Source organism: Thalassospira xiamenensis M-5 = DSM 17429 (assembly GCF_000300235.2).
GTDB lineage: Bacteria > Pseudomonadota > Alphaproteobacteria > Rhodospirillales > Thalassospiraceae > Thalassospira > Thalassospira xiamenensis.
On the sequence record NZ_CP004388.1, the window covers coordinates 683,913 to 741,583 of the forward strand.

Below are 57,671 nucleotides of genomic sequence, written 5' to 3' on the forward strand. Positions count from 1 at the left end.
AGACCAGCAACGCTGGGATACGGAGGATATGTTCTTTGGCGGTGTTCACGCCGCCAAGGTCAGTCACGGCGGGAAAAAATTCAATGCGGTGGGGGATGCCAGACGCAATGGCCACCAAGTGGTGATTGCTGATCTGTAATCTGGCTTGAACCACCTTAACGCGGAATTTCGTCCGCGGGGCGGACGTCAAGCAACGGAGCCGCATCTATATTTTCCGCATTCATCATGGTGGCAACCCGCTGCATGGATGACAAAAGCTGCGTCTTTTCCCAATCTGGCAGGGCATCGAACTGCGATATGAATTCTTCGTGCAGCATGGTGGGGGCTGCTTTTAATACGTTCTGACCTGCATCTGTCAGAACCGTATTGACCACACGCTTGTCCGTGGTGCTGCGTCGGCGTTCTGCCAGCCCGCGCTGTTCAAGGCGGTTCAGGATTGTGGTAACCGTTGCCTGGCTAAGTGACACATGATTGGAAATGCGGCGCACCGTAACGTTCTGCAATTCGTCAATCGCGCGCAGGACCATCACCTGCGGGATGGTCAGGCCACAGGCTTTCATCATCCTTTTGGAATGCAGATCGGTTGCGCGGATGATCTGGCGCAATGCGACCAGAATGTCCTGCCAGTAGGCCTGTGTCATTATGGTTTCCTCGGGCGATAGCTCTTACGCCACTCGGTAAAGGGGATTGATCGCATTATCAATGCAATTTGTCCTGCAACAAAGGATGCTGATCCTAATTTCCCCGAATGCGACGTGTGGCGAAAAAGATCATCGCGAAAATAGCGATCAGAACAAGCGTTACACCAGCGATCAACATGGCCTGATTGAGGCGCAGATCATATTCCTGTTTGCGTTCGACATAGGCGATAACCTGTCGGCGAAGCTGATCCATTTCCGGTGTGATATCGAAACTCGTTCGATACATCGTTGCCCCGGCACGTGATAGAAGATCGTTGGTTTTGTTCATGCGTTCGATGAACATCGCAAAGCGTTCTTCGGTCGCGGCGAGCTCGTCAAGCGGGCCGTCTTTCACGTCGCCATCTTTGGTGCGGGCGATTGAAAGTCTGGTTTGGGTCAGATCATCACCGTCTTCGGCGATGCAATCAGACAGCGGCTTTTTCTCGGCACTCTTGCCGCACTCGATCTGGCGATCCCCGAACTTTTCAACGGCTTCTCGCAGATGTGTCTGCAATTGCTGATCAAGTTCGGCAATCCGTATCCGCACATTCTTTGAACTGCTTTCTATCTTGCCAACATCACCTTCCAGCGCGAATGACGGCCAGACGGCAAACATTGAACCAACAAAAATCAGAAAAAGCGGGACGACGAAACGCAGCAAAAGGGAACTTCCCCCGGACAAGGTGGAGAGGTATCCACCAGTCTGCTGCAAGGGTGTTCCCATTCGGTTAATGCCGGGTGCGATTAACGATGATCAGTTCGGCCAGCGTTTGTGAAGCCACAACCATTGTGCGGGCCGTTCGCGGATCCAGCTTTCCATGATCGCGTTAACATCGGTCATGATGCGCAACGTATCTGCCTTTGGATCATCGGTTTTGCTGATCTGTATGTCCGGATAAAACGTCATCCGGAAATAGGCACCTTTAAGCCGTTCCACCCTGATCGGAATGACAGGGCATTCATAACGAAGTGCGAACTGTGCCAAGGCTGGTGCCGTCATTGCATCGCGGCCAAAGAAGGGTACGGCAATCCCGTTATTGAGCTTTTGATCAACCAGCATCGCCGCATGGCCACCCCGTTTCAGGAAGGATGCAAATTTTCGGGCACCCTTCGATCCCTTTGGCACCAGTTCACCGCGAAATCCCCTGCGGACACTTTTGAAAAGTTTGTCGACCCAAGGGTTATCCGGTGCGCGGTAAATGGTCATCATATCCATATCAAGCGCATCGCCGATTTTGGTCGAAACTTCCCAGTTTCCGATATGGCCGGTAAAGAACAGGCCCGGTTTGTTATCGGACTTGGTCACCAGACCGTTTTCAAGGCCCACAATTTCAAGGCGGGAGCTGCCGCAAACGAGATTTGGAAGATGGGGGATTTCCGCGACACTGCGACCGAGATTTTCCCACATATCGGTTATGATGGTTTCGATTTCTGCTGCCGATTTCTCCGGAAAGGCCTTAACCAGATTGTTTCGGGCTTTCTTGCTTTGACCAAGCTTCGGGCCAATCGTGCGTAAAAGGCTGCCACCGATCTTTGATGCAAGATCAATCGGCATGATCCGGAAAAAGCCAAACAGAAAATAGGCTCCCAATCCCTGCAACGGGTGGGAAATATATTTCTGTCGTGCTTGATAAAAGGCACTGCGTTCAGGCATCGGACAACACCGCCGTAATTATTTTCTCCAGCTGGTCCGGGGCTTCGAATTCCAGCCCAATATCAAGGGTGCTTATGCCGTTCCGCCGCCCGGCAGGCAAGCGCATCAAGTCTTTTTCTGTCGTGACCAAATCGGCATTCAACGCCTTGGCTTTTTGATGCAACTCCGCCAATTCGGACGCACGGAACGGATGATGATCCGCAAAGTCGACGGTCGCAACAATATCGGCACCGACTGCGCGCAGACTATCATGGAATTTGGCCGGGCGGGCAATCCCCGCAAAGGCGAGAACCCTGCGTCCGGCAAATTCGGCGCCATTGCAGGGAACAATGCGGGCGCGCAAAACCGGAACCGACGCGGGCAGGTTTTTCAGGAACGGCGGATTGCCATCGCCGATCAGAATGATCGCACGAACTTTGGCCAATCCCTGTTCAAGGGTTTCGCGCATCGGGCCTGCGGGAATGACGCGACCGTTTCCAATCCCGAAAACGCTGTCGACAACCGCAAAGCTGCAATCCTTGATTAACGATGGATTTTGCAGTCCGTCATCCAGAATGATGGCCTCTGCCCCGGCATTTCTGGCCGTTTCGGCGCCCATACCCCGGTCCCGCGAAATCCATGCCGGCGCCGTTCGCGCCAGAAGCAGCGGCTCGTCCCCGACATCGGCTGCGGTGTCCTTCATCGGATCAACACGGTGCGGGCCGGTTTCCCGGCCGCCATATCCACGGCTCAGGAAATGGGCCTGAATGCCCATTTTGTGCAACGTGTGATACAGCGCGATTGCGGTCGGTGTTTTACCCGCACCGCCGATGGTAAAGTTGCCAACGCAGAAAACCTTGCATCCCGGATGGCGCATGGTTGTTGTCATCGCCCGAATGCCTGCACCTGCGCGCCACAGCAGGGAAAAAGGCGACAGTGCCTTGGCCATGCAGCCGTCTGCCAGCCAGAAATCAGGCGCGCGCATTGGCAACCTCCCCGGTTAAAAGCGGGGTGATCGCATCAATGGTTCGTTCGAGAACCTCGGCCTTTGAATTGGCATATGCCAAGGCGGCATTTGCCAGTGCGCTCGCCTTTTCCGGTTGGGTCAGAAGAATATCAATCTGCCTTGTCAGGTCGTCACGATCAGCAACCGGTCGGCAGGCGTGTGCTGTAAGAAGTTCCTGACTGATCTCGCTAAAATTGCTCATATCGGGGCCATGCAGAATGGCGCATCCAAGCCGTGCCGGTTCAAGCGGGTTTTGCCCGCCGGACGCACAAAGGGATTTTCCGATCAGGCAAACCGGTGCAATCCGGTAATAAAGCCCCATTTCCCCCATCGTATCGCCAAGATAGATGTCGATATCTTCGGTGATTTTGTGCCCCAGGCTTCGGCGGGCAACGCGCAATCCCTGCGCAATCAGATCCGCCTCGATTTCATCAGCACGATCCGGATGGCGGGGAACAATAACTGTCAAAAGGCCTTCATGCTTTAGCGAAAGTGCTTGATGAACCTGTGCGCACGCCAGTTCCTCGCCCTCAAACGTACTTGCCGCAAGCCATACCGGGCGGGTGCCGATCTGCGATTGCAGTTCGGTTAGGGCGTCGGCTTCGACCGGCAGCGGGGGGGCTGCAAATTTCAGGTTCCCGACGGCGCGCACATCCTTCCCGCCAAGGGAAACGAACCGTTCGGTTTCCTTGCTTCCTTGCGTCAGGATCAGGTCAAATGCGGAAATGACCGGCGTGATAAAGGATGGAAATCGTGAATAGCTTTTAAAGCTTCTGGCCGAAATGCGGCCATTAAGCAGTGCCAGTCTGGTGCCTGCCTTCTTGGCCTTGGTCAGAATATTGGGCCAGAAATCACTTTCAAGCCAAAGAGCCGCATCCGGTTTCCAGTGATGCAGAAAACGCGCAACGCAAACCTGACGATCAATGGGGATGAACTGATGGATCACCCCTTCCGGAAGGCGCTGATACATCATTGCCGCCGACGTAACGGTGCCGGTGGTGACAAGGATCGAGGTTTCGGGAAAACGCGCACGAATGGCATCAATCACCGGCAGGGACGACAGGGATTCGCCAACACTGGCACCATGTATCCAGACGAGCTTCCCCTTCGGGCGCAATGCACTGGCATGACCGAACCGTTCACCGATCCGTCCTGCATCTTCCTTGCCGCGTTTTTTGCGCCGTTGCAGATAAATGCCAAGTACCGGACCCAAAAGCCGTGTCGCCACGCGATAGGCGTAAAACAGGCTCATTTGGCGCTTTCCTGCTCTGCCGCTGCCATGGCCGAACGCTTCTGTTTGGGAAGTTCATCCGGTCCGGCGGGCTCAATCACGTCAAGGCCAAGCTTGCGGTCGCTTTGCTGTGTCAGCCTGGTCAAGGCTGCTTCCAGCTCCAGCCGCTTTTCCTCCAGCCCGGCATCATCCAGATCCCGTCCGATATGGATCGGATCGCCCCAGCTAAAAACGCCTTTTGAAAACGGAAGCGGCAGCACGAACCGGTCCCAACTGCCAAAGACGCGCCGGTTTGATGCCGAATAGGTCAGCGGGAAAATCGGAACGCCTGCAAGCTTTGCCGCCTGCACAATGCCATCCGAAATCCGCATGCGCGGTCCACGCGGTCCATCCGGGGTCATGCCGACGACTTCACCGGATTTCAGCGCCTTCAGAATGCGCCGCAACGCTGCCGCACCGCCTTTGCCCTGCCCGGTTGACCCTGCAATCGTGGCAATCCCGAAATGACCAATGGTGCGGGAAATGATTTCACCATCGCGATGCGATGAAATCAGCATGTTAAACGGGCGGTCACCGGCAACCGAACGCCATGTATAGGGCATCATCAGCAAACGCTGATGCCAGAAAGCCACGATAAAGGGTTTGCCTTCCGTCAGGAAATGGGCAGGATGATCCCCGCCTTCCGTGTGCCAGCGACCGGTGAGCCGGACGAACCGGATATAGGCTGCCGCAAGCCAGCACAAAGTGCTACGCGCCTGATCGCTTTTTATGATCCGCTTATGCAACTGCACGCCAGTTTATCCCGAATGTTTTAGGCCTGATTTTCGGTTTCTTCCGAGAATTGCAGATTATAGAGATTGGCGTAAGCCCCTCCCAGTGCAAGCAATTCTTCATGACGTCCCTGTTCCGTGACGCGTCCGTTCTGAATAACGCAAATTTTGTCGGCATCAATAATTGTCGACAGGCGATGCGCAATAACAAGCGTTGTGCGCCCCTTCATCAACTCGGTCAGGGCACCCTGAATATGGCGTTCCGATTCCGTATCAAGGGCCGACGTCGCCTCGTCCAGAAGCAGGATCGGGGCATTTTTCAACATTGCCCGCGCAATCGCAATACGCTGGCGCTGCCCGCCCGAAAGCTTCACACCATGTTCTCCGACAATGGTGTCATAACCGTTTTCAAGCTGCAGGATGAAATCATGCGCTGCCGCGTGGCGGGCGGCTTCTTCGATTTCGGCGTCGGTCGCACCAAACCGGCCATAGGCGATGTTGGATCGGACCGTATCATCGAACAGCGTGATTTCCTGACTGACCAGTGCGGTTGCCGAACGCAGGCTTTCCAGTGTCACATCGCGAATATCTTGGCCGTCAATGGTGATCGCACCTGCATTGATGTCGTAAAACCGCGGGATCAGGTTCAGGATCGTCGATTTACCGGCACCCGAGGGCCCGACAAGTGCGATCGTCTGACCGGCTTCGATATCAAGGCTGATATCGTGTAATGCGGTCGTTTCATCATTATAGGAAAACGCGACATCCTTGAACTGGATGGCGCCGCCCTTGACCTCAAGCGTTTTGGCATCATCGGCATCGCGAATTTCCGGTTCGATATCAAGAACGGTAAACACGCGCTGGGATGCTGCAAGACCGGCCTGCAGGTTGATATTGATATTTGCAAGGCGCTTGACCGGTTCATATGCCAGCAGCAGGGCCGTAATGAACGAAAAGAAACTGCCCGGGTCGCTTGCCCCGTCAATGACGCGGCTGCCGCCATAGATGATGATCGTCGTGATTGCGGCCCCGCCGAGTGTTTCCATGATGGGGGACGAACGCGCGCTGACTTTCTGGGCCTTGAAGCTCAGATCGAAAACGGTTTCGACAAGCTTTTCCATTCGTGAACATTCATAGGGTTCCATGCCATAGGCTTTGACATGACGGACACCCTGAAAAGTCTGTTCCAGAAGGGTTGCGAATTCACCGATCTGCTGTTGCGTATTGGCTGAAACCTTGCGCATCCGCCGACCCAGCCGTGCAATCGGCAGGATGGCGGCGGGAAACACCGTGAACGCAATGATGGCAAGCTGCCAATCCTGATAGAACATGACGCCAATCAGAACGATGGCGGTCAAAAAGTCCTTGCCAAAACCGGTCAGCGATACGGAAACGGCCGCACGCATTGCGGTGATATCACTGGTAAAGCGCGTGATCAGTTTGCCGGTGTTGGTGCTGTGGAAAAATCCGATATCAAGCCGGATGACATGCTCGTAAAGCTTGTTCTGAATATCGGCAAGAATACGACCGCCGACATAGCTCATCAGAACCGATTGCCCATAATTGGCAAAGCCTTTCAGCGCGAAGGCTGCAAGGACGGCAACCCCGACAGGGACCAGCATCGCCGGGTTCTTTTTGACGAAGACCTCGTTAATCACCGGGTCCATCAGATAGGCATAGCCGCCGGTTGCCGCCGCCATAAGCGCCATGCAAACCAAAGCCAGAACAATCTTGCCGAAATAGGGGGCAACCGCATCCTTAACGATGCGTTTGATCATTGGCAATGTGTTCCAATGTTCTGTCGTGTGATCTAACGAATGCTTTGGCAATGAATTCTTCCCGGTCGTGCGACGCCATTTCCGATTGTGTCAGTCCGACACTATCTATATGGATGAGGCATCATGGATATCTTGATCTTTCCGGGCTGTTGCTAGCATGCCCGGGCAGGTGCGGCAAGCCGCAGCAACGTAACTTAACTGATACTGACAGGGCTTGCAGGAATGCAGGCCACGAAAAACGACATATAAGATAAAAAAATGACAGAGCAACTCCACGATATCGTGGAACAGACGATTGCCCAAGGTGTTGGCGCACGGGTTTTTCCATTGCGGTGGAAAGGACGGCGTATCTGGATCAAACAGGCTGTCCCACCAAAGGAAAAGGGCTGGCACCGCCTGCAGCGTTTTGTCGCAACCCTGACGCGGATACCGATGTTGCGCCCGACGGTGTCGCCAGGCGGCAAGGCCGGTCTGGCAAGCGAGGCTGAAATCCTTCATGCCCTGAACCGTGCAGATGTTCTGGTGCCTGATCTTCTCGAAGTCGCCGATAACTGGATCGCTATTGGCGATAACGGGGCGATCTTGCAAACCGTAATCAGCGATGCGGTCAAGGCTGGGGATGAAGACCGTGTTGCCGAACTGATTGCCAAGGCCGGGGCCGCCTTGGCCGATTTGCACATCAGCGGCTTTACCCATGGCGCACCCCTTCTGCGCAACATGACCATTCGTGATGATGGCAGGGTCGGCTTCATCGATTTCGAGGAAGACCCCAACAAACGCATGCCATTGCCCGATGCGCAGGCGCGCGACGTCCTTCTGTTTCTGTTTTCCATCCAGCGCGGCTTCAAACGTCGTCCTGATCTTTTGCGTGCCGGATGGCGGGCATATCTCGTGGTAACCGGCATGACCGCGCCGCAAATGAAACCGCTGTCTCATATTGTGCGGGTTATTCGACCGGTTTACATCGCACTGAAACCGTTCCGTCGCTGGCTCGGGACGGATGCGATCAATGCGATGCTGGCATATGGTGTTCTGCGTCGAAGCCTGCGTGGCAAGGACGCCACACAGGACGTTTCCTTGGTCGCCAGATAAAACACCGGCGCAGATTACTGCGCCGGTTGTTCCACGGGCATGGCGATTGCCGGTTCCACCGATGCTTTCACCTCGGTGATGTCTTCAACCGTCAGACGTTTTGCCGCAGCCCCGTCAAACCCGCCCGAAAACGGTGCCAGATTGTGCAGGAACTGACTGGCTGAATTGCGCCAGCTATATTGTTCCGCCAATGCACGGGCGTCTTTACCGTCAAGCTCAAGGGCTGCCATGGCGGCTTCGCGAAGGTCGGCGTCAATGGCGCCTGCTTTTGTTCCGCGCACGATATCGGCCGGTCCCTGAACCGGGAATACCGCAACCGGGGTTCCCGATGCCAGGGCCTCAAGAATAACAAGGCCGAAGGTATCGGTTTTGCTCGGGAAGACAAAAACATCGGCTGACGCAAAGGCAATTGCCAATTCCTCGCCGATTTTTTTGCCAAGGAACTGCGCATTCGGATATTTCGATTTCAGTTCCGTCAGTTGCGGCCCGTCACCGACAACAAACTTTGTCCCCGGCAGGTCAAGATCAAGGAAATGTCCGATATTCTTTTCAACCGCCACCCGGCCAACAAACAGCCAGTGCGGTTTGGGGAAATCCCCGAAACTTGCATCCGGTCGTGGTTTGAACAGGTTAAGGTCAACACCGCGTGACCAGATATTCAGCTTGTTAAAGCCGCGATCCGCCAGTTCTTCGCGAAGCGATTCCGTGGCCACCATGACCGATTGTGATTTGTTATGGAACCGCCGCATCCCGCGATAGGAAATCGAAAGCGGCAGGCGCGTCCGCGCATGCAGATATTCCGGGAACCGGGTGTGATAGGCCGATGAAAACGGCAGTTCGCGTTTCAGGCAATAAGCGCGTGCCGCCTGACCCAGCGGGCCTTCGGTTGCGATATGGATGGCAACCGGCTGCAGGGCATCAATCATCCGGGCAAGCTTGCGTTTGGCAAACAGAGCCAGTCTGATTTCCGGATAGGTAGGGCAGGGGATCGTCCGGAATTGATCGGGCGAGATGATATGGACATCGTGCCCCATCTCGCCCAGTTCGTTGCGCACGGTTTCAAGGGTGCGCACTACTCCATTTACCTGGGGGTACCAGGCATCGGATACGATCAATATTCTCATGCGGTCTTTCCAATCGGCGTGCCGCTGTTCTTTTTGGAACTGCGGGACGCGGTGCGGGTACTTTCCCCGGCAATCCGGAACAGCGACATCAGCTTGCCAAGTCCAAGGGACGGCGCACTGGCAGCATCGCGGCCGGGTTGGGAATGTGTCATCGCCATCTGGCGCATATCCGCCCAGTAAAGCAGTTCAAGTTTTCCGGTCTTGTCTTCGACAAGCGCGGTGCAGCTTTCGACCCAGTCGCCGTCATTGCAATACAGCACATCGCCAATCATCCGCTTTTCGGCGTGATGGATATGGCCGCAAACCACGCCATCCACCTTGCGTTTGGCGGCTTCGTGCGCGACGGCATTTTCGAAATTGCAGACGAACTGGACCGCGTTCTTGACCCGGTTTTTAAGATAGGCCGACAGCGACCAGTATCCGTAACCCAATCGGCGGCGAATGCCGTTGTAGTAACGGTTCAGGACAATCGCGAGGTTGTAGGCCGTATCCCCAAGATAGGCGAGCCACTTGGCATATTTGACGACACCATCAAACTCGTCGCCATGAATGATCAGAAGCTTTCTGCCATCCGCCGTCTCGTGAATGTCGTTCATCTTGACTTCGACATGCCCGAAGGTCATGTCGACAAACTCGCGGGCGAATTCATCATGGTTGCCGGGCACAAAGATGACCTTCGCACCATTTTTGGCCTTGTCCATGATTGTGGTGATCACGGCATGGTGGCTTTCGGGCCAGTACCAGCTTTTCTTAAGCCGCCAGCCGTCAATGATATCGCCAACCAGATAATAGGTATCTGCCGTTACTTCATTGAGGAAATCCAAAAGAAGATCTGCCTGACATCCACGTGTTCCGAGATGGACGTCTGAAATCCAGACCGTGCGGTAATGCGGTTGCAGCGTCATCGCTGTCATTGCCGCTCCTCCGTATCCTGCCAAAAGGATGGCTGGAATTCGACGGTTTTACATGCCGAATAGTGTCCCCAACCAGTAATGTTTTAAAACAAATCGCGCGAATATATAACCCGTTCATATAAATTTATCGGTTCTGTCAATATACTGTTACATGTTTCATTTTCTATAAAGAGAACGCGAAAGTAATGTTTCATTTTTATTACGGAAGTTTTTCGCAATGACCCATTCCGGGGTGACTGTTATCTTCAATCCGCGCGCTGGCGGGAATAAACAACGTTTCCTTTCAAGCATTTTGCAAAAAGCCGGTGTAAAGGTTGAATTGTTACAGACAACCCATCCCGGTCATGCCCGCGAACTGGCGCGCAAGGTGCGTGCCCATCAACGGCTGTTTGTTGCCGGTGGCGATGGATCACTGAACGAGGCCCTCAACGGCCTGCTTGATGCCCAGATCGAAGGCCACGAAGTCCCGCCGCTTGGCATCATTCCGCTGGGAACGGCCAATGTTCTGGCGGTCGAGGTCGGGCTTGAAATCCGCGCACAGGCGATTGCCGATTATATCAACAATCCGGCCCAGGTTTGGGTGCGGCCCGGTCTGGTCAATGGCCGGGCATTCTTTTTGATGGTCGGCATGGGGGCGGATGCCGATACGGTCGCAAATGTGTCGCTAAAACTTAAAAGACTGATCGGCAAGGGTGCCTATGTGATCGAAGGTTTGCGCAATATTATCTTTCCGCATCACCGCGATTTCGAAGTTAATATCGGGCGCGAACAATATCGCGTTGCCGGTGTGGTTGCGACCCATGCCAAACATTATGGCGGGGCGTTTGTTATTTCCCCCGATGCCAAACTGACCGATAACAGCCTTGATGTCGTGCTGATGCCCGGCAGCGGCTTTATGGCGCTGGCACGCTACGGGATTGCTTTGACCCTGAACCGTTTGCATGCGCAAACCGACGTGTCGGTCGTGCAGACCGAACGTCTGACCATCACCAGTCATTGCGGCCCCGCACCCTTGCAGATTGACGGCGAAAGTGCCGGTAAACTGCCGTGTGAAATCAGCCTGTCACCTTATCCGGTGCGGGTTATGGTGCCTCAAGCCTATGCCGACCAATGCAATGGCCGCCAAAATGAAAACAGGGATGCGCAAAACGCACCCCTGTTACAAATCACATCCAGATAAAAAGTCGGCTTATTGCCCGGCCAGCGTCATGCCATCAATCCGGATCGTCGGGGCATTCGTGCCGTATTTGAAGGTCAGGTCATTGGCCGGAACGGCCGTTTTGAACATGTCCTTCAGGTTTCCGGCAACCGTGATTTCGGAAACCGGATAGGCCAGCTCGCCATTCTCGATCCAGAAGCCCGATGCCCCGCGCGAATAATCGCCGGTCACGCCGTTGACACTGCTGCCGATCATTTCGGTGATATAAAGGCCCTGCTTGATATCCTTGATCATGTCGGCGGGCGAAATGGTGCCCGGTTCCATGTAAAGGTTGGTGGTGGATGGTCCCGGCAGGCTTCCGGCCCCGCGCGATGCGTTGCCGGTCGATTTCAGGCCAAGCTGGCGGGCGGACCGCAAATCCATGATCCAGGTTTTCAGAACGCCATTTTCAATCAGATGGCGTTTCTCGTTGGCGACGCCTTCGGCGTCAAACGGTTTGGACCGCAGGCCACGTTTGCGGTGCGGGTTATCAATAATGTTGATCCCCGGCGCAAAGATTTCCTTGCCCATGGCATCCAGAAGGAAGCTGGTGCCGCGCGCAATACCCGATCCGTTGATCGCACCGGCCAGATGGCCGACGAGGGATGCCGAAACACGCGGATCATAAATCACCGGCACCTGCGTGCTTTTCACCTTGCGCGGGTTCAACCGTTTCAGGGTCTTTTCCGCCGCCTTCAGGCCAATCTCGACCGGATCGCGCAGATCGGTCGAAAACACCGCACTGTCATAATCATAATCGCGTTCCATGCCGGTGCCGGTTCCGGCAAGGACCGATACGGAAATGTGGCTGCCGCTGCCGGCATAGGAATTGGCAAAGCCGTTGGTCGCGGCAAGCGTGATCTGGTGGGTGCCCCAACCGGCATCCGCGCCCTCGGAATTGGTGATACCTTCAACCGACCGTGCAGCCTCTTCACAGGTGGTCGCCCATGCCATCAGTTTTTCCTGGCTGACTTCGCCCGGCTCGCAAAGCTCAAGCGCCTCGACATCAAATGTTTCGGCCAGTTCGGAGGGATCGGCAATGCCACAGAACGGGTCTTCGGGGGCGTTTTTCGCCATGGCGACGGCGCGCTCGACCAGTTCGTTCAACGCGCTTTCGCTGGTATCCGATGACGACACAACCGCCTGCTGCTTGCCGATCAGAACACGCAGGCCAAGATCGGCCCCCTCGGATCGTTCAAGCTTTTCCATCTTGCCCAGTCGCTGCGATACCGAAAGTGACGTGCCTTCGACATAAACGGCATCCGCATCGTCGGCACCCGCCTTTTTTGCGCGCGCCAGCAGGTCGGTGATGCGATCGAGTGTCATATCGGTTTTGGGCATGGAAGCTCCCTTTGGTCGGAATGTGGTTTCCTATGGTTATAGGCAGGCTGATCGCTTTTCGCAAAGGGCAAGAAAAGGCAGTCGCCTGAAAGACCCAACCAGATACCGTCTGACGCACATTTGAATGAACCATTTGGCGAAAGCCGATCTTTGGTCATTTTTTCTTCGCAAGTTGCTATTATGGCCTGAAATCCGAACCGGGACGAACCGGAAACCTGCAAGAGAATGACGGGAAACACACGTGCGAAACCTGTTTGTGGCAACACTGCTTCTGGGCACTTCCCTGACGATATTGCAAGCTGATGCGCAAGAAGCCAAAACCGCGGCACCAAACGATACGGTGGCAGCACCAGTCACCGCCAATGATCTTTACCGCGAAATGCGCATTCAGGCCGGGCAATATGCCGCGCAAAACCGTCATCAGGTTCTGGTCGGGGATTTTACCTGTGACGATGTCAATGACCAGATCGTCGGCTGGGTGGATCGTGACAATCCGGAAGGACCGTTTTTCGATGTCCTGATGCTTACCAGGCACAATGGTCAATTGCATTCCGAATTCAAACAGATCCCGTTTGCGCAATCAGAACAATACGCCCTTTGCATCGACGATAAAACCGCCCCGCCGGTCATGAGCTGGCAGGTCAACGACCCTGAATATATCCGCGATGTGATCGGTGATGGCGACCTTTGCAATATCGCCGTGCGGGTCGATGATTTCATGTGCGACGCGCCGCAATTCTTCTGGTCGGAAAAGCCGGGCGAAAGCGGCGAACACTGGATGTTCTTCCGGAATTGAGGCAAGAGACTATGCGTGATATAATGCGCATATATGATGCAGATGAATTATGGGCGGAATTATGGGCGCTGTTACGAACAAACATACCCGCAAGGCAACCAATGTCAGTCTTGATTCCGAACTTCTGGAAACGGCAAAGCAGCTTGGAATCAATATTTCACGCAGTGCCGAGGCCGGACTGAGAGACGCCGTCTTAAAACGACAGGCCGAAATCTGGAAAAAGGAAAACAGTGCGGCGATACAGGCCAGCAATGACTATGTTGAAACGCACGGTATTCCACTGGCATCGCATCGAAAATTCTGATGGCACGTTATGATATCCATAAGCTTGCCAACGGATATGTTGTGGATGTGCAGGCCGATCTTCTTGCCGATATGAACACGCGTGTGGTTGTGCCGCTTCGTCCGCATTCGGAAATACCAAAACCAATTGGGCGTTTGAACCCGGTCATTATGATTGGCGACACCCGATGGGTTTTGCTTCCACAGTTCATTGCGACAGTAACGGTCGCCGAACTCGGAGAGGTGGTCGGTGAGTTTTCTGAAAAATTCGTCCTCACCGACGCACTGGACATGGTGTTTCAGGGAATTTAATCCCGCCAGATTTTCTTGCCCGATCCCGGCAATCCGTATCGATCCCATTTGGCATCAACCCGGTCGATAATCTCGTCTTCCATGAAAATCTTTTCGCCCCATTCCCGATGGGTTTCGGGGGGCAGCTTGTTGGTGGCGTCAAGGCCAAGCTTGCCGCCAAGGCCGCTTTCGGGCGATGCGAAATCAAGATAGTCGATCGGTGTTTCGGTCACGGTGGTGATGTCGCGCACCGGGTCCATGCGGGTCGAAATCGCCCACATCACGTCTTTCCAGTCGCGCACATCAATATCGTCATCCACCACAATGACGAATTTCGTATACATGAATTGCCGCAGGAACGACCACACCCCCATCATCACGCGCTTGGCATGCCCCGGATAGGCTTTTTTCATCGACACGACCGCGATGCGATACGAACAGCCTTCGGGCGGTAGCCAGAAATCAACGATTTCCGGGAATTGCTGCTGCAATAGCGGCACGAAAACATCGTTCAATGCTTCGCCAAGCACCGACGGCTCATCTGGCGGGCGACCGGTAAAGGTCGACAGATAGATCGGCTTTTTGCGCATGGTGATGGCGGTGATGTTAAAGACCGGGAATTCCTCGACCGAATTATAATAACCGGTATGGTCGCCATACGGCCCTTCGGGCGCGTATTCATCCAGCGACACATAACCTTCCAGAATGATCTCGGCGGTCGCCGGGACTTTCAGCGGAACGGTTTTGCACTCCACCAGCTCGACTTTCTCACCGCGCAGCAATCCGGCAAACTGATATTCCGAAAGCGTATCGGGAACCGGGGTCACGGCGGCAAGGATCGTACCCGGATCGGCACCCAGCACGATTGCGGCGGGCAACGGATCGCGCTTTTCCTTTTTCCAGCGCGCATGATGCTGCGCCCCGCCACGATGTTTCAGCCAGCGCATGATCGCCTTGTTCTTTCCCAGAACCTGCATGCGATAGATGCCAAGATTGAACACATCGCGCTTGTCGCCGCCTTTTTCATTGGCGGTGGGGCCCTGCGTCACCACCAGCGGCCACGTGATCAGCGGGGCCGGCTCCCCCGGCCAGCAGGACTGGATCGGCAGTTTCGAAAGGTCGATGTCATCGCCCTGAAGAACGATTTCCTGACAGGGGGCCTTGGAAACCGTTTTGGGCTTCATCGCCATCACGGTCTTGGCCAGCGGCAGCATTGAAAATGCTTCCCTGAGGCTTCCCGGTGGTTCGGGCTGTTTGAGAAACGCCAGCGTTTCACCGACTTCGCGCAATTCTTCGGGCTTGCGGTTCATGCCGGCCGCCACGCGGTCCACGGTGCCAAAAAGGTTCACAAGAACCGGGATGTCATATTTCTGGCCATCTTCGCCAATGACATTTTCAAACAGGACCGCCGGGCCACCTTCGGCCAGAAGGCGCGTCTGGATTTCCGTCATCTCAAGATAGGGCGAGACCGGTTCGCTCACCCGGACCAGACGGTCTGTCTTTTCAAGCGCGTCGATGAAATCGCGAAGGGATTGATAGGGCATGGGCACCACAATCTGTGAAGTCGGTCGGTCTGAGCTGGCAATAGCGGGGCCAGCGGCAAACCGGGCCAACAATAAATCTGATGTTTCACGAATTAATACGGTGCAGGCGCGATGTCCAGCATCCACTCCCTTATCGGGGGTGAAGAGAGCAGATGCCAGACAGGAAAATTACGACGAGCGATTGGTGTAATAGGCGACGTTTCCATCATTATCGATGGTTGCCAACTGGCCCGCCTTGGTCAGGACCGACATGCAATCGTCTTCTTCATCCCGTCCCCAAAGACACAGATATTGCCCCTGTTCGATGGTCCAGAGTTTTTCGCGCATGCCGCGATCACCATCCTCGTCAATCCAGGTGATCGATGCCTTGCCATTCTGGAAATAGGTGACATTCACATTGGTTTCCTTGCCCTCGTCACGATAGGAAAAGGTCTGATCATTGATCGTATTGACCAATGCGGTACCGGTTAACAGGCTGTATCCCGACGCAACAACCGTTGCACTGGCTTCTTCCATGTCGTCACTTTGAACATCAATATCCGGGGTCGCCGATGGTGTGCCGCAGGCAGACAGGGCCGCGGTGATCGAAATAACGCCAGCAAGACCGGCACGCTTGATATGTGTTATGTTCATTTTGTTTTCCTTTTGCTCTTTGTGCCCACCAAATCATTTGGGATATCTGCCGTCCAAAGCGGCGATCCGGCAGAGCGAACCGTCAGAATAAAAAGGAAAATTGTCGCCTTCTGGTCGTCCATGCGTCGACTGAATGGCAATATTGACCAAATTGGTGGTGTCGGTCGCAGACGGATTTGGTTATACAAGGGCAGGAAACCGGGTTGCGCAGCACCACCCTGCACGGCCTGTCGACATTCACCAAAGCATGAAGGACGCACAGATGGCCAAGTACTGGGTTATCGGGGGCACCTATCAGGATACCGGTTTTGACAAGCCGATCGGCGAAGAAACCAAAGTCGGTCCGTTTGGCAGCTTCGAAGACGCGGAAAAAGAATGGTCCAAAATGGCCTGGCAGTCGGTTGACGACGCCAATTCGCGTTACCGCATCGAACGCCTTGAAGAATACTGGGTTGTCGGTGGCGAATACGAAACCACCGATTTCGAAAAGCCGGTCGGCGGCGAAGAAGAACGCCACGGCCCGTTTGCGACCTTCAAGGATGCCGAAAAGGCATGGTCGAAACTGGCATGGCAGCACGTTGATAACTGCAATTGCCGTTATCGCGTCGTTGAAGGCTGAACCGGGCTTCGAACCGGAACCGATTGAGAAACAGAAAACGCGCGCAAGGATGTCTTGCGCGCGTTTTCATATTTGGTACTTCGTGCCTGACGAGGACGGGCTATTTATCGCGATCTGGCAAAAGCTGCCAGATACGGGTGAATTTGGTGTCGACATCCTCGACCGCGACATCGACTGGCACGTCATAGGTTTCAAGTTCGTCGATATTATGCGTCGGGGCATATGTCCGGCCCGGATCGGCAAGAATGACCCGGGTGCCAAGCCGTGCCTCGCCCATCAGCCATTGCAATACCGCATTGGCCATATCCTGCTGATAGCAGACATCACCGGCAAAAATCACATCCCAGCGACGGGTTGCCGATTGCGTGCCGACAAAGTTTTCGGTGGTTGTTTCAAACCTAACACCATTGCGTTCGGCGTTCAGGCGGGTTGCCGTAATCGCCACCGGATCAATGTCGTTTGCCAGAATGCTGTCCGCACCGGCCATGACACACGCAATCGCCTGCATGCCGCCGCCGCACGCAAAATCCAGAACCTTTTTGCCGCGCACCAATTCCGAATGATCAAGGATATATCGCGTAATCGCCTGTCCGCCCGGCCACGCAAACGCCCAATAGGGTGGCGGGATATCCAGCACGCCAAGGATATCCTCGGTCGCCTGCCAAAGTGGCGTGATATGGGTGGCCAGATACATTTCGATTTCGGGCGCTAATGGCACCCGTGCCGGTACGGTAAAGGTGTCGATCAGATCGGCAAACCGCGGATCGTCGACTTCGGGGACCAAGGCATCGGCGAAAACATTATCGGTCATGATCGGCCCATATCGGGGTGAAACGGATTGCCGGGGCTTACTTGCTTTGTGCCTCGGGCGCAAGCGAAGTCGCCTTCGGGTTTTCGTCAGGCTTCTGGCTGTTCTGGGCATTGCGGCCAAGATACAGCAAAATATCACGCGGCTTTGCCTTTGGCATATCGGGCCCCATATGAAGCTGCGCCCCGCGGACAAGGGCGATGACCGGTGGTTCGCATCCCTGAACGTCAATGAAATCGTCCCAGCCGAATTCGTCGGTCAGACGGGTTTGCCGGATTTCGGCACCATGCCGGAAATCCTCCCGGATGTCGTCGGTTGTCATCGGTTCGGAAAACAGGGGCAACCCGCCCAATGTCTGGCTATGGCGTTTCGGGTCTTCGGGCGATCCGTGCATGCCGGTCTGAAAAACGGCGCGGCGGCCAAATTCCGGCGCGAAATCAGTACAAACCAGCGTGTTATAGGCATCGTTGTCCGTGGTCGCGATCAGCGTGCCAAGCGATGAAGTATCAAGGTGATGTTCGAAAACTTCCGAAAGCACTTCCCCGTAATAGGTTGGCAATCCGGCCTCGCGCGCCAGACGCATGCTGTGCCAGCGGCTGTCGGCAACCACCACCGGAATATCAAGCTCGACCAGACGCTTGGCGAAATCAATCGTCCAGCGATGCGCACCGACAATCAGAACACCCGGCGGTCCTTTGACCGCCAGATCGAGCTGGCGCGCCATCGGTCGGATGGAAAAGCCGTGCAACACAACGGTCGAAAATACCATCGCAAAGGCCAGCGGGATCAAAAGTGCCCCGTCGGCATAACCAAGTTCGACAAGTTCGGTCCCGAACAGGCCGGAAACCGCGACCGCCACAATCCCGCGCGGCGCGATCCAGCCAACCAGAAACCGTTCTTTCCAGCTCACCCTTGAAAAGGCCAGCGACCCGATCACCGAAACCGGCCGCACGACAAACAGCATGGCCAGAACAAAAAGCCCATGCCCCCATGTCAGTTCGGCAATCATCGACCATTCAAGTGTCGCGGTCAGGATGATGAACACGCTGGAAACCAGAATAACCGTCAGGGTTTCCTTGAACCGGCGGATTTCATCAATCGCCAGCAAATGGGCATTGCCAATTGTCAGGCCCAGCACGGTTACGGCCAGCAAGCCGCTTTCTTCCTGAATTTCATTGGCCCCGGCAAAGCAGGTCAGAAGCACGCCAAGAACAAGCGGGGCTTTCAGGAATTCGGGGATCCAGCCACGTCTGAAAATCTGAACCGTCCCCAAACCAAACGCCAGCCCGATCAGAACGGCCAGAAGAATATTGATCGCCAGATGACCAACGGCCGCGCCAAAGCCGTTGCCATGCTGGCTTGCGGCAATGACTTCGTAGGCCAGCACCGCAAACAGGGCCCCGATAGGGTCATTCACGATGCCTTCCCATTTCAGAAGCGTCGCCGGGCGCTTGGACAATCGGGCATGACGCAACAGCGGTGCAATCACCGTCGGGCCGGTCACGATCATGATCCCGCCAAACAGGGCCGCCACCGGCCATGAAAGATCGGCCAGATAATGCGCCGCCCCCGCACCCAGAAGCCACGCCACAAGCGGGGCAATGGTGGTCAGGCGGATCACACCGCTGACACTGTGCGTCAGTTCCCGAAAATCAAGCGCAAGCCCGCCTTCAAACAGGATCACAGCAACGGCCACAGCCACAAGCGGTTGCAATAGGGGCCCAAAATCATTGACCGGGTCGATCAGATCGGTTCCCGGTCCCAGCAACAGCCCGACAATCGACAGCAACACAATCGCCGGAATACCGGCCCGCCATGCAAACCATTGCGCCCCGACACCCGCAAGGATCAATCCGGCAATCATCAGGGCAAGCGGTGCGATCATGGGCGGTCTTTCGATAATGGTGCAGATGAAGGATGGATCAGCCCGTATGCGGGCCTAAACTAAAGCCCGGTTCCCACCAGATTGGCAATGATGATGGCAGCCAGCACCATCAAACCGAAATCACGGTTTGATTTAAACCGTTTCAGGCAGTTCGCGGAATCATCAAGTTTGACCGTGGCAACCTGCCACGCCAGATGCAAACACGCCAGTGCCAGAAGCGGGAAGTAAATCCAGTGCAACCCGGCCAGCACACCCGAAACACCCAGCAAAAGGGTGGTTACGGTATAAAACCCCATCGCCCATCGCGGGGTTGCATCGCCAAGCCGAAGCGCCAGTGACTTTACCCCGATCTTGATATCGTCATCCTTGTCCTGATGGGCATAAATGGTGTCGTAACCAAGCGTCCAGAAGAAGCCTGCAACATACATCGCAACCGCCGCCGGTGCGACGGTGCCGGTGACAGCGGCCCAGCCGACAAGCGCCCCCCAGTTGAATGTCAGCCCCAAAACCGCCTGCGGCCAATAGGTAATGCGCTTCATGAACGGATAGGTAATGACAAGCGGCAGGGAACAGATACCGACAATGATCGCCTCGATCCGGAATTGCACCAGCACCGCAAGCCCGATCAGAAGCAAAAGACCCAGAAACGCGATTGCCTGCCATACCTTGACCTGGCCGCTGGGGATCGGGCGGGTTGCCGTGCGTTCGACCTTGCCGTCAAAATTGCGATCCGCCAGATCGTTGACCACGCAACCGGCCCCGCGCATGATCAATGCACCAATGGCAAAATAAACCATCATCAACAGGCTGGGCGCGCCGTCGCTTGCCATGGCGGTTGACCACCAGCAAGGCAAAAGCAGAAGCCATGTGCCAATCGGACGGTCAAGTCGTGCCAGCTTAAGATACGGCCGACTGGCCAACGGCGCGAACCGGTCGATCCAGCCATCAGACGGCATATCGTTCTTCGTGTTCTGTATCGGTTGGTTGACCTGTGACATAATTGGCCTATGTAACTCTTTAACAAACTGAACTTCGCCGCATAACCGGCCTGGGGACATATATGACAGATGACGCCACCCGCGCCCGGCAACGCCTTTTCGTTTCCGATCCTATCACGCCGGGATGCGAGATCGAACTCGCACCTGAACAGTCTCATTACCTTGAACATGTGATGCGCCTCAAGCCCGGAACGCCCATCAAGATATTTAATGGTCTTGATGGCGAATGGCTGGCGACCATCGACCACCTTCGCAAAAAGAAGGGCACGGTGACCGCCGAACGGCAATTGCGTGACCAGATTGTCGAACGCGGCCCGATCCTGGCTTTTGCCCCGATCAAAAAGCAGCGCCTTGATTTTCTGATCGAAAAGTCGGTCGAAATGGGGGTTGGCACCCTGCAACCGATTGTCACCGCACACGGCATTACCGACAAGGTTCGCCTTGATCGTTTGCAGGCCCAGGTGATCGAAGCCGCCGAACAATGCGAACGCCTCAGCGTGCCTGAAATTGTGCCGCCGGTAAAATTGCTTGATTGGCTCGCGGACTGGCCGGAAAACCGGCATTTATTGTTCTGTGACGAGACAGGATCAGGCTCACCAATTGGTGAAGTGTTAAGTCAGCTATTGGCAAAGGGCGCTAGCTCGGCTATCGACAACGACAATGTTGTTAACCATGCAATCGTGATTGGACCCGAAGGCGGCTTTAGCGCCGACGAAATTGAACGCATCCGCAAACAGCCTTTTGCAACGCCTGTAAGCCTTGGTCCGCGCATCTTGCGGGCCGAAACTGCGGCAATTGCTGCTTTGTCCGTGTTTCAGGATCGCATCGGCGACTGGTCGATACCTCCGGTCACGAGAGATTAGGGGAAGCCCTTATGACTGTCAGCGCCTCCACCGGCGACAGCCCGGTCATCGAAAGCCGTCGTCAGCTTGTCGAATGGTTCGAGTCCGGATGTACACCGAAAAAAGACTGGGCCATCGGCACAGAACACGAAAAATTCGCCTTTACCCGTAACGATCTTCGCCCGATCCCGTATGACGGCGAACGGGGGGTAAAGACCCTTCTGACACAGCTTGCCGAACGCTTTGATTGGGAACCGATCATTGAAAACGGCAATGTGATTGCGCTAACCAAGGATAACTGTTCCGTTTCGCTTGAACCGGGCGGGCAGATCGAATTATCCGGTGCGCCTCTTAAAAACATCCACCAGACATGTGGCGAAGTGCATCAGCATCTTCATGAAATCCGCGAAATCTGCGGTGATCTTGATATCGAAATGCTTGGTGTCGGCCATCAGCCGAAATGGGAACGCAAGGATATCCCGTGGATGCCCAAGGGCCGCTACGCGATCATGCGTGACTATATGCCCAAGGTTGGCAATCTTGGTCTGGACATGATGCTTCGCACCTCGACCATTCAGGTCAATCTGGATTTCGCCTCCGAAGCCGACATGATCAAGAAATTCAGAACGTCGCTGGCACTTCAGCCGGTTGCGACCGCGCTTTTTGCCGCATCCCCGTTCGTGGATGGCAAACCAAGTGGCTATCTGTCTTCACGATCCCATGTCTGGACCGATACCGACCCGGACCGTTGCGGCATGCTGCCCTTCGTGTTCGAAGACGGTTTTGGGTTCGAGCGTTATGTCGATTACATGCTCGATGTGCCGATGTATTTCGTTTATCGCGACGGTAAATACATCAATGCCGCAGGCAAATCGTTCCGTGATTTCATGGCCGGAAAGCTTGACGTTCTGCCGGGTGAACGCCCGACGATGAATGACTGGTCCGATCACATGACGACAGCCTTCCCCGAAGTGCGTCTCAAGAAATTCCTTGAAATGCGCGGTGCGGATGGTGGCCCGTGGAAACGCATCTGTGCGCTTCCGGCCCTGTGGGTTGGTCTGTTGTATGATGACGCGGCGCTGGATGCGGCATGGGATCTGGTCAAGGATCTCAGCCATGCCGAACGCGAAGCCCTTCGCGACGATGTGCCGCGTACCGCCCTTGCCACGAAGTTCAGGAACGGCACCGTTCAGGACCTTGCCAAGGATGTACTGGCTGTCTCCAGACAGGGGCTTAAGGCGCGCGGTCGCATGGATGCCTATGGCGACGATGAAAGCCACTTCCTCGACAGCCTCGAAGACGTTGCCGAAAGCGGCCGTACCCTGGCCGAGGAATTCCTCGATAAATATGAAACCGAATGGAACGGATCGGTCGATCCGCTGTTCAAGGAATATGCCTATTAGACATTGTGAAATGGCGGTGAATAATCACCGCCATTTTTCATTTTTCGTGAATAATGAAAGTTCTGCCGTGATGACGACCAAAGCCAACCCTTGCGAAACCATGTCCGATGTACGTGCGAATGTGGACCGGGTGGACAGGCTTCTGGTGGCGCTGATGGCGGAACGGCTGAACTATATCGAACAGGCCGCGCGGATCAAACCGACCCGGGATGCCGTGCGTGACGAAGACCGGATCGAGGACGTGATCACCAAGGTCCGTGCCCAGTGCCGCATTGATGGCTTTGACGAAGACATGGCCGAACGGATGTGGCGGGCGATGATGGAAGATTTCATCGCCCACGAATTCGTCAAATGGGATGATCTGCGCAAGTAACCGCTTGCCGGTTTCTTACTGTGCGGCAAGTTGATCCGCGCTGTTTGCAAACCAGTCCCGAACCGCGTTGATATCGCTTTCTTCCATGCCAAGGCCAAGCTTGGTCCGTCGCCAAAGAACATCCTCGGCGGACCGGGCCCACTCGTGCGTCATCAGGAAACGGAGTTCCGCCTCAAACAGGTTGGGCGCAACTTCCCGACCCAGATCACCAATTGCCTTGGCATCCGGTGCAATATCAAACAGGCGCGTGCCATAACAGCGCGCCCAGCGATGGGCGATCTGTTCGGGCAGCCAGTTCAACTTTGTTCTGACACCGGCCAAGAACCGGTCGAAATTGCCATCACTCATATCCCCGCCCGGCAGAACCGATGTCGCGGTCCAGTCCGATGCATCATTGCCCAGAACCGGGCAAAGCTTTTGCAGGGCATGTTCGGCCAACCGGCGATAGGTGGTGATCTTTCCGCCATAGATCGACAGGATGGCCGGTGCATCGCCGTCCCCGGTATCCAGATCAAACACGTAATCGCGCGTAACCGCCGATGCGTTGCTGTTCTTGTCGTCATAAAGCGGCCGCACACCGGCATAATCCCAAACGATATCGGCCCGCGTTAATGGCGTCGCCAGATAGCCATTGACCAGATCAAGCAGGTAATCGATTTCGTCATCATTGATCTTCACCTCGGCCGGATCGCCGTCATAGGGCACATCCGTCGTCCCGATCAGGGTGTAATCCTGCTGATAGGGGATGGCAAAGGCAATGCGGCCGTCCCCGTTCTGGAAGATATAGCAATGATCATGCGGGTGAATGCGCGGCACGACGAAATGGCTGCCCTTGACCAGCCGCAACCCTGCGGCCTTGTCGCCAAGCCCGGCACGGTCGACCATTTCGGTCACCCACGGGCCTGCGGCATTGACCACGGCCCGTGCGGAAACGCTGGTTTCCTTGCCGTCTTCGGCTTGCAGTGTCGCGGTCCAGCCATCCGTTACGCGCAGAAGAGCGGCACAGCGCGTCCGGGTTTTGATCACTGCCCCGCGGGCCTGCGCATCAAGGGCGTTTAAAACCACAAGCCGCGCATCATCAACCCAGCAATCGGAATAGGAAAAGCCGCTGGTGAACTGGTCCAGAAGCGGTTTGCCTTCGGCCGTGCCGTTCAAGGATAGCGCACGGGACCCCGGCAGGCGTTTGCGCTTTGCCAGATGGTCATAAAGAAACAACCCGGCCCGCAGCATCCATTTGGGCCGAAGCCCTTTATGGTGCGGCAGAACGAAGGTCAGCGGCCAGATGATATGCGGGGCGGCAGCCAGAAGAACCTCGCGTTCCTGCAAGGCTTCGCGCACCAGCCGGAATTCGTAATGTTCAAGATACCGCAAACCGCCATGGATCAGTTTGGTCGAGGATGAAGACGTGGCCGAGGCAAGGTCGCGCTGTTCGACCAGAAGGACGGACAGACCGCGACCGGCGGCATCACGGGTAATACCCGCACCATTGATGCCGCCGCCTACGACCAGAAGGTCGTAATGTTCAGACACGTCAGATCACCTTTTTGCGCAGCCAGGCCGCCAAGGCCTCGCCCACGATCACAAGACCGATGATCGCCAGAAGAATGGTGGCAACCGTCTGCCAGGCAAAGGTGTCAATTGCGCCTTGCAGGACGATACCGATCCCGCCAGCCCCGACCAGACCCAGAACCGTACTTTCGCGCAGATTGATGTCCCAACGCAGGATCGACACCGCAAAGAAAGTCGGCATGACCTGTGGCACAACCCCGTAAATCAGGATTTTGAACCGCGATGCACCAACGGACTCAAGCGCCTCGATCGGGGCCCGGTCGATTTCCTCGATCGCCTCGCCCAGCAATTTGCCGATAAAGCCGATCGAACGGAAAATAATCGCCAGAATACCGGCCATCACGCCGGGGCCGAAAATCGCCACAAACAGCAGCGCCCAGATGATGGTATTCACCGACCGCGATGACACCAGAATGAACCGGCCAATCCAAAGCGTCAGCTTGTTCGGTGTGGTGTTCTGGGCCGCGATCAGGGCAATCGGCAATGAAAGGAATACCGCAAAAAACGTTGCAATCGTCGCAATATTGACGGTTTCAAGCAACGTGATGGCGATCATTTCCCAATCATTAAGCGACGGCGGATACATGCGCGAAAAAAGATCGCCCATCTGTTGCGGGGCATCCCAAAGCCACGGCCAGATGATGTTGATCGTCGAAAGCGACCAGACCGTTGCCAGCACGACACCGCCATACATGGCAAAGCGCAGCCAGCGTTGTTTGGGGGTATAGCGTGACCATTCGCGTTCGGCGATGGCGTCCGGTCCGGTGTTTTTTGTTGTCGTTACCATATGTTCCTCCGGATCCGGCCGCTTATGGCTTCGCTGATCAGGATGACGCCGATAATGCAAAGCGTGATCGCAAGCGCGAAGTCATAGTCATAGCGCCGAAACGCATTCATCAGGGTCGATCCGATCCCGCCCGCACCCACAATGCCGACCACGGCGGATGCACGCAGGTTACTGTCAAGCTGATAGATCGAAAGACCGATCTGGCGGGGCATGATTTGCGGGATCACGGCGTAAAGCATGGTGATGAATGTCCCGCCCCCGGCCGCCCGGATGGCTTCGACCTGGCCCCAGTCGATTTCCTCGATCCGTTCGGCCAGCATTTTGGCAACGAAACCGATGGAATAGATCGTCAGGGTCAAAATCCCCGCCAGCGGACCAAAACCGACCGCCTTGACGAACAGGATGGCAACGATCACCGGATGGAAACTGCGTGCGATAATGATCGTGGCACGCCCGATGTTATAAAGCCATTTGGGCGCAATATTGGATGCGGCGGCAAAGGCAATCGGCACGCTGAGCATCACACCGGCAAGGGTTGCAACGATGGCGATCTTGATGCTTTCAAGAAAACCCTGCAGCACCAGTTCACCCCGGATCATGTCCGGCGGGAAAGCGCCCTTGAAAATACGGATGGCGCGCGGAATGCCTTCCTGAATACGTTCCCAGTTAAACGGCAGGCTGGTGACCGCCCACACGACATAGGCCAATACGCCAAGAATAATCGCCCAGCGTATCGCCGGATTGGCGATAAAGGGCGGCTTTTCCAAGTGCGATGGCCCGTTGTTTTTTCAACGGAGCTGGTCATTATGATACCACCTCGCGCAGGGATTCCACATCACCGGTTTCGCCGCGTTCTTCTGCCGGAACCCCGGCATAGATTTCATCCATGGCATCCTGGGTCAGATCGGTCGGAACGCTGTCAAAGATGATGCGACCAAACCGCATGCCGACGATGCGCTGGGTATATTCCTTGGCCTCGGTGACATTGTGGATATTGATCAGAACCGGCAGGTGCAGCTCGGATGCAAGCGCACGCAGCAATTCCATGATCTGTCGGGATGTTTTGGGGTCAAGCGACGCGGTCGGTTCATCGGCCAGCAGGATTTCAGGTTCCTGCATCAAGGCACGAACGACGCCGACGCGCTGGCGTTCGCCACCCGATAATTCATCGGCGCGTTTGTTGGCATAATGGGCAATGCCGACACGTTCCATCAATTGAAACGCACGATCAATGTCGCTTTGGGGGAAATTGCGCGTCATGGCGCGCCAGGTCGGGACATATCCCAACCGTCCCGACAGAACATTTTCCATCACCGTCAAACGGTTGATCAGGTTAAAACCCTGAAAAATCATGCCGATACGACGACGCGCCAGACGCAACTCGCCACCCGACAAAGTCGTCAGTTCGGTGCCGTTAAGGTCAATCGAGCCCGATGTCGGTTCGACCAGACGGTTAATACAGCGCAAAAGCGTGCTTTTACCAGCGCCCGATGCCCCAATGATGGCAACGACGCTTTCGCCCGGAACTTCAAGGTTCAGGTCCTTGAGAACGGCCTCATCCTTGCCATAGCGTTTGACCAGATCTTTGATACGCAGCATCACGATACCTTGAAAAAAGACTACCGGGACCGAAAATCGATCCCGGCAGCAGCAGTTTGAAAAAAGGGATTACTTCAGGTTGTCCGGGGTGTATTTCACACCGTTGGCAGCCTGGATTTCACGAATGACGTCCCAGTCTTTCTGATAGGTGACCGGTACGAATTTGGTGACACCCTTGAATTCTTCGCCAAGTGCCGTGCCCTTCATGTCGAAGGTAAAGAAGGCTTCCTTGATCTTTTCGATCAGTTCGGGCTTCAGGTTATAGGCATAGTTGAACGAAGTGGTCGGGAACGGCTTGCTTTCATAAAGGATTTTGACGTCAGCCGGATCGTACAGATCACGCTGGGCCATACGTTCAACCACTTCGGATGCGACCGGGGCGGCGTCATAGTCACCGGCGACAACGCCCAGCATCGACTGGTCGTGCGAACCGGAATAGACGACTTCGTAATCCTGTTCCGGGACGATGCCCTGACCGGGCAGAAGAGCGCGCGGTGCCAGGTTGCCCGAGTTCGAGGTCGGGGAGGTGTGCGCAACACGTTTGCCCTTAAGATCGGCAAGCGAATTGATGCCGCTGTCAACCCGGGTATAAAGCTGCAAGGTATAACCAAAACGGCCATCATCCGCCCCCATCAGGGCAAACGGAACCGCACCGGCAAGGTTAACTGCAAACGGGGTCGGCCCGGTCGAGAACCCGGCAACATGCAGACGGCCGCTGCGCATGGCTTCGACTTCGGCGGAATTCGACTGAACCGCAAAGAAATGGACATCCTTGCCGGTTACTTTTTCAAGATGTTCAAGGAACGGCTCCCAGATATCGGCGTAAACCGCCGGGTCTTCGACCGGGGTATAGGCAAATACGAGGGTGTCAGGGTCAACCTGTTGATCGGCAGCCGGTGCATCGGCGACCAGATCGCCATCCATATCGCAATACATCTGGTCAAGATCGCCGCGTGCGATGCAATCATCGGCCGCATATGCCTGGGTGCTGCCAAAGCTCATCATGCTGATGGCGGCAAGTACCGTAGAAACTTTCAAAAAGTCTGTTTTTTCGCATGTGAAAACATGTGGTCGAACCTTTCTTCCCTGTAAACGCTGGTAAAGCGCCATTTTTAATGTGGTTTTGTTGGTTTTATTGTTGCTTTTATCAACATTATAGAAGGTCAAAAAGTTGGAAAAGCAACACAAAACTGTAACAAATGGTTACAAAGATTGCTGCTAACCTTGCCGGAATGAGGTGTGATCAAAGGTATTCAGGGGAGAGAGCGTCTTTGCGTATCGGAAAAAAAGAACGTCAGCAGCGCATTCTTCAGGAGCTGCAAATCCATCCGCATGTGAGAGTTGCCACATTGGCGGAGCGATTCGATGTGGCAACTGAAACAATTCGCCGTGATCTTGATGCGCTAAGCGAAAATGGCCTGATCAAGCGCGAATTCGGTGGCGCATCGGCACAACCGATGGGCCATCAACCCGATCTGGCCCAGCGCCAGATGACCGCGGTTGCCGGGTTCGAACGGATCGGCATCATGGCCGGAACCATGATCCGGCCGGGTGACGTGATTATGATCGATGCCGGGTCTACCGTCAGCCAGCTTGCCCCCTATATGGCCCAAAATCCCGGCGCATTGCGGCGCACGGTTCTGACCAATTGCTACGCGGTGGTGCATGGCATGGGCGAACAGGCGGTGATTGATGACGTCATCATGTGCCCGGGGCAGTTCGATCCACGTGAAAACGCGGTTTACGGCAATGACACCGTCGAATTCCTGCGCCGTTTCCACGCCAACAAGGCTTTTATCGGGGCGTCGGGTGTTGCATGGCAGGGGTTCAGTGACGTTAACCGTCGCGCGGTTGCGGTCAAGCGCGCCATGATGGAACGGTCCGATGAAACCTGGCTGATGGTCGATCACACCAAATTCGATCAGCGTTACCTTGAAAACATCGCACCGCTTGAAGCCCTGACCGGGGTGATCACGGATCGTTTGCCGCCTGAAAAACTGCTATCCCATCTTGATCGCATCGGCGTTCAGATTGTCGCATGGCAGGACAATGTTTCCGCAGATCATGGGGCAATCGTCGGCTGATATTTTATTGCTGGCGATAAAACTGCATTTTTTCAACATAGTGACTTTGCGCGAACGATCATTTGCGCCCATATTCGGGAACGGCAAAAGACAATTGCCTGCCGGGTTCCCGCCCCGGTCAGTATGTTTTCTGACACGGAGGATTTCTATCGTGACCAATCCAGTGACCACCCGCACCGAACAGGACACCATGGGCAGCATCGATGTGCCTGCGGACCGGTATTGGGGGGCGCAGACCCAGCGATCCAAACAGAACTTCCGCATTGGCGGCGAACGGATGCCCGATGCCCTGATCCGGGCGTTCGGGATACAGAAACTTGCCGCCGCACGCGCCAATGCTGCCCTTGGCAATCTGGATGCCAACCTTGCCGAGGCAATCGAGGCCGCCGCGCGCGAAGTCGCCGATGGCAAGCTTCTTGATCACTTCCCGCTTGTCGTCTGGCAGACCGGCAGTGGCACGCAGACCAACATGAATGCCAACGAGGTCATCGCCAACCGGGCCTGTGAAATCCTTGGCAGGCCGATGGGAAAACGTGATCCGGTTCATCCCAACGATCATGTCAATCGCGGCCAGTCATCCAATGACAGTTTCCCCGCCGCAATGCATATCGCGGCTGTGGTCGAGATCGAAGAAAACCTGAAACCGGCCCTAGCCCACCTTCGAAGTGCCCTTGATGCCAAGGTCGAAGCCTTTGCCGATATCGTTAAAATCGGCCGCACCCATATGCAGGATGCGGTGCCGCTGACTTTGGGGCAGGAATTTTCGGGCTATGCCGCCCAGATCGCGCTTGGCCTTGATCGCATTGATGATGCGCTGGTACGGCTTCGCAAACTGGCGCAGGGCGGCACCGCCCTTGGCACCGGCCTGAACGCGCCAAAGGGCTTTGACGTCGAATTTGCCAAACAGGTATCCGATATCACCGGCCTGAAATTCGAAACGGCGGCCAACAAATTCGAAGCCCTTGCCGCCCACGATGCCTGTGTCGAGATGTCGGGTGTGCTGAACGTTCTGGCGACGTCGCTGATGAAGATCGGCAATGATATCCGCCTGCTGGGTTCCGGTCCGCGTTGCGGGCTTGGTGAACTGGTGCTGCCCGCGAACGAGCCGGGATCATCAATCATGCCGGGCAAGGTCAACCCGACCCAGGCCGAAGCCCTGACCATGGTCTGCGCTCAGGTGATCGGCAACCATGTGGCGGTAACGGTTGGCGGGTCAAACGGTCATCTGGATCTGAACGTGTTCAAGCCGGTGATCATTTATAACCTGCTGCAATCGATCCGCCTGATCGCCGATGCATCCGTCAGCTTTGCCGATAACTGCGTTGTCGGCCTTGAAGTCGATCAGGAAAAAATCGATCATTATGTCGAACAAAGCCTGATGCTGGTGACCGCCCTTGCACCCCATATCGGTTACGACAATGCCGCCGCCGTCGCCAAAAAGGCGCACAAGGATCGCAGCAGCCTTAAGGAGGCAACCATTGCCCTTGGCTTCCTTGACGGGGCAAAGTTCGATGAACTGGTCCGCGCACGCGATATGATCTGATGGGATGATGCGGGCCGGTTTTGACCGGCCCGTTCTTTATGCACTTACGGCGATGCAAATGCGCCGTTCAGCATTGCGGGCACGATTGCCTTATGAAACGGCATGATGGTGCCAAGATACATCCGACCCAGCATATTGTGCCGCCGGATCAGGGTGCTGGACCGGATCACCGTCTGCCCGCACTGGAATTTTTCGACCTCTACCGTCAGGCGAAAATCCAGATGCCGGTCATCCATGCCCAGCACGATGAAATCGTCCCCGCGCTCGATCACCGGGAAAAGGCCGATGACATCGGCATCCGGTTCGGGCGCGGTTTTAAGGCCCAGTGGCCGGACCATCGCGTTACGCAGTGCTAACAGATAGCCCATCCAGACCGGCCTGCCATCCATGATCTTTTGCGCGGCGCGTTCGGGCGTGATGTCGGGATCGTCAATCGTAATCGCAAAACTGTCCGCCCAATCGGCGTCGATCATCGCAGGATGGGGCAGGGATATCGGAACAGCCATCGCGTAGGGCAAGAACGTATCCTTTCGATCAGCCTAAGGCAGCTTTTTCGGCGATGATCGTGCTCCAACTGTCATTCTGCGGCAATGATATATCTCATTGTCGCGGGGGGTAAATTCGGGCATACCCAATTCCATGCTTATTCGCACCAGACCGATGCTGTCACATACGAATATCCGGGCCGCGGGCAAACTCCTGCGTGTCTGGCTGCTGGCGGTTGTCATCCTGATGACCGGGGTGACGCAATCGGGTTTCGTGACCGCACTTCTGGGTGGGGGCAGTGGCGGCGGGTTAACCGCCATTACCGGGGCAAATGCCGCACCCGGTGGCGATCTGATTTTCATCTGCACGGCGGATGGTGTGCGCGCGGTATCTTTTGGCGATGCCGGACCCAACGCCACATCGCAAAATTCCGGCGGGCATTCTGCCGGTCATGGTTTTTGTTCGCTCTGTGCGTCCCATCATGGGGCGATGGCAAATCTGGATGTGCCGTTTGGCGCACCGGTTTCGATCATCCATGATGCCGAATATGTGCAAGCCCGCCTGCTTGCCGCCACGATCACATTGCCGCGTACGCGCTATTCCCGCGCCCCCCCGCTTTCCATCTGATTTCCCGATACACCCGAAATCAAATCACCGGTGTGATGCAACCAATCCACACCGGATCAGGATGGAAACAAAGATCATGAAAAAACTGTTTGCTGTTGTCGCGACCCTTGCCGGTCTGTTTGTTGCCACTCAATCGTTCGCGGCTGATATCGAAGTCAGGGACGCCTGGGCCAAGGCATCGCTTGGCAAGGTGCCAAATGGTGCAGCCTTCCTGACGGTGGAAAATACCGGCATGGCGGATCGCATTGTCGGGGTGAAATCCGATCTGGCCGATAAAACCGAACTGCACACGCATATCATGGAAAACAACGTCATGAAGATGCGCCCGGTCGAAGGCGGGATCGATGTGCCGATGCATGGCGAAGTACTGTTCAAACCGGGCAGCTATCACGTCATGCTGATCGGCCTGCACAAGCCGCTGGTCGAAGGTGAAAAAATCGACGTGACCCTGACCTTTGAAAAGGCGGGCGACGTGCCGGTGACCATTGATGTGATGGATACCATGTCCAAAGGCCCGCATGGTGATGCCGGGATGGATCACGGCAATATGAAAATGGGCGATCAGGAACACAAGGGCCACTAGGCCGCGATTTCACTGATCGATCAATCTACCGATACAGAAAATACCAGGGGGGGCGGTTTGCACCGTTCCCCTTTTTTGTCATGATGGTCGGCCATCATCCACCCCATGCAGGGAAGTGCGCCATGTCCCGCGATATCACCATCGACCAATTGATCGAAAAACTCGGCTTGCAACCTCATCCCGAAGGCGGCTTTTACGCCGAAACATTCCGGGCGCTGGAAACCTGCAATCCGGGCAACCGGTATCTTGGCGTGCGATCAACGGGGACCGCGATCTATTACCTGCTGACCCCCGATACCTTCTCAGGCATGCATATCCTGACCAGTGACGAGATTTTCCATCATTACCTTGGCGATCCGGTCGAACAGCTGCAACTTTATGCCGATGGCCGTCACCGGCTGGTTGAAATCGGCAATGACCTGCTGGCGGGGCAGAAACCGCAAATGATCGTGCCGAAAAATGTCTGGCAGGGGGCGCGCCTGAAACAAGGTGGCAAATTTGCCCTTCTGGGCTGTACGGTGGCACCCGGTTTTGACTTCGCCGATTTCGCCATGGGCAAGCGGGCCGACCTGTCGTCGAAATGGCCGGCGGCGGCAACGATGATTGCCGCCTTGACGCGCGACTGAATTTCGGGCGCAATCAGCCGGTCACCCATTTTTCACAGGACTTCCCGAAATGCAGCTCGATACATGGTTGCTGTTTTCCGGCGCGGCCTTGGCGCTTTCGATGGCCCCCGGACCGAATAATCTTCTCGCGATGTTCAATGGCGCGCGTCATGGCGTTGCGTCAGCCGCCATTGGCGGGGCGGGACGTCTGCTGGCTTTTGCCCTGATGATCGTTGTGACGGCCATGGGGCTTGGCATGGTGCTTGCCGCCAGCGAAACCGCCTTCATGATCATCAAATGGGGTGGGGCGATCTATCTGGTTTATCTGGGCCTCAAAAGCTGGCGAACCAAAGTTGCCGAGCCCGAGGTTCCCGGTGATAGCGTCGGCTTTGTCGCCCATCCCGGTGCGATGTCACTGGCCCGGACGGAATTCCTGACGGCAATCGGCAATCCCAAGGCGATCCTGATCTTTACCGCCTTCTTTCCGCAATTCCTTGATCAGGCCGGTTCATACGGCCCGCAATTCGCGATCATGGGCGTGACCTTCATCGCGATGGAGGCCTGTGTTCTTCTGGGCTACGGGCTTGTCGGCGGGCAGGTAAAGGGGCTGATCCGTTCCGCCCGCCACATGCGCTGGCTCAACCGCATCAGCGGCAGCCTTTTGATCGCCGCAGGGGTGCTGCTGGCGCTGACGGATCGCACGCGTAGTAGCGCCTGATCCGCGACGGTTTGCGGATGTGATGGTCCCGGCCATCACTTTTTCAGGATGGCGCTGGTGATGACATTGAACAGATGATCCGCACGTGGTGCCGATGATGGCTGATCGCCAAGCCAGGCAAGTGCGCCCACCATCGCAAACAGGTCTCCGCCATCAATGTCGGTGCGTGCGACGCCTTTTTCCTGTGCCCGGACAAGAAGCCTTGTCCCCGCGGCTTTCATGGTAACGCACGACGCATGAAGAGCCGACTCTTCATCCTCAATGGCGGCCACCATCGCGGCAATGACGCCGCGATAGTCGTTCGCGCACGCAACAAGATCACGTAACCACGATACCAGCGCATCATCCGGCGAACTTGCGGTTTCGCGTTCGCGCGCTGATTCTTTCAGCCCGTCAAAGCTCTCGCGCAGCAGGGTTTCAAGCAGTGCCTCGCGCGTTGGAAAATGTCGGTACAGCGTACCAAGTCCCACCCCGGCTTTGCGGGCGATGTCGCGCAAAGATGCTTCCGCACCCTGATCTTTGACAACCTCCCGCGCGATGGCAAGCAGATGTTCGTAGTTCTTCTTTGCGTCGGCTCGCATATGTTCCTCTTGACAAACGGAGCACTGCTCCATAAATGTGGATCAGTGCTCCGATTATGGATAGCATATATGCGATGAAAGAAGAAGCAGTGATGCCAAAGATGATGAAGGCGGTCCGTCAGCACGCGTTCGGCGGGCCCGAGGTCATGCGCTACGAGGACGCGCCGATACCTGATCCGGGACCGGGTGAAATAAGGGTCCGGGTGCACGCGGTCGGGATTAATCCCCCCGACTGGTATCTGCGTGATGGCTACAGGATGCTTCCGCCCGAATGGCAGCCGCAAATATCCTTCCCGGTGATACTTGGAACCGACATATCAGGTGTCGTTGACGCCGTTGCTGATGATGTTACCGGCTTTGCGCCAGAAGACGAAGTTTACGCCATGGTTCGTTTCCCGTCGGGTCTTGCCGGGGGAAGCAGGGCCTATGCGCAATATGTCACGGTCCCTGCATCGGAAGCCGCGCCCAAGCCGGTCGGGATTGATCATGTGCATGCGGCGGGGGTACCAATGTCGCTTCTGACCGCTTGGCAGTTCCTGGTTGATCTGGGACATAACGAACCAAATCCGCTTCAGTCCTCTCAGCATAAGCCGGTTGAACTTTCGGGGAAAACCGTTCTTGTGAATGGCGCTGCCGGTGGTGTTGGGCATTTTGCCGTGCAGGTCGCAAAACTCAAAGGTGCCAGGGTCATCGCGGTTGCGTCTGGCAAACACGAGGCGCTTCTGCGCGACTTGGGGGCTGACGAATTTATCGACTATACGAAAACCCCACCCGAAGACGTCGTGCGGGATCTTGATCTTGTGATTGATGCCCTTGGCGGGCCGACCGCCGGGCGTTTCCTGCGCACGATCAAACGGGGTGGTGCCCTTTTCCCGGTGTTCCCGCTGGGCTTTTCCAGTCACGAAGAAGCCGAAAAGCTTGGCATTACGGTATCGGCAACGCAGGTTCGCTCGAACGGTGATCAATTGGCGGAGCTTGCCGATCTGCTGAGTGACGGCACACTTCGCGTCGTGCTCGACAGCACATACCCGCTTGCCGATGCCCGCAAGGCTCATGAACGTGCGGCCAAAGGGCACATTCAGGGCAAGATCGTGCTTGTGGTGGAATGACATGATCATCCTGATGGGGCACATTCATGTTGATCCACATGAAATTGATCAGTTCATCGCCGACGTTCGGGTGATCGCGGGCAATGCAAAACCCGAAAAAGGCTGTCTTTTTTATGCGGTTAATCCTGATGCGGCATGCCCGGGGCGTCTCGTGATTGCCGAACGTTGGCGCGATCAATCGTCATTGAAAGCCCATCTTGAAACGCCAGAGGTTTTAGACTTTGTGCATAACTGGCAAGGCAGGATGAGAAGCGGGATACAGCAATATCAGGCCACGCACGAAGAAACATTCTTGGGCTGAGTTTTGTTCTCAGGGTTCGCATACAGCCAGCAAAGCCTTTGCGGGCTTTCTTGTGACCCTGAAAGGCTCAGGGGCGCAGCTTTATAAAAGCGCGCCCCCTTGCTCCCTTGTCTACCCGGATATCCGGGTGATCGCCTGTTTTCAGGCGATTTCTTCGACCCGATGGCACGCCACCTCGCGGCCTTCATACATGCGCAATTCAGGACGAACCTGTGCGCAATGGTCGGTCGCAAACGGGCAGCGTTTATGAAACGCACAGCCCGACGGCGGATTGATCGGTGAAGGCAGTTCGCCGGAAAGCGGTTCTGCCTTGACGCGATGCGCCGGATCGATCTTTGGTGCCGATGCCAGAAGTGCCCTTGTATAGGGATGCAGCGGCTTGGCAAAGATTTCTTCGGTCGGTCCCTTTTCAGCGACGCGCCCCAAATACATCACCATGACGTCATCTGCAATATGGCGAACGACAGAAAGATCGTGCGAGATGAAGACATAGGCGACATTCATCTCTTCCTGCAGGTCCATCATCAGGTTCAGAACCTGTGCCTGCACCGACACGTCAAGGGCGGAAACCGGTTCATCGGCGACGATGACTTTCGGTTCAAGGATCAGCGCGCGCGCAATCGCGATACGCTGACGCTGCCCGCCGGAAAACATATGCGGATAGCGCCCGTAAAATTCGGGGCGCAGGCCAACCTTGGCCATGGTTTCGCGCACACGTTCCTCGCGCTCCTTGCGGCCCAGATCCATGTTAAGCAACACCGGCTCGCCAAGGATCTGACCGACTTTCTTGCGCGGGTTCAGCGACCCGTAAGGGTTCTGGAAGATCATCTGAACCGTGCGACGGAACAGTTTTGCTTCCTTGTCACTCAGATCACCAACCGCTTCGCCATTGATTTTAAGCTGTCCGGCACTGGGCTTTTCAATCAGGGTCAACTGACGGCCAAGTGTGGACTTGCCACAACCGGACTCGCCAACAACCGCCAGCGTCTTTTTGGCTTCCAGCGTAAAGGAAACACCATCAAGCGCCTTGACCATCGCACTGGGTTTGCCAAGGCCGCGGCTGACTTCATAGTGACGGACAAGATCATCGGATTCCAGCAACGGAACACCGGGTTTTGCATCAAGAAAACTCATTACACGGTCTCCCCGGTGTTTTGGCCGGTGGTTTGGCCGGTTGGCTGGCCGCGGTCGTCAAGCGGATAGAAACAACGCACATCGCGCCCGTTATAGGCACCAACATCGGGACGTTCGACAACGCAACGATCATTGGCATAACGGCAACGCGGCGCCAGAAGACAGCCCGCCGGGCGGTCATACTGGCCCGGAACCACACCGGGGATGGTGCGCAGGCGGTCATGGCCTTCGGACCGTTCCGGCAATGCCTCAAGCAACGCCTGGGTATAGGGATGGCGCGGGGCGGCAAAGATGCTGTCCGCCGGGCCACTTTCAAACAGCTGACCGGCATACATCACCTGAATGCGATCCGCCGCTTCGGAAACCAGTGCCAGATCGTGCGTGATCAGGATCAGGGCCATGTCGCTATCGTCCTGCAATTTCAGCAGCAGGTCGATGATCTGGGCCTGAATGGTCACGTCAAGGGCGGTGGTCGGTTCATCGGCAATCAGCAGGCGCGGATTGCACGCAATCGCCATCGCAATCACGATACGCTGGCTCATCCCGCCCGAAAGCTGATGGGGATAGGCGGTCATGCGTGATTTCGGATCGGGAATGCCAACCTGGTTCAGAAGGTCAAGCGTACGTTCACGCCGTTCTTTCTTCGAACCACCCTCATGGACTTTCAGGGCTTCCATGATCTGGGCCTCGACCGTGAAACACGGGTTAAGGGCCGACATCGGATCCTGAAAGATCATGCCGATATCCTTGCCCGTAATCGCACGGCGTTTGCCAGGCGACATCGTCAGCAGGTCCTGACCGTCAAAGGTCAGGCTGTCGGCGGTGACACGACCGGGGTAGTCAATCAGGCCCATGACGGCAAGCGAGGATACGGATTTACCCGATCCCGACTCACCGACGATGCCAAGGACTTCGCCGCGATCAACGGAATAGCTTACATTATCAACAGCACGGAACGGCCGGTCTTCGGAGCCGAACTCGACTGTCAGGTTTTTAACTTCGAGAAGAGCCATGACTTACCGCTTCATCTTGGGATCAAGGGCATCGCGCAGACCATCACCCATCAGGTTGAAGGCAAGCACGGTGACGAGGATGCAAAGGCCGGGGAAGGTGATCACCCACCATGCCGATCCCACGAATTCGCGGGCTTCGGCCAGCATGGTGCCCCATTCCGGCAGCGGCGGCTGTGCGCCAAGGCCAAGGAAGCCAAGGGCGGCAGCATCAAGGATGGCACTGGAAATGCCCAATGTGCCCTGAACGATCAATGGCGCCATGCAGTTCGGCAGGATATTGACGAACATCTGGCGCATATGACCGGCACCGGCAATCTGCGATGCGATGACATATTCCTTGTTCAGTTCGGATACCACCGATGCACGCGACAGGCGCACATAATGCGGCAACTGGACAATCGCAATCGCCAGCATGGCGTTTTCAAGTCCCGGGCCGAGGATCGCGACAATCGCCATCGCCATGATCAGGCTGGGCAGCGCCAGCATGGTATCCATCAAGCGCATGATGCCGACTTCGATCCAGCCGCGGAAATATCCGGCAACCAGTCCAAGAACGATACCGGCAACCATCGAAATGATCACAACGAATACGCCGATGGTCACCGAAAGCTGCGCGCCATGGATCAGGCGCGACAGGATATCGCGGCCAACCGCATCCGTGCCAAGGATATAGCGCGGATCGGCACCTTCCATCCAGATCGGCGGCTTCAGGAACGCGGTGCGGTCCTGTGCAATCGGATCAAATGGGGCAACCCATTGGGCGAATGCCGCCATGAACAGGATAAAGCAGATGATGATCAGGCCAACATAAGCACCACGGTTCTTGCGGAAATAATTCCACGTTTCCATGAACGGACTTGGCGGATTGATCTTCTGGTCTTCCACTGCCGCCGCTTCGGCTGCTGCCGTTTCGGGGGTGGTTGATTGGGTATTCTGGTTTGTCATTTCCCGTGCCCCCTTAACGCTTGTGCCGGATGCGGGGATTGATCACCCCATACATCAGATCGACGAACAGATTGACCGCCATAACCACGAAGGCAATCATCAGGATGCCGCCCTGGATGGTCGGGTAATCGCGGCGGTTCAGTGCCTCGACAATCCATTTGCCAATACCGGGCCACGAGAAAATGGTTTCGGTCAGGATCGCACCGGCAAACAGCACACCGACCTGAAGGCCGATGACCGTAATCACCGGGATCAGGGCATTGCGCAGCGCATGGACCATGATCACCCGCATCGGGGCTAGGCCCTTGGCGCGTGCCACCCGGATATATTCCTCGCCCAGAACTTCAAGCATCGAGGACCGCGTCATGCGCGCAATCACGGCCATCGGAATGGTGCCAAGCGCAATCGTCGGCAGGATCAGATGACGGAGCGCACTGATAAACGCGCCTTTTTCATCGCTAAGCAACGTATCGATCAGCATGAAACCGGTGGTCGGCTCGATGTAATACATGATCGACAGGCGACCGGAAACCGGGGTCCAGCCAAGCGTTGTCGAAAAGAACATGATCAACAGCAGCGCCCACCAGAAAATCGGCATCGAATATCCGGTCAGCGATAAACTCATGGTCAGGTGGTCAAGCCACTTTCCCCTGTTGATCGCGGCAATGACCCCCAATGGCAAACCGATAATGATCGCAAACAGAATCCCCGCGACGGACAGTTCGATCGTTGCCGGGAACAGGGTTGCGAATTCTTCGATCACCGGACGTTTGGTGACAAAGGATTCACCAAGATCGCCCTGCAAAACACCGCCCAGATAATCGAAATACTGAACAACAAGCGGTCTGTCGAAACCATATTCCTTTTGCAGTTCGGCGTATCGTTCGGGACTGATACTGCGCTCTCCTGCGCGCATCTGGATCGGGTCGCTCGGGATCAGGTGAATCATCAGAAACACCAGAATGGTAACGCCAAAGAAAGTCGGTATGACGTCACCCAAACGGCGTAAAAGGAAACCTAACATGCCATTGGGCCTTTTTTGGCATCCGCGCGCGGGCCTGCGGGCGGACGTCTCTCTCTATTGCGGAATTGCAAAGAGGCCCGGAAAACCGGGCCTCCTCGGCAAGGTGTAGGGGCGTGTTATTCTGTGATATCGACGCCGTAGAAGATGTGACCGCCAAACGGATCGATCTTGTAGTCGGCAACTTCTTTACGGATCGGTTCGAAAACGATCGAGTGCGCGATGGTTGCCCACGGTGCTTCACGTTTGAAGACGGTCTGGGCTTCTTCGTACAGACGGGTACGCTCAAGAACATCAGCAGTGGTTTTCGCCTGCTGGATCAAGCTGTCGAATTCCTCGTTGCACCACTGTGCACGGTTCGCACTGCCAACGGCATCGCAACCCAGCAGAACAGCAAGGAAGTTGTCGGGGTCGCCGTTATCGCCGGTCCAGCCGAGCATGAAGCTGCCCTGTTCACCGTTTTTGGTGCGCTCAAGATATTCGCCCCATTCATAGGAAACGATTTCGGCTTTCACGCCAATCGCAGCCCAGTCAGCCTGAACGAGTTCAGCCATACGGCGTGCGTTCGGGTTGTAAGGACGCTGTACCGGCATGGCCCAGATATCGGTGGTGAAACCATCCGGATAACCGGCTTCTGCCAGCAACTTCTTGGCGGCTTCCGGATCATACGGATCGTCAACGGTATCGTTGTTGTACGACCAGATGGTCGGCGGGATCGGGTTTTTGGCGGCAACGCCTGCACCCTGATAAACACCTTCGATGATCGCAGCCTTGTTGATCGCCATGTTCAGGGCCTTACGAACCTTGACATTGGTGAACGGCTCTTTCTGGGTGTTATAGCCAAGATAACCGACGTTTAGACCTTCCTGGCTCATCAGGTTGATGTCGCCATCGGCTTCCATCGCGGTCAGGTCAGCCGGGTTCGGGTACGGCATGACATGGCATTCACCGGCTTTCAGCTTCTGGTAACGAACCGTGCTGTCCGGGGTGATGGCAAAGATCAGGTTATCAATCGGTGCCTTGCCTTCCCAGTATTCCGGGAACGCCTTGTAACGGATGACCGCATCTTTCTGATACTGGACAACCTGGAACGGGCCGGTACCGACCGGGTTCAGGTCGACATTTTCCGGGGTGCCGGCTTCCATCATTTTGTCGGCATATTCAGCCGACAGGACGGATGCGAAATCCATTGCCATGTTGGCAATGAACGGTGCTTCCGGACGGTTCAGAACGAATTTGACGGTGTAATCGTCAACTTTGACGATGTCCTTGATCAGTTCGCCCATGGACATCGAGTTGAAATACTCGTAACCGCCACCCGAAACCGGATGGTACGGATGTTCTTTGTCCCACTGGCGACGGAACGAGAACATCACGTCGTCTGCGTTGAAATCGCGGGTCGGGGTGAAGGCATCGGTGGTCTGGAATTTAACGCCTTTACGCAGGTTAAAGGTGTATTCCGTGCCATCGGCCGATACGTCCCAACTGGTTGCAAGGCCCGGAACGATGGTGGTCGTGCCGCGCTTGAACTGGACCAGACGGTTAAAGACGTTTTTCGATGTTGCATCAAAAGTCGTCCCGGTCGTGTAAAGCTGCGGGTTGAAGCCTTCCGGGCTTCCTTCCGAGCAATAAACCAGGGTTTTTGCCGAAGCGGCAGTCGGAGCAGCAAGCGCAGTCGCTGCAAGCAGACCTGCACCGATCGCCGCTTTGACGAAATTCGCTTTCATATAAGATGCCTCCCTCAAGGCTGGCCCGAACAATCTGCACAGGTGGCTGCTGGCCTTGAACGGCTCATGCATTGCAATTTGCGCAAATAGACGGGCGGGTTTACCCGATCCAACATTTATGTTGGCAATCGACGAGGGAAAATAATCAGGGTTTCTGGGTATCGTCAACGTTTCCTGCGGGGTTTTACGTAGGACGATCTGATCGAATGAATGATGAATTTATGTCAAGTGTTTGTTATTTTTATGAAATTGTCCCCCACAATCGGGTATGGGAGCCGTGCATTTTTTTCGGGTCTATACATGACCGAACGGAAAAACACATAAAGCTAACGTGCTTTTCCATCCGATCTATCTTCTTGAAATTTCTAGATTCGTTTGATCGCGGAACCCCTTGCGCCGATCAATTGCGCGCAATGCGATCATTAAGCTCACTGATTTGCGCGATATCCGTGTTCCACGCCGTCACAAATCGATAAATATCCGCCCCCAATGACGGCCACGGATAAAACAGCGCCCCGGCATCGCGCATTTTCTGCGCCAGTTCGGCGGGGATATTCGCAAAAATCTCGTTGCCATCAGCGGCATGCGCCAATGTTGCCCCATGCGACACCAGCATGTCACAAAGGGTTTTGGCCGCCCCGTTGGCGTGGCGCGCATTGCGCAGCCAAAGATCATCCTTCACATAGGCCAAAAGCTGCGAGGCCAGATAACGATGCTTGGAATACAGATGTCCGCTGCGCTTTCGGGCCTGCTCGACCTTGCCGCGAAGCGACGTATCAAACAGGACAATCGCATCAACCGCCTGCGCACCGTTTTTGGTTGCCCCGAAGCTGATCGCATCAACGCCGGCCTTCCATGTGATATCAGCCGGGTGGCAGCCCAGATGTGCAACCGCATTGGCAAACCGTGCGCCATCCATGAAAAGCCGAAGGTCACGCTTTTTGCAAATCGCGCCAATGGCTGCGAGCTCATCGGCGGTGTAAACCGTGCCCAGTTCGGTCGCCTGCGTGATCGCCACGCATTCCGGGGCCACCGAATGCACCCCGCGATCAACCCGGCTTGCCAGAAACGCATCCAGATTGTCGGCTTCAAGCTTTGCCGCCGGGCCATCAACCGGCATCAGCTTTGCGCCACCGGTAAAGAATGCAACGCCCGTGCTTTCATCTTCGTTGATATGGGCCTCGTGATGGCAAACGATCCCGCCAAACGGTGATACCAGTGCCGACAGGCTGATACAGTTTGCCGCGGTGCCGGTGGCGACCGGAACAACGGCCACTTCCCTGTCAAACAGCTCGGCAAAGGCCGCGTCAAGCTGCTGGCTGGTGTCATCCGCCCCATAAGCAGGCGCATTGCCGCTGGCTTCATGTTCCAGCGCTGCCAGGATTTCCGGGCACAGGGGCGATACATTGTCAGAGGCAAAATTCATCGAACGGGTCCGTGTCTTGTGGTGGCGTTAATGCGGGGCGGGGCGTCATTCCGCCAACCGGCCACCCTTTATCACATGCGATCCGTTTGAATGGCAATGATGCCTATAGTGTTTCCGGCAAGGTACGGATTGCCTCAATCGGGCTGTTCCAGCCGCTAACAAAGCGAAACGCATCCGCCCCGACCGCGGGCCATGGGCGGAACACCAGCCCGGCCTTGCGCAACCGATCCGCCAGATCATCATCCATATGCACAAACAGCTCGTTGCCCTGCGGGGTGAATGCCGCACGCGCACCAAGGGTTTCAAGCGACTGGCAAAGGGCGCCTGCGGCCTGATTGGCATGGCGCGCATTGCGCAGCCAAAGATCATCCTTCACATAGGCCAAAAGCTGTGCAGCCAGATAACGGTGCTTGGAAAACAGATGCCCACCGCGTTTGCGCGCCTTTTCGACCCGACCGCGCAATGACGGATCAAACAGGATGATCGCATCCACCGCCATCGCCCCGTTCTTGGTTGCCCCAAAGCTTAAAACATCAAGCCCCGCCTTCCAGGTAATGTCCGCCGGATGGCAACCAAGGGCGGCAATGGCATTGGCAAATCGCGCCCCGTCCATGAAAAACTTCATGCCATGCGCCCTGGCGACCTTCCCAATCGCCTGAACTTCATCAACGTCATAGATCGTACCGAATTCGGTCGCCTGTGTGATGGCAACACATTCCGGGTCAACCGAATGCATGCCATGGGTATTTTCGCGGGTTAAAAACGCATCAAGCGTTTCGGGCAAAAGCTTCGCAGATGGCCCGTCCATGGTCAGAAGCTTCGCCCCGTTGCCATAAAATGCCACCCCGGTCGATTCCGTGCGGTTTATATGCGCCTGATGATGGCAGGCCACCCCGCCAAACGGGGACACCAGTGCCGACAACCCGACAAGATTGGCCGCCGTCCCGGTGGCCACCGGCACCACCGCGACCTCCTTGCCAAACAGGTCCGAAAACGCGTGATCAAGCTGCTGGCTTGCCGCATCCGCGCCATAAGGCAGGGCGGGATCGCTGGCCTCGCCAATCGCGGCAAGGATTTCCGGGCAGATCGGCGACACGTTGTCAGACGAAAAATTCATCGGGGCCTCGGTTCTGTAAGGTGGGGCAGGGGCTTTAGGTAACAGGATATTCAGCTTCGGTTGATCGCATGTGAAATGCAAGAAACGGGTTACTTGCTGGTTGCGACAAAAACACCATCCCAGTCCGGCGGTGGCGGGCTGGCACGGAAAGTCGCAATGCGATCCCGATAAAGCCCGTAAAGCCCCGCAAGGTCAAATTGCCCGATCATGTCGGTCGCAAGATTGATGCATTCATCAATCAGTCGTTCCGTACCATCCCAATCCTGCAATCGATAGCTCTGGATCATCTCCATATGGCGGTCAAGCAGGTCGGCAAATTCCGCGCTATGGGCAATCGTACTGTCGCCCAGAAGGGTAAAGATGCGCACCGCCTCGCTTTTGCCCTTCACGGCAATCAGGTCAAGCTCAAGGATGGCGAAACCATCCGCCGCCTGTCTTGCCGTTTCCTCGCCAATGACAATGCCGACACCGTAATTTTTTGACTGTCCCTCAAGCCGTGAAGCCAGATTGACCGCATCGCCCAGCACCGAATAATCAAACCGCTGATCAGACCCCATATTGCCGACAAGGCAATTGCCGCTATTGATCCCGATCCCGATATTCAGTGGCAGATAGTCCTGGCCTTCCTCGGTCGCTTCTTCTGCACGGCGCGCATTCAGATGTTCAAGCGCATCAAACATCGCAAGGGCACTTTCGCAGGCCCGGCGCGCATGTGCGGGCACGTCAAGCGGCGCGTTCCAGAACGCCATGATGCAGTCGCCCATATATTTGTCGATGGTGCCTTCGCGGTCCAGAATCGCCTTGCTAAGCGGGGTGAGCAACCGGTTGATCAGGCGGGTCAATCCCTGCGGGTTGGATTTGAACCCCTCCGAGATCGAGGTAAACCCGCGCACATCGCAAAACAGCAATGTCATGTCGCGGGTTTCTCCGCCCAGTTTCAAACGTTCCGGGTGGCGGGCAAGCTGTTCAACCAGTGCTGGTGACAGATAGTTGGCAAAGGCCGCGCGCACCTGTTTGCGTTCGCCTTCGGTGCGCATGAAGCCGATTGAACTGGCAATCAGATAAACCGCCACCAGCGACACCGCGCCGTAAACCGGATCGATCAGGATTTGATGGCTGCTATAGGCCCACCATGAAAACCCGCCTGCTGCCACGGTCATGGTGCCACCAATGATTGCCGGCCAGACCGCACCAAGCTTCGGGATCGCCAGCACGAAAAACAGCCCCACCAGCAACAATACAAGCGTCTCGATCTCCGCAACCCAATATGGCCGCGTCAGGAACTGGCCCAGAAGCATCTGCTCTAACATCTCGGCATGGATTTCAACACCGGGCAGAACCGGATCAAGCGGCGTGGATCGCAAATCAAGCAACCCCGCCGCACTGGTGCCAATCAGAACAACCGTGTTTTCAAGGGCCCGTTCGGGAAGGTTGCCTTTGATCACGTCGGCGGCGGAAATATATCGTTCGGCGCGGTGCCCGGCGAAATGGACCCACATATGGCCCGATTGATCGGTGGGGATGGTGACCTCGCCAACCCGGATGGCTTCAACGCCTTCGGCGGTGGTCCATCGCGTTGTGCCGCTCGCTCCCGATAGCCGCACATTCATGGTGCGCGGGGCATCCTGAAGAATACGGAAAACTTCCATCGAAAGCGTCGGGTAAACCGGCTTGCCGATCAGCGGTTCCTCGTGATCAAGCGCTAGCATCAGCGGAACCCGGCGCACAACCCCGTCCTGCTCGGGCGATACATTAATGATCGCATTGCCGGCGGCGGCTTCCTCAATCACCGAAAGGTTCGCGGTCGCCCCCGAAAGAACCGGAATGAAATCCGCCAGATGCCGACCGGCTTCGCCGCCAACGCTGAAATTGCCGACCTGCCGGGGCAGGGTGCTGAACGGTTGTGATGTCAGTTGGGCGGCGGTAACCACCTGCCCGACACCATTGATAAACTCGGCAAACAGCAAATCATGATCAGGCAGGGTTTCGGCAAGTTTTGCCAAGGCGTCGCTGTTATCATTTTTGGGCCAGTCATGCACGACCCGTGCGGGCGATGTGCGGTCCGGCTCGGCAAACACGATATCGAAACCGACAACCTGCGCGCCTGCCAGCCGCAACCTGTAAATCAGTTCCGCAAGCCTCGTGCGCGGCCACGGCCATTGCCCCATTTCGTCAAGGCTGCGCTCGTCAATATCAATGATCCTGACACCCGCATCCTCGAACGCACGCGGCGCGATCCGCTGATAGGTATCAAACACCGACATCCGCAACTGCCCGACCAGCGGCACATCCTGCCAGCGCAGAACCACACAAACCAGAAGCACGGCCAGCGGCACCAGATAATGCAGCCACAAGGTCACGCGTGCGCGTGAAAGGCGTCCGGGTGTGTTTGGTTGATCGGTCACGTCAATACCAAAGCTATGGGGTCAACGTACCTGACGATGCGTTTCCGTCGGGGGCCGCTGTGGTTTTAACATTGAAATCCACATGCGTTGCATCAGTAAATGTAGCGGACGGGTTGCAGTTCATCGTATTGCATGCTTCGTTATAAAGGAAATGGCTAGAATCGAATTTTACGGCGCCGCTAATTGAATTGTCGTAATCAAACCCAGAGAAAGAAGCGGATCCCCCCGTAGCTGTACCATCATTTATACCGCTGAAATTGACGCTAATCTTGCGGTTCGCGTAGTCAATCGTGGTGGCAAACGAGTATGAAACAGCACCGCCTGTAACGTCCAAAGTACCGGTGGAAGCTGATGCGCTTGATACGAGACGAAGCGCATCATAGGTGAATGGATCGTTGCCATTATCGGTGCCACCACCATTATTCTGCGTGGTTTTTTCAATCTGGTTCAAGGCCGTGGCGGCATCCGTGACACTGCCCCCGGCATTCGTGCTCGATACCTGCGCCATGGCGACGTCAAGTGTCGAGGCCATGGTTGATCCGGTTTGCGTTGTTGCCTGACGGGTCTGCTGTGTCGTCAGGCTGTTGCCACCCGATGCAGACGCGGAGGATGCTGTGCTGCCGCCCTCGTTCTGGCTGTTCGATGCCGTGCGCACCAATGCGCGCGAAAAGTCGAATGTTGCAAGGCTCTCCGGGAAGCGGATCGGTTCGGTGACCTTGTTGTTGGCAACAAACACACCGAAATTCTCGCCGGTCACGTTTTCACTGTTGCCGTTCTGGTCAAACACGGCAAAGGCACCGGGGCGCGATGTGGTGTCATTGCGCGAAAGGCCCGGCCCCTGATTGACCGCCATGAAAATCTGCGGGCCTGTGCCGCTATTGTTTCCATCGCTTGAAAAATCAAAACTGCCCGGCACGATCTGGTTGGCTTCATCGGCTGAAACCGACCGGATCAGCCCGATGGTGCCGCGAATGCCAATCGATCCGACCGGCAGATTGACATCCATGCTTGATGGATTTTTAAGCGGGATTTTACCGGTGACAAACCGCACGACGCCGCGCGCCATATCGGCAACGATCCTGCCATCGCCGGTCACCGGGTCATAAACGAATTCATCAATCGCAAGGTCGCTGTTCGGGCCGATGGTAAACACCGTTTCATCAAGCAACAGGATCTGCATGCCTGAATGGGCCGATGTGGTGATGCGGTCGCCAAGGTAAACCGGCATGCCGCTTTCAACCAGCACGCCAACCTCGCCAACCGACTGCGCCAGAAGCACCTCGCCCCTGACCGCAGCAGAAACCCCCGCCATTTCACCGCTGCGTTCGGCCTGCGCCATCGTGACACTGGCCAGAACTGCCGCCCCTGAAAGGACTGCAATCCGCAAATGTCTTGTCCGCTTTGCGAAACGGGGGGCCAAAGCTTTAAATACCGACATCCCTAGAACTCTCATTCCCTAGAACTCCCGCCCCTTAGAATTCCCAACGGCGCGTCAGGAAAAACTGCGCGCGCGCGTTATGATATTCGTAATTGGGAATGTTTGATTCTGTGTTCAGATATTCACCGGTGACCGACCAGTTGATCGGTGCCAGAAAGGCATATATCTGTCCTGCCGTTTTGCTATCCCCAAACAAGTCATCTGGCAGCATTTGCGAAAGCGGCGCACCATAGGTCAGTCGCAATCTCGTCGTCCGGTCCTGTCGGTGTTGCGGCGAATTGCCGGTCACCAGAAAGTCCGGATCGCGATATTGATCAAGACCATAGCGAACACCTCCGCTGATATAACTTCCCCCGCCAAACAGATAAGCATGGATCAGTTCCGCACTCAAGCTGTCATAACTGTTGAAATTGCGTGCGGCTTCCTTTTTACCCGCATTAAGATCAATCGTCGTGCGGTTTGACGGGCTCCAGGCGTAATTCACCCCGGTTCGTGCGCCATATCGCTGCCCGGAATGCAGCCGAAGCGCACTTGATTCCGTCGTATTCTGATACCGTTCATCGGCATAGCTGACTTCGGTGTAAAGATTGGTATCAGGCCGGATGTTCCAGTCCGCACGCAATCGGCCGCTTCGCGATGTCAGGTATTTTTCCCGCGAAAGCGACTGCACCGTCTGGTTTATCACCGGGGTCAGGCTGAAATATCCGCCGCGGATACGCGCGCCAAGGTCAACCGAGAACGACCCCAGATCAAGGCTGTCAATCTGCACCTGATCGCTGCCATAGCCGGTCAGGGCGGCAAAAACCTCGTGCCCTTCCTGATAGCCAAGGTCATAGCTGATGTCATAACGCATCGCCCCGATATGGGCGATATCGTTGCGCGGCTTGTCCTCGGATGCCGTGATGTTGGTCAGGGTCCCGGTAACAAGCTGCTGCTTGTCAGACGGTGCGGCATTGCGGTTGCTGTCAATCTGGCTGCCAAAGGTCACGGTCAGATACTGATGAAGCCGCTTGCGCCGTGTCTCAATCGCCGAAAGGTATCGGTCGATATCGGCCGCAACATCGGGCGATACATTCATTGCCCGCAGGCGTTCAAACTGCGCGCGGGCTTCATCAAGGCTATCAAGCCGATAAAGCACAATCGCGTAATAAAGCCGGACTGCGGCAAGATCGGGATCAAGCACAAGGATGCGTTCCAGTGTCGCCGACGCCCCGCGGACATCCCCGCGCGCAATCTGCGCCTTGGCCCAGCGGAAATTCAGGACAACATCATCGGGACTGGCCAGAACATCGGCAAAGCTGATATCGCTGCCATCATCGGTCTGAAGCAAAAGGCGTGATCGTTCCGCCGCATCCATGATCTGCGTAAAATCGCCAATGAAATTCCGGGCTTCATCTGTACGGACATCGACACTTTGCTGTGCGCTTGTTGTTGTCGCGCCTGTTATCAGCATGCCGCACAGGACAATCAAACCCGTGCCGCACCGCCATCTGAGCGATTTCAATATTTTTCCCCAAGGTCGCAACCCGGCTTTGCTTTTTTCAGTCTACCCACCCCAATGCGATACCTGAACAAAACCGGTCTGATTTTATCGTTATAGATTATTGATTATACGGTCTGTGGGAAAGTCATGCGTTTGAATGATACCAAGTCTATGCAATGGTCTTTATACTTATTCGTAAGTACAAAGGCCCGGCAATTTGCCGGGCCTTTTGCTTCAAAACAAGTTCTAAATTCAACCTAAACGGCCGTGCCACCAACAGTCAAACCATCAATGCGAAGTGTTGGCTGACCAACACCGACCGGAACACCCTGGCCATCCTTGCCACACGTTCCGATCCCGTCATCAAGCTTCATGTCATTGCCGATCATGGAAACCTTGGTCAGGCTATCGGGGCCATTACCAATCAGGGTCGCCCCCTTGACCGGTGCGCCAAGCTTGCCGTTTTCGATCAGATAGGCCTCGGATGCGGAAAACACGAACTTGCCCGATGTGATATCGACCTGTCCGCCGCCGAAATTGACCGCATAAATGCCTTTCTTGACCGACGCCAGGATTTCGCCCGGGTCCTTGTCACCGCCCAGCATATAGGTATTGGTCATGCGCGGCATCGGCGCATGGGCATAGGATTGACGCCGCCCGTTGCCGGTGGATTTCACCCCCGTCAGGCGCGCATTCAACCGGTCCTGCATGAAGCCCTTCAGGATGCCATCCTCGATCAGGACCGTGCGCTGCGTCGGGGTGCCTTCATCATCAATCGAAAGCGACCCGCGGCGATCATGGATCGTGCCGTCATCAACAACCGTGACCCCCGGCGATGCAATCCGCTGACCAAGCAAACCGGCAAAGGCCGATGTGCCCTTGCGGTTGAAATCGCCCTCAAGCCCGTGACCGATGGCTTCATGCAGCAAAATCCCCGGCCAGCCCGGACCAAGCACCACGGTCATCTCGCCCGCAGGGGCGGCAACCGATTCAAGGTTCAGCGTCGCCTGACGCAATGCTTCGTCAACTGCGGATTTCCAGCTTTTTTCTTCAAAGAACCCGTCATAGCCAATGCGTCCACCCTGACCATGCGATCCGGTTTCCATGCGGTCGCCCTGCTTGACGACGACCGATACGTTAAACCGCACCAGCGGGCGAATATCGCCAATCCGCTGTCCGCCACTGCGCCAGATCTGTACTGCCTGCCAGTTGCCTGAAATCGATGCGGAAACCTGTACCACACGCGGGTCCTTGGCGCGCGCATAGGCATCGATCTTGCCCAGCAGATCAACCTTCGCCTCAAACGTTGCCTCGCCCAGCGGATTGACATCGGAATAAAGCGACACGTTGGTGCCGATTGATCCCAGGTCGACCTTGCCCGAACGGCCATTGCCAACCGCCTTGACGGTTTCGGCCGCACGGCCAACCGCATCATTGGAAAGTTCGTTGGAATGCGAAAAGGCGGTGGCCTCATCGGCAACCGCACGCAGGCCAAAACCCTGTGCGGTATCGAAATTCGCACTGCGCAGGCGGCCATCATCCCATGTCAGGCTTTCGGACTGCCGGTATTCAAGGAAAAGTTCCCCGTCTTCCGCCGCACCCAGCGCATCATTGACCTGCTTTTCAAGCCGGTCGCGATCAAGGTCGCCATTGGCGAAAAACAGGCTGTCGGTTTTGCTCAGATCGGTCATGAAACCTCCTTGCGGGCGTGCCGGATGGCAACAGATGGGCGACGGGCGGCCAGTTTTGGCCAAGCGGGCGATTTTCGCCTGTAAGTTAAAGCATTTGTGACAGTATTTTCCCTTACGTTTTCAGGGCTATCTGCCACCTTGGACTTTCGTCTATACAGAACGTGTCGGGGCGTGCCCCGAAGGCTCTATATAGACCGCAATGGCCAATTATGAAAGCCCGTGGCAATGTTTGTTGAACATCCCCAGCGTGTCGCCCTTCATAACGAAATCCATGCCCGCCCGTTTGGCGGGGTACAAAGCCCGGCCCGCTGCACCTGCATCGCCTTTCACGCGGGCGAGGAGCTTGATACCGATGTCCGCGACCATTTTCAGGGCTTCTGTCAACGATACAGCCTGACACCCCCGGCACCCGATCAGAAATATTACGAAGCCCAGTGCGACGGCTTTTCCGTCATCTGGGAACGCCACGCGGAATTCACCGTCTATGTCTTCAAACGCCAGGCCGCCTTTGATCATCCGTTTGATGATCCGGTCATCAACCTGATCCCGCAGGACTGGCTTGAAGCCACGCCGGGGCAGCTTCTGGTGGGCTTGCACATCGCGATGGACCGCGACGAACGCTCGTCTGATGAAGTATCGCGCCTGTTTGATCATAACGGCCTGACCGGCAGCCGCGTTCTGGGTGGTACGGCGATGGTCTGGACCGATTTTCGCCTGCATGGCGATGGCTTTGGCCGCATCCTGATCCGCGATCAGGGTCTTGAGGTCCTGCAGGCCGGGCGTCTGATCCAGCGCCTCAAGGAAATCGAGGTCTATCGCATGATGGCTTTGCTGGCCTTTCCGCTGGCCCATTGCGCAACGCCCAAGGTCTCGGAAATCGATACCCGCCTGTCATCGATCACCGCCGAAATGGCCAGCAAATCGCACACCGACGATGAAGGCACCCTGCAAAAACTGACCGACCTTGCCGCCCAGACCGAAGAAATGGCCGCATCGCTGAATTACCGGTTCAGTGCGGCGCGCGCCTATTACCGCATTTTGCAGGCGCGCCTTGTCGAACTGCGCGAAGAACGCGTCGAAGGCCTGCAAACCATGACCGAGTTTATGGAACGCCGTCTGGCACCGGCAATGCGCACCTGCCAGAATATCGGGGACCGCCTCGAAGTGCTGTCGAAACGGGTGGCCCGTGCCAACAACCTTCTGCGCACAAGGGTCGATATCCTGCTCGAAGCCCAAAACCGTGACCTGCTCGCCAGCATGGACCGCCGTGTGAAACTGCAACTGCGCCTGCAACAAACCGTCGAAGGCCTGTCGGTGGCGGCGATCACCTATTACGCCGTCGGGCTTCTGGGATATCTGTTTAAGGCGCTAAAGGATACCGGCCTTCCGATCAACGACCGCGTCGCCACCGGCATCGCCGTGCCGGTGGTGCTGGCGGCGATCTGGATATCGATGCGCCGGATCAGGAAGGTGCTGCATCGGGAGGAGGGGTGAGAGTGTTTGTGAAACCCTTTTTATTGTTGTCCGTCAGGCTGGTAAATTGAAGATCAAGGGAGCTATCGCCGAAGCCAATAATAACAACGCCTTAGGCGATGAATCGGGTAAGGCGTTTTTGCGTTTGGATGCATTGTGAAGGCTTCATGAATTAGCTATCAAAGGGGACAGTTCCCGTTTACCTTTGTTGTTCCAAACAAATGTCCTGAGATTGCCTATATATTTCAAGGTCATTCCGGCAGTCGTGTCTAGAAAAACTGATTGTTCACGGTTAATTTCCCATCAATTAATAATGTGTTTCGCGAACGGTACAGATATGACGCCAGCTGAGTTCATCAAAAAGTGGAACAATGTTGAGCTCAAAGAGCGGACAGCATCCCAATCTCATTTTAATGATCTTTGTAAACTTTTGGGGATCGACGATCCGATCACGGCTGATCCTAAAGGTGAATGGTTTACCTTTGAAAAAGGTGCATCTAAAACCGGAGGGGGCGAAGGTTGGGCCGACGTTTGGCGCAAGGATAGCTTTGCATGGGAATACAAGGGCAAGCGCGCTAACCTGGACAAGGCGTTTGATCAGTTATTGCAATATTCTATCGCGCTAGAAAACCCACCGCTATTGATCGTGTCTGATATGGACGTAATTCGGCTGCACACAAACTGGACTAATACTGTTCAGAATGTACATAAGATCCAGCTTAAAGACCTTACTGATGCAGCCAACCGGGACCTGTTGAGAAACGCTTTCGTCAATCCGGATAAACTGAAGCCAACTAAGACCCGGCAATTAGTCACAGAAGAAGCAGCTCAGAGGTTTGCCAATTTGGCACAGCGACTTCGCAGCCGTGGTCAAGAGCCCAAAGAGGTTGCGCATTTCATCAACCGACTTGTGTTTTGTATGTTTGCAGAAGATGTGGATCTTCTTCCAAACAAGATGTTTGAACGAATGATCAAAGCCGCCCTTCCTGAACCGGATACCTTTGCCATTCATGCTAAATCCCTGTTCGGGGCAATGAGGGCCGGCGGACTTGTCGGCTTTGAAAAGGTTGACTGGTTCAACGGTGGGCTATTTGACAACGATGACGTCTTGCCTTTGGGGCGCGATGACCTAGTTGAATTGGTTATGGCAGCGAAATTAGATTGGTCTGATATTGATCCTTCTATTCTTGGCACATTGTTTGAGCGTGGGTTGGATCCAGAGAAGCGAAGTCAGCTTGGAGCGCACTACACTGACCGCGACAAAATTATGCAGATCGTTATGCCGGTGATTGTCGAGCCGCTTTTGGCTGAATGGGCAGAAGTAAAGGCTCAGATTGAAAACCTGATAGATAAAGCTCCAAAAGCTACAAAAGAAAAATTGCTCCGTGGCAAGGAGCTTGCGACACGTACCCGCGCGCTTGGTAAAGCTGAAAAATTGCACGTGCAATTTCTTGAGCGACTCAAAGCGTTTCGGGTCCTCGACCCGGCCTGCGGTTCCGGGAACTTTCTTTACATAGCACTGTTGGAACTGAAGAATATCGAACACCGGGTGAACTTAGAAGCGGAGGCTCTAGGCTTGCCTCGCGGTTTTCCGCAGCTTGGCCCAGAATGTGTCTTGGGGATTGAGCTATCCGGTTATGCTACTGAACTAGCGCGTGTTTCAGTCTGGATTGGCGAAATCCAGTGGATGCGTCGAAACGGATTTGAGGCGTCAAAGAACCCGATCTTGCGTACACTGGACACGATTGAGCATCGAGATGCTTTGTTAAATACTGACAATACTCGGGCTGCGTGGCCTAAGGCCGACGTAGTGATTGGGAACCCGCCCTTCTTGGGTAATAAGAAGATGATCAAGGAACTCGGAGAGGGCTATACAGTAAACTTACGCAAGGCTTACAATGAAACCCCCGGTGGGGTCGACCTTGTATCATACTGGTTTGTAAAGGTTTGGTCGCAGATGTTGACCAATGATTTGGTACGTGCAGGCTTGGTTTCAACAAACTCAATACGGAGCGGAACTAATCGAGAGGTTCTCAAACCGATTGCCGATGCGGGACTAATTTTCGAGGCTTGGGCTGACGAAGAGTGGACGGTAGATGGTGCGGATGTACGAGTGTCCCTTGTGTGTTTTGATTGCAAAAAAAGTGATAATAAAAAGCCTGCTCGCTTAAATGGCATTGAAGTTGCTGAAATTTACTCCGACTTATCAGCAGCGCGTGGCGGCGTGGATATTACAAGAGCAGCAAAACTTAGAATCAACAAAGGCGTTGCATTCCAAGGGCCTGTAAAAGTAGGGCCATTTGATATTCCTGGTAACTTAGCAAGGGAATGGTTAGCGGCGCCGAGGAATCCAAATGGAAGAGGGAACAGTGAAGTCATCTTTCCACTCCTGAATGGGGCAGATATAACTAAACGCGATAGCGGTCGATGGATCATTAATTTCTCAGAAATGTCAGAAGTAGATGCAGCTTTCTTTGAAAAACCATTCGAATACGTAAAAGCGATCGTGAAACCTTTACGAGACAAAAATAAAGATAAGCAGAGACGCGAAAAGTGGTGGCGATTGGGGAGGTCTGGAGCGGATTTAAAGGCTGCTACAGAGGGGCTTTCTCGGGCAATATTTAGCCCACGTGTTTCAAAGCATCGTTTGTTCGTCTGGGCGAACTCCAATATCGTGCCAGATAGTCGCGTCGTGACCATTGCTCGCGATGACGAAGTAACTTTTGGAGTTTTGCACTCCCAGTTTCATGAAATCTGGTCGCTAGCGTTGGGAGGCTGGCATGGTGTTGGCAATGATCCGCAGTATACCCCGTCTTTAGGATTTGAAACCTTCCCCTTTCCAGAAGGCCTGACCCCTAATATTCCTGCCGCCGACTACGATTCGGATCCTCGCGCCATTCAAATCGCCGCTGCCGCCGCTCAGCTGAATGAGTTGAGGGAAAGCTGGCTGAATCCTGCTGATCTGGTGAAATATGTCCCAGAGGTTGTGCCGGGCTATCCAGATCGTATTTTGCCCAAGGATGAAATCGCTGCCAAGCAGCTCACCGAGCGCACTTTAAACAATCTCTATAATGCCCGGCCGGCATGGCTTGATCACGCCCATAAGGTGCTGGATGAGGCGGTAGCAGAAGCTTACGGATGGGGTAATGATTGGCGTGCGGGTCGCTTGACTGAAGATGAAATCTTGGCACGCCTTTTCAATCTGAACCAAACCCGCGCTGAGGCGGAGGCAAAAGTAAAAGCCAAGGGATAAGTAGCGCAATCGGGGAACAAGGGGACAGATTTACTTTTCAAATAGCAGATTTTGGAGGCGTGGGAGTTCTGACATCAACTCCCGCCAGCACTCCGCTCTCCCGACAACCTGTAAACCGCATAGGTCATCGCCCCCACAAGCACCACAGCCCCCGCCTGATGCGCCACACCCAGCGGCAACCAGACGACTGACAGCAGTGTTGAAATCCCTAATGTCACCTGCAAGCAAACCGCCGCCAGCACCAGATGCGTGGCAAAGCGTTGCTGCGCTGTCAGGTTCCATTTCCCGGCCCGCCACCAGAACAGGATCACCATGACAAAGGTCAGTTTCGCCAGCCACCGGTGATCCCACTGCACCGTCATATGGTCCTCAAACGGCGCCAGCCATGTCGGGCTATAGACAAACAGCCCGTAGGGGATCAGTTGCCCGTCCATCAGCGGGAAGGTGTTATAGGTATGCCCGGCATTGATCCCGGCAACAAAGCCCCCCGAAAGGGCGGTAAACACGATCAGCGCCAGAAGCTGCCAGCCGCGTTTCGAGGCGGGGGTTGAAATGCCGCGTGGTGCATATTGATTAAATCCGACCCACATCAACGCGATGAAAATCACCAGCGCCAGACCGAAATGCGCGGTCAGGCGGTACTGGCTGACATCTGGGCGGTCGACAAGGCCGCTCATGACCATGTACCAGCCCATTGCCCCCTGCAAGCCGCCAAGGATGAACAGGCCCCAAAGCTTCCATTTGGTCGCGCCATCAATGGATTTTTTGGCAAGAAACCAGACGAAGGGCACAAAGAACACAACGCCAATCAACCGGCCCCAAAGCCGGTGAATGAATTCCAGCCAGAAGATCGATTTGAAATCCTCGACCGACATCCAGGCATTGATCTTCTGGAATTCCGGATACTGGCTGTATTGTTGATAAAGCGCCATCCAGTCCGCCTCGTTCATCGGCGGGATGATCCCGGTAAAGGGCCGCCATTCCACGATGGAAAGCCCGGACTCGGTCAATCGCGTCAGGCCGCCAATCACCACCATGATGAACACCATGGCCGCCACAAAAAACAGCCACATCGCAACATTCCTGTGCGGGGTGGGGGCTATGGCGTCGGTATGGGGCAGGGCGGATGAAACGCTGCTGGTATGCTCAATCGGGGACATCGGCGGGATCTCTTTGTCATGCGAAGCGCTTAATTTCGCGCCCAATATAGGATGAAATTTCAAAAAGTGCAGGAAAAGCTTCACCGTAATGCTTTTACGGCCGTCATCGGGGCCGGATCACGAAACATATTTGCACAATAAATAGTGTTCTATAAATATAAAACACATAAAAAATGTATTGAATTGTCCGATATACACAATCATAGTCTTAATCAACCAACAGAAACTTTCTTTTGAGGATCGACGATGTTTCCCATCAATCTGGACCTTGCGCGGCTTTCGGTCGCGCTGGTGGGCAACGGGCAGGCAACCCTGAACCGTTTGCGCCAGCTTGACGGTGATGGGGCGAGATACGTCACCGTTTATGCCGAAGACCCGATTGCCGAACTGGTGGACCAGGCCGGCGACCGGTTGCACCGCTATCTCCCGAATTCGGCCGATGTCAACGCGGCCGCAATCCTGTTTATTGTCGATTTGCCGCACGAAAAGGCCGCCGAACTGGCCGCCATCGCCAAGGCCGTCGGCACCATCGCCAATGTCGAAGACGTCAAG

55 protein-coding genes (2 of these 55 cut by a window edge) are annotated in these 57,671 nt (G+C 55.5%); 21 read left to right on the forward strand and 34 right to left on the reverse strand.

Annotated features, from left to right (window positions below; all coding sequences use genetic code 11):
• A protein-coding gene (locus TH3_RS03090) for a gamma-glutamyltransferase family protein (protein ID WP_007091227.1) crosses the window boundary here: on the forward strand, nt 1-139 show its end. 1,409 nt of this gene lie to the left of the window's left edge; only the last 139 of its 1,548 coding nucleotides appear in the window; its start codon lies off the left edge, out of view; the stop codon is at nt 137-139.
• Between the two features lie 16 nt (nt 140-155).
• Here TH3_RS03090 and TH3_RS03095 read toward each other — a convergent pair whose 3' ends face one another.
• From TH3_RS03095 to TH3_RS03125, 7 genes are all read right to left on the reverse strand, one after another.
• Nucleotides 156-641, reverse strand: coding sequence for a MarR family winged helix-turn-helix transcriptional regulator (locus TH3_RS03095; RefSeq protein WP_007091226.1), 486 nt, complete (start codon nt 639-641; stop codon nt 156-158).
• 94 nt (nt 642-735) lie between these two features.
• Nucleotides 736-1,341, reverse strand: a complete 606-nt coding sequence (locus tag TH3_RS03100) for a hypothetical protein (RefSeq protein ID WP_007091225.1) — start codon at nt 1,339-1,341, stop codon at nt 736-738.
• A gap of 93 nt (nt 1,342-1,434) precedes the next feature.
• Nucleotides 1,435-2,334, reverse strand: coding sequence for an LpxL/LpxP family acyltransferase (locus tag TH3_RS03105; protein ID WP_007091224.1), 900 nt, complete (start codon nt 2,332-2,334; stop codon nt 1,435-1,437).
• A complete protein-coding gene (lpxK, locus tag TH3_RS03110) occupies nt 2,327-3,298 on the reverse strand; it encodes a tetraacyldisaccharide 4'-kinase (RefSeq protein ID WP_007091223.1) in 972 nt (323 codons plus the stop codon). Before lpxK ends, TH3_RS03105 begins: the two co-directional genes overlap by 8 nt.
• Nucleotides 3,285-4,571, reverse strand: coding sequence for a 3-deoxy-D-manno-octulosonic acid transferase (locus TH3_RS03115; protein WP_007091222.1), 1,287 nt, complete (start codon nt 4,569-4,571; stop codon nt 3,285-3,287). Before TH3_RS03115 ends, lpxK begins: the two co-directional genes overlap by 14 nt.
• Entirely contained in the window at nt 4,568-5,341 is a 774-nt protein-coding gene (locus tag TH3_RS03120) for a lysophospholipid acyltransferase family protein (protein WP_007091221.1), read from the reverse strand. The genes TH3_RS03115 and TH3_RS03120 overlap by 4 nt, the downstream gene beginning before the upstream one ends.
• A gap of 20 nt (nt 5,342-5,361) precedes the next feature.
• Nucleotides 5,362-7,098, reverse strand: a complete 1,737-nt coding sequence (locus tag TH3_RS03125) for an ABC transporter ATP-binding protein (protein ID WP_007091220.1) — start codon at nt 7,096-7,098, stop codon at nt 5,362-5,364.
• 258 nt (nt 7,099-7,356) lie between these two features.
• On the opposite strand from TH3_RS03125, the gene TH3_RS22210 reads away from it, so the two are divergent.
• Nucleotides 7,357-8,190: a BUD32 family EKC/KEOPS complex subunit gene (locus TH3_RS22210; protein WP_007091219.1), complete on the forward strand. Its 834-nt coding sequence runs from the start codon at nt 7,357-7,359 to the stop codon at nt 8,188-8,190.
• A gap of 14 nt (nt 8,191-8,204) precedes the next feature.
• Here the strand turns inward: TH3_RS22210 and TH3_RS03135 are convergent, their stop codons facing one another.
• A complete protein-coding gene (locus tag TH3_RS03135; RefSeq protein WP_052268346.1) occupies nt 8,205-9,314 on the reverse strand; it encodes a glycosyltransferase family 4 protein in 1,110 nt (369 codons plus the stop codon).
• Entirely contained in the window at nt 9,311-10,228 is a 918-nt protein-coding gene (locus tag TH3_RS03140; protein ID WP_007091217.1) for a UDP-2,3-diacylglucosamine diphosphatase, read from the reverse strand. The genes TH3_RS03135 and TH3_RS03140 overlap by 4 nt, the downstream gene beginning before the upstream one ends.
• A 217-nt stretch (nt 10,229-10,445) precedes the next feature.
• Between TH3_RS03140 and TH3_RS03145 the strand changes: the two genes are divergently transcribed.
• Nucleotides 10,446-11,408, forward strand: coding sequence for a diacylglycerol/lipid kinase family protein (locus TH3_RS03145; RefSeq protein WP_007091216.1), 963 nt, complete (start codon nt 10,446-10,448; stop codon nt 11,406-11,408).
• 9 nt (nt 11,409-11,417) lie between these two features.
• Here the strand turns inward: TH3_RS03145 and TH3_RS03150 are convergent, their stop codons facing one another.
• Nucleotides 11,418-12,767, reverse strand: a complete 1,350-nt coding sequence (locus TH3_RS03150) for a TldD/PmbA family protein (protein ID WP_007091215.1) — start codon at nt 12,765-12,767, stop codon at nt 11,418-11,420.
• 241 nt (nt 12,768-13,008) lie between these two features.
• Here TH3_RS03150 and TH3_RS03155 point away from each other — a divergent pair, with 241 nt between their 5' ends.
• The 3 genes from TH3_RS03155 to TH3_RS03165 all read left to right on the forward strand — a co-directional run bounded on the left by TH3_RS03155 (nt 13,009) and on the right by TH3_RS03165 (nt 14,157).
• On the forward strand, nt 13,009-13,563 hold the full coding sequence (locus TH3_RS03155) for a hypothetical protein (protein WP_007091214.1): 555 nt from the start codon (nt 13,009-13,011) through the stop codon (nt 13,561-13,563).
• A gap of 61 nt (nt 13,564-13,624) precedes the next feature.
• On the forward strand, nt 13,625-13,867 hold the full coding sequence (locus TH3_RS03160; RefSeq protein ID WP_007091213.1) for a type II toxin-antitoxin system CcdA family antitoxin: 243 nt from the start codon (nt 13,625-13,627) through the stop codon (nt 13,865-13,867).
• On the forward strand, nt 13,867-14,157 hold the full coding sequence (locus tag TH3_RS03165) for a CcdB family protein (protein ID WP_007091212.1): 291 nt from the start codon (nt 13,867-13,869) through the stop codon (nt 14,155-14,157). Before TH3_RS03160 ends, TH3_RS03165 begins: the two co-directional genes overlap by 1 nt.
• Here the strand turns inward: TH3_RS03165 and TH3_RS03170 are convergent.
• A complete protein-coding gene (locus TH3_RS03170; RefSeq protein WP_007091211.1) occupies nt 14,154-15,680 on the reverse strand; it encodes a UbiD family decarboxylase in 1,527 nt (508 codons plus the stop codon). The two genes, TH3_RS03165 and TH3_RS03170, sit on opposite strands and share 4 nt — an antisense overlap.
• 168 nt (nt 15,681-15,848) lie before the next feature.
• Nucleotides 15,849-16,313 carry a hypothetical protein gene (locus tag TH3_RS03175; protein ID WP_007091210.1) on the reverse strand — a complete coding sequence of 155 codons (465 nt, stop codon included), beginning with the start codon at nt 16,311-16,313 and terminating at the stop codon, nt 15,849-15,851.
• Between the two features lie 262 nt (nt 16,314-16,575).
• On the opposite strand from TH3_RS03175, the gene TH3_RS03180 reads away from it, so the two are divergent.
• Nucleotides 16,576-16,932 (forward strand): DUF4170 domain-containing protein, encoded by a 357-nt coding sequence (locus tag TH3_RS03180; RefSeq protein WP_007091209.1) that lies wholly within the window; start codon nt 16,576-16,578, stop codon nt 16,930-16,932.
• A gap of 100 nt (nt 16,933-17,032) precedes the next feature.
• On the opposite strand, the gene TH3_RS03185 is transcribed toward TH3_RS03180, so the two are convergent.
• Genes TH3_RS03185 through ubiA form a run of 3 tightly spaced genes read right to left on the reverse strand, consistent with a single transcriptional unit; the run spans nt 17,033 to nt 20,623 of the window.
• The gene (locus TH3_RS03185; RefSeq protein ID WP_007091208.1) at nt 17,033-17,743 is read right to left on the reverse strand and encodes a class I SAM-dependent methyltransferase; all 711 of its coding nucleotides are present in this window, start codon (nt 17,741-17,743) and stop codon (nt 17,033-17,035) included.
• A gap of 37 nt (nt 17,744-17,780) precedes the next feature.
• On the reverse strand, nt 17,781-19,625 hold the full coding sequence (locus TH3_RS03190; RefSeq protein WP_007091207.1) for a cation:proton antiporter: 1,845 nt from the start codon (nt 19,623-19,625) through the stop codon (nt 17,781-17,783).
• 59 nt (nt 19,626-19,684) lie between these two features.
• Nucleotides 19,685-20,623 carry a 4-hydroxybenzoate octaprenyltransferase gene (gene ubiA, locus TH3_RS03195; RefSeq protein WP_007091206.1) on the reverse strand — a complete coding sequence of 313 codons (939 nt, stop codon included), beginning with the start codon at nt 20,621-20,623 and terminating at the stop codon, nt 19,685-19,687.
• 62 nt (nt 20,624-20,685) lie between these two features.
• Here ubiA and TH3_RS03200 point away from each other — a divergent pair, with 62 nt between their 5' ends.
• The 3 genes from TH3_RS03200 (at nt 20,686) to TH3_RS03210 (ending at nt 23,241) form a co-directional block, all read left to right on the forward strand.
• Nucleotides 20,686-21,486, forward strand: a complete 801-nt coding sequence (locus TH3_RS03200) for a 16S rRNA (uracil(1498)-N(3))-methyltransferase (protein ID WP_007091205.1) — start codon at nt 20,686-20,688, stop codon at nt 21,484-21,486.
• A gap of 11 nt (nt 21,487-21,497) precedes the next feature.
• Nucleotides 21,498-22,868, forward strand: a complete 1,371-nt coding sequence (locus TH3_RS03205; RefSeq protein WP_007091204.1) for a glutamate--cysteine ligase — start codon at nt 21,498-21,500, stop codon at nt 22,866-22,868.
• A gap of 70 nt (nt 22,869-22,938) precedes the next feature.
• Nucleotides 22,939-23,241, forward strand: coding sequence for a chorismate mutase (locus TH3_RS03210; RefSeq protein ID WP_037991166.1), 303 nt, complete (start codon nt 22,939-22,941; stop codon nt 23,239-23,241).
• A gap of 15 nt (nt 23,242-23,256) precedes the next feature.
• Here the strand turns inward: TH3_RS03210 and glpD are convergent, their stop codons facing one another.
• The 5 genes from glpD to phnD all read right to left on the reverse strand — a co-directional run bounded on the left by glpD (nt 23,257) and on the right by phnD (nt 28,234).
• A complete protein-coding gene (gene glpD, locus TH3_RS03215; RefSeq protein WP_007091202.1) occupies nt 23,257-24,771 on the reverse strand; it encodes a glycerol-3-phosphate dehydrogenase in 1,515 nt (504 codons plus the stop codon).
• Nucleotide 24,772: 1 nt separating this feature from the next.
• On the reverse strand, nt 24,773-25,597 hold the full coding sequence (gene phnE / locus TH3_RS03220) for a phosphonate ABC transporter, permease protein PhnE (protein ID WP_007091201.1): 825 nt from the start codon (nt 25,595-25,597) through the stop codon (nt 24,773-24,775).
• Nucleotides 25,591-26,364 (reverse strand): phosphonate ABC transporter, permease protein PhnE, encoded by a 774-nt coding sequence (phnE, locus tag TH3_RS03225; RefSeq protein WP_007091200.1) that lies wholly within the window; start codon nt 26,362-26,364, stop codon nt 25,591-25,593. The genes phnE (TH3_RS03220) and phnE (TH3_RS03225) overlap by 7 nt, the downstream gene beginning before the upstream one ends.
• Before the next feature lie 37 nt (nt 26,365-26,401).
• Nucleotides 26,402-27,196 (reverse strand): phosphonate ABC transporter ATP-binding protein, encoded by a 795-nt coding sequence (phnC, locus tag TH3_RS03230; protein WP_007091199.1) that lies wholly within the window; start codon nt 27,194-27,196, stop codon nt 26,402-26,404.
• 69 nt (nt 27,197-27,265) lie between these two features.
• Nucleotides 27,266-28,234, reverse strand: coding sequence for a phosphate/phosphite/phosphonate ABC transporter substrate-binding protein (gene phnD / locus TH3_RS03235; RefSeq protein WP_040060488.1), 969 nt, complete (start codon nt 28,232-28,234; stop codon nt 27,266-27,268).
• Nucleotides 28,235-28,428: 194 nt separating this feature from the next.
• Here phnD and TH3_RS03240 point away from each other — a divergent pair, with 194 nt between their 5' ends.
• Both TH3_RS03240 and fumC read left to right on the forward strand, forming a co-directional pair.
• Nucleotides 28,429-29,280 carry a DeoR/GlpR family DNA-binding transcription regulator gene (locus TH3_RS03240; protein WP_065701904.1) on the forward strand — a complete coding sequence of 284 codons (852 nt, stop codon included), beginning with the start codon at nt 28,429-28,431 and terminating at the stop codon, nt 29,278-29,280.
• A gap of 151 nt (nt 29,281-29,431) precedes the next feature.
• Nucleotides 29,432-30,823: a class II fumarate hydratase gene (gene fumC, locus TH3_RS03245; protein ID WP_007091196.1), complete on the forward strand. Its 1,392-nt coding sequence runs from the start codon at nt 29,432-29,434 to the stop codon at nt 30,821-30,823.
• Nucleotides 30,824-30,867: 44 nt separating this feature from the next.
• On the opposite strand, the gene TH3_RS03250 is transcribed toward fumC, so the two are convergent.
• Nucleotides 30,868-31,341 (reverse strand): DUF2867 domain-containing protein, encoded by a 474-nt coding sequence (locus TH3_RS03250; protein ID WP_139328112.1) that lies wholly within the window; start codon nt 31,339-31,341, stop codon nt 30,868-30,870.
• A gap of 121 nt (nt 31,342-31,462) precedes the next feature.
• Here TH3_RS03250 and TH3_RS03255 point away from each other — a divergent pair, with 121 nt between their 5' ends.
• From TH3_RS03255 to TH3_RS03270, 4 genes are all read left to right on the forward strand, one after another.
• Nucleotides 31,463-31,936 (forward strand): DUF2946 family protein, encoded by a 474-nt coding sequence (locus tag TH3_RS03255; protein WP_007091194.1) that lies wholly within the window; start codon nt 31,463-31,465, stop codon nt 31,934-31,936.
• A 76-nt stretch (nt 31,937-32,012) separates the two neighbouring features.
• The gene (locus TH3_RS03260) at nt 32,013-32,519 is read left to right on the forward strand and encodes a copper chaperone PCu(A)C (protein ID WP_139328111.1); all 507 of its coding nucleotides are present in this window, start codon (nt 32,013-32,015) and stop codon (nt 32,517-32,519) included.
• A gap of 122 nt (nt 32,520-32,641) precedes the next feature.
• Nucleotides 32,642-33,145, forward strand: a complete 504-nt coding sequence (locus tag TH3_RS03265) for a cupin domain-containing protein (protein ID WP_007091192.1) — start codon at nt 32,642-32,644, stop codon at nt 33,143-33,145.
• A gap of 49 nt (nt 33,146-33,194) precedes the next feature.
• Entirely contained in the window at nt 33,195-33,842 is a 648-nt protein-coding gene (locus TH3_RS03270) for a LysE family translocator (protein WP_007091191.1), read from the forward strand.
• A 35-nt stretch (nt 33,843-33,877) separates the two neighbouring features.
• Here the strand turns inward: TH3_RS03270 and TH3_RS03275 are convergent, their stop codons facing one another.
• The gene (locus TH3_RS03275; RefSeq protein WP_007091190.1) at nt 33,878-34,423 is read right to left on the reverse strand and encodes a TetR/AcrR family transcriptional regulator; all 546 of its coding nucleotides are present in this window, start codon (nt 34,421-34,423) and stop codon (nt 33,878-33,880) included.
• Nucleotides 34,424-34,497: 74 nt separating this feature from the next.
• Between TH3_RS03275 and TH3_RS03280 the strand changes: the two genes are divergently transcribed.
• Nucleotides 34,498-35,532 (forward strand): NADP-dependent oxidoreductase, encoded by a 1,035-nt coding sequence (locus tag TH3_RS03280; RefSeq protein WP_233421832.1) that lies wholly within the window; start codon nt 34,498-34,500, stop codon nt 35,530-35,532.
• A 1-nt stretch (nt 35,533) separates the two neighbouring features.
• Entirely contained in the window at nt 35,534-35,833 is a 300-nt protein-coding gene (locus TH3_RS03285) for a putative quinol monooxygenase (RefSeq protein ID WP_007091188.1), read from the forward strand.
• A gap of 141 nt (nt 35,834-35,974) precedes the next feature.
• Here TH3_RS03285 and TH3_RS03290 read toward each other — a convergent pair whose 3' ends face one another.
• The 11 genes from TH3_RS03290 to tldD all read right to left on the reverse strand — a co-directional run bounded on the left by TH3_RS03290 (nt 35,975) and on the right by tldD (nt 51,233).
• Nucleotides 35,975-36,967, reverse strand: a complete 993-nt coding sequence (locus TH3_RS03290; RefSeq protein WP_007091187.1) for a peptide ABC transporter ATP-binding protein — start codon at nt 36,965-36,967, stop codon at nt 35,975-35,977.
• A complete protein-coding gene (gene dppD, locus TH3_RS03295; RefSeq protein WP_007091186.1) occupies nt 36,967-37,980 on the reverse strand; it encodes a dipeptide ABC transporter ATP-binding protein in 1,014 nt (337 codons plus the stop codon). Before dppD ends, TH3_RS03290 begins: the two co-directional genes overlap by 1 nt.
• Nucleotides 37,981-37,983: 3 nt before the next feature.
• Entirely contained in the window at nt 37,984-38,925 is a 942-nt protein-coding gene (locus TH3_RS03300; protein WP_007091185.1) for an ABC transporter permease subunit, read from the reverse strand.
• Nucleotides 38,926-38,938: 13 nt separating this feature from the next.
• Nucleotides 38,939-39,949 (reverse strand): ABC transporter permease subunit, encoded by a 1,011-nt coding sequence (locus TH3_RS03305; RefSeq protein WP_007091184.1) that lies wholly within the window; start codon nt 39,947-39,949, stop codon nt 38,939-38,941.
• A 116-nt stretch (nt 39,950-40,065) separates the two neighbouring features.
• Nucleotides 40,066-41,673 carry an ABC transporter substrate-binding protein gene (locus tag TH3_RS03310; protein ID WP_007091183.1) on the reverse strand — a complete coding sequence of 536 codons (1,608 nt, stop codon included), beginning with the start codon at nt 41,671-41,673 and terminating at the stop codon, nt 40,066-40,068.
• 400 nt (nt 41,674-42,073) lie between these two features.
• Complete coding sequence (locus TH3_RS03315; RefSeq protein WP_007091182.1) at nt 42,074-43,099, reverse strand: threonine aldolase family protein; 1,026 nt, start codon at nt 43,097-43,099, stop codon at nt 42,074-42,076.
• Nucleotides 43,100-43,202: 103 nt separating this feature from the next.
• Nucleotides 43,203-44,216 carry a threonine aldolase family protein gene (locus TH3_RS03320; protein ID WP_007091181.1) on the reverse strand — a complete coding sequence of 338 codons (1,014 nt, stop codon included), beginning with the start codon at nt 44,214-44,216 and terminating at the stop codon, nt 43,203-43,205.
• An 89-nt stretch (nt 44,217-44,305) separates the two neighbouring features.
• Nucleotides 44,306-46,621, reverse strand: a complete 2,316-nt coding sequence (locus tag TH3_RS03325) for a CHASE2 domain-containing protein (protein WP_007091180.1) — start codon at nt 46,619-46,621, stop codon at nt 44,306-44,308.
• Nucleotides 46,622-46,634: 13 nt separating this feature from the next.
• The gene (locus TH3_RS03330; protein ID WP_233421833.1) at nt 46,635-48,008 is read right to left on the reverse strand and encodes a FecR family protein; all 1,374 of its coding nucleotides are present in this window, start codon (nt 48,006-48,008) and stop codon (nt 46,635-46,637) included.
• Between the two features lie 85 nt (nt 48,009-48,093).
• Nucleotides 48,094-49,563, reverse strand: a complete 1,470-nt coding sequence (locus TH3_RS03335; protein WP_076519494.1) for a tetratricopeptide repeat protein — start codon at nt 49,561-49,563, stop codon at nt 48,094-48,096.
• Between the two features lie 236 nt (nt 49,564-49,799).
• Entirely contained in the window at nt 49,800-51,233 is a 1,434-nt protein-coding gene (gene tldD, locus TH3_RS03340; protein ID WP_007091177.1) for a metalloprotease TldD, read from the reverse strand.
• Between the two features lie 225 nt (nt 51,234-51,458).
• Between tldD and TH3_RS03345 the strand changes: the two genes are divergently transcribed.
• Together TH3_RS03345 and TH3_RS03350 are read left to right on the forward strand one after the other, a co-directional pair.
• On the forward strand, nt 51,459-52,727 hold the full coding sequence (locus TH3_RS03345; RefSeq protein WP_007091176.1) for a DUF3422 family protein: 1,269 nt from the start codon (nt 51,459-51,461) through the stop codon (nt 52,725-52,727).
• Between the two features lie 316 nt (nt 52,728-53,043).
• Nucleotides 53,044-55,959 carry a class I SAM-dependent DNA methyltransferase gene (locus tag TH3_RS03350; RefSeq protein ID WP_007091175.1) on the forward strand — a complete coding sequence of 972 codons (2,916 nt, stop codon included), beginning with the start codon at nt 53,044-53,046 and terminating at the stop codon, nt 55,957-55,959.
• Nucleotides 55,960-56,033: 74 nt separating this feature from the next.
• On the opposite strand, the gene TH3_RS03355 is transcribed toward TH3_RS03350, so the two are convergent.
• Nucleotides 56,034-57,119, reverse strand: coding sequence for a COX15/CtaA family protein (locus TH3_RS03355; RefSeq protein WP_139328109.1), 1,086 nt, complete (start codon nt 57,117-57,119; stop codon nt 56,034-56,036).
• Between the two features lie 246 nt (nt 57,120-57,365).
• Here TH3_RS03355 and TH3_RS03360 point away from each other — a divergent pair, with 246 nt between their 5' ends.
• On the forward strand, nt 57,366-57,671 hold the 5' portion of the coding sequence (locus TH3_RS03360) for a precorrin-2 dehydrogenase/sirohydrochlorin ferrochelatase family protein (protein WP_007091173.1). The gene runs 252 nt beyond the window's last position; only the first 306 of its 558 coding nucleotides appear in the window; the start codon lies at nt 57,366-57,368; its stop codon lies off the right edge, out of view.

Excerpts from the sequence above, each read along its gene's own strand:
- TH3_RS03095 (WP_007091226.1), bottom strand. The coding sequence starts at position 641 with ATGACACAGGCCTACTGGCAGGACATTCTGGTCGCATTGCGCCAGATC.
- TH3_RS03105 (WP_007091224.1), bottom strand. The coding sequence starts at position 2,334 with ATGCCTGAACGCAGTGCCTTTTATCAAGCACGACAGAAATATATTTCC.
- lpxK (WP_007091223.1), bottom strand. The coding sequence starts at position 3,298 with ATGCGCGCGCCTGATTTCTGGCTGGCAGACGGCTGCATGGCCAAGGCA.
- TH3_RS03115 (WP_007091222.1), bottom strand. The coding sequence starts at position 4,571 with ATGAGCCTGTTTTACGCCTATCGCGTGGCGACACGGCTTTTGGGTCCG.
- TH3_RS03125 (WP_007091220.1), bottom strand. The coding sequence starts at position 7,098 with ATGATCAAACGCATCGTTAAGGATGCGGTTGCCCCCTATTTCGGCAAG.
- TH3_RS22210 (WP_007091219.1), top strand. The coding sequence starts at position 7,357 with ATGACAGAGCAACTCCACGATATCGTGGAACAGACGATTGCCCAAGGT.
- TH3_RS03135 (WP_052268346.1), bottom strand. The coding sequence starts at position 9,314 with ATGAGAATATTGATCGTATCCGATGCCTGGTACCCCCAGGTAAATGGA.
- TH3_RS03140 (WP_007091217.1), bottom strand. The coding sequence starts at position 10,228 with ATGACAGCGATGACGCTGCAACCGCATTACCGCACGGTCTGGATTTCA.
- TH3_RS03145 (WP_007091216.1), top strand. The coding sequence starts at position 10,446 with ATGACCCATTCCGGGGTGACTGTTATCTTCAATCCGCGCGCTGGCGGG.
- TH3_RS03150 (WP_007091215.1), bottom strand. The coding sequence starts at position 12,767 with ATGCCCAAAACCGATATGACACTCGATCGCATCACCGACCTGCTGGCG.
- TH3_RS03160 (WP_007091213.1), top strand. The coding sequence starts at position 13,625 with ATGGGCGCTGTTACGAACAAACATACCCGCAAGGCAACCAATGTCAGT.
- TH3_RS03165 (WP_007091212.1), top strand. The coding sequence starts at position 13,867 with ATGGCACGTTATGATATCCATAAGCTTGCCAACGGATATGTTGTGGAT.
- TH3_RS03170 (WP_007091211.1), bottom strand. The coding sequence starts at position 15,680 with ATGCCCTATCAATCCCTTCGCGATTTCATCGACGCGCTTGAAAAGACA.
- TH3_RS03175 (WP_007091210.1), bottom strand. The coding sequence starts at position 16,313 with ATGAACATAACACATATCAAGCGTGCCGGTCTTGCTGGCGTTATTTCG.
- TH3_RS03180 (WP_007091209.1), top strand. The coding sequence starts at position 16,576 with ATGGCCAAGTACTGGGTTATCGGGGGCACCTATCAGGATACCGGTTTT.
- TH3_RS03185 (WP_007091208.1), bottom strand. The coding sequence starts at position 17,743 with ATGACCGATAATGTTTTCGCCGATGCCTTGGTCCCCGAAGTCGACGAT.
- TH3_RS03190 (WP_007091207.1), bottom strand. The coding sequence starts at position 19,625 with ATGATCGCACCGCTTGCCCTGATGATTGCCGGATTGATCCTTGCGGGT.
- ubiA (WP_007091206.1), bottom strand. The coding sequence starts at position 20,623 with ATGTCACAGGTCAACCAACCGATACAGAACACGAAGAACGATATGCCG.
- TH3_RS03200 (WP_007091205.1), top strand. The coding sequence starts at position 20,686 with ATGACAGATGACGCCACCCGCGCCCGGCAACGCCTTTTCGTTTCCGAT.
- TH3_RS03205 (WP_007091204.1), top strand. The coding sequence starts at position 21,498 with ATGACTGTCAGCGCCTCCACCGGCGACAGCCCGGTCATCGAAAGCCGT.
- TH3_RS03210 (WP_037991166.1), top strand. The coding sequence starts at position 22,939 with ATGACGACCAAAGCCAACCCTTGCGAAACCATGTCCGATGTACGTGCG.
- phnE (WP_007091201.1), bottom strand. The coding sequence starts at position 25,597 with ATGGTAACGACAACAAAAAACACCGGACCGGACGCCATCGCCGAACGC.
- phnC (WP_007091199.1), bottom strand. The coding sequence starts at position 27,196 with ATGCTGCGTATCAAAGATCTGGTCAAACGCTATGGCAAGGATGAGGCC.
- TH3_RS03240 (WP_065701904.1), top strand. The coding sequence starts at position 28,429 with ATGAGGTGTGATCAAAGGTATTCAGGGGAGAGAGCGTCTTTGCGTATC.
- TH3_RS03255 (WP_007091194.1), top strand. The coding sequence starts at position 31,463 with ATGCTTATTCGCACCAGACCGATGCTGTCACATACGAATATCCGGGCC.
- TH3_RS03260 (WP_139328111.1), top strand. The coding sequence starts at position 32,013 with ATGAAAAAACTGTTTGCTGTTGTCGCGACCCTTGCCGGTCTGTTTGTT.
- TH3_RS03265 (WP_007091192.1), top strand. The coding sequence starts at position 32,642 with ATGTCCCGCGATATCACCATCGACCAATTGATCGAAAAACTCGGCTTG.
- TH3_RS03270 (WP_007091191.1), top strand. The coding sequence starts at position 33,195 with ATGCAGCTCGATACATGGTTGCTGTTTTCCGGCGCGGCCTTGGCGCTT.
- TH3_RS03275 (WP_007091190.1), bottom strand. The coding sequence starts at position 34,423 with ATGCGAGCCGACGCAAAGAAGAACTACGAACATCTGCTTGCCATCGCG.
- TH3_RS03280 (WP_233421832.1), top strand. The coding sequence starts at position 34,498 with ATGAAAGAAGAAGCAGTGATGCCAAAGATGATGAAGGCGGTCCGTCAG.
- TH3_RS03285 (WP_007091188.1), top strand. The coding sequence starts at position 35,534 with ATGATCATCCTGATGGGGCACATTCATGTTGATCCACATGAAATTGAT.
- TH3_RS03290 (WP_007091187.1), bottom strand. The coding sequence starts at position 36,967 with ATGAGTTTTCTTGATGCAAAACCCGGTGTTCCGTTGCTGGAATCCGAT.
- dppD (WP_007091186.1), bottom strand. The coding sequence starts at position 37,980 with ATGGCTCTTCTCGAAGTTAAAAACCTGACAGTCGAGTTCGGCTCCGAA.
- TH3_RS03300 (WP_007091185.1), bottom strand. The coding sequence starts at position 38,925 with ATGACAAACCAGAATACCCAATCAACCACCCCCGAAACGGCAGCAGCC.
- TH3_RS03305 (WP_007091184.1), bottom strand. The coding sequence starts at position 39,949 with ATGTTAGGTTTCCTTTTACGCCGTTTGGGTGACGTCATACCGACTTTC.
- TH3_RS03310 (WP_007091183.1), bottom strand. The coding sequence starts at position 41,673 with ATGAAAGCGAATTTCGTCAAAGCGGCGATCGGTGCAGGTCTGCTTGCA.
- TH3_RS03315 (WP_007091182.1), bottom strand. The coding sequence starts at position 43,099 with ATGAATTTTGCCTCTGACAATGTATCGCCCCTGTGCCCGGAAATCCTG.
- TH3_RS03320 (WP_007091181.1), bottom strand. The coding sequence starts at position 44,216 with ATGAATTTTTCGTCTGACAACGTGTCGCCGATCTGCCCGGAAATCCTT.
- tldD (WP_007091177.1), bottom strand. The coding sequence starts at position 51,233 with ATGACCGATCTGAGCAAAACCGACAGCCTGTTTTTCGCCAATGGCGAC.
- TH3_RS03345 (WP_007091176.1), top strand. The coding sequence starts at position 51,459 with ATGTTTGTTGAACATCCCCAGCGTGTCGCCCTTCATAACGAAATCCAT.
- TH3_RS03350 (WP_007091175.1), top strand. The coding sequence starts at position 53,044 with ATGACGCCAGCTGAGTTCATCAAAAAGTGGAACAATGTTGAGCTCAAA.
- TH3_RS03355 (WP_139328109.1), bottom strand. The coding sequence starts at position 57,119 with ATGTCCCCGATTGAGCATACCAGCAGCGTTTCATCCGCCCTGCCCCAT.